The sequence below is a fragment of the Fischerella thermalis PCC 7521 genome, assembly GCF_000317225.1.
Taxonomy (GTDB): Bacteria; Cyanobacteriota; Cyanobacteriia; order Cyanobacteriales; family Nostocaceae; genus Fischerella; species Fischerella thermalis.
Genome location: NZ_AJLL01000090.1, coordinates 115,343 through 173,013 on the forward strand (window position 1 = coordinate 115,343; position 57,671 = coordinate 173,013).

The window sequence follows — 57,671 nt, forward strand, 5'->3', positions numbered from 1 at the left end:
GCTTGAATAGACTGTGTGTGATATTAACTTACACATTCAACTATATTCAAATCATGAAGACACAAAAATAGGACAGATTATAATTAAGTCCTTAAAGTAAAAAGTAAATCCCCTCAAAGCTTAATTAGGAGCATATATGGAACCAATCATTGCTATAGTCTTAGTGCTTATGGGCTATGCCTTAGGCTCTGCTAAATTAATTAACGAAGGCAATGAAGCTCTTGTAGAGCGTTTAGGTAAATATCATCGCAAACTAGACCCTGGTCTAAACTTCATTATTCCCTTGCTAGATCAAATTGTGATGGAGGATACGACAAGAGAACAAATTTTAGACATCAAGCCTCAAAATATTATTACTAAAGATAATATCTATGTAGAAATTGACGCAGTATTATTTTGGCGGATTCAAGATATTAAGAAAAGCTATTATGAGATTGAAGATCTGCAAACAGCGCTGTCTCAATTGGCTACAACCACTATTAGAGAAATCCTGGCTCAACACACCTTGGAAGAAACTAATGTCTTGCGATCTGATATGGATAGAGCTATATTGGACAGCTTAAATGCTATTACACCCAAATGGGGAGTAGAAGTCCTGCGCGTAGATATTCAAAGTATTACCCTACCTGAAAGTGTGCGGAAGTCGATGGAAGAGCAGCGAGCAGCTGAAATTAAAAGCCGTGCTGCTATTTTAGAAGCAGAAGGGGAACGGCAAGCCGCAGTTAAAAAAGCAGAAGGAACCAAGAGGTCGATGGAAATCATTGCTGAAGCTTTACGTGATAACCCTGGAAACAAGGATATTTTGCGGTATCTTGTAGCACAAGATTATATTAATGCCAGTTACAGACTAGGTGAAAGCGAAAATGCCAAAGTCGTGTTTGTAGACCCTGGAAAATCTGCTGATATGATGGAATTGATTGCTCAGACGGTATCTCAAGAAGGTAATAACAACAAATCAGAGAATGGTTCTGTATAAAAAAGTCATTGGTTACTTGTCATTTGTCATAATCACAACTAACAAAAAACAAACAACCAACTAACAACAATCAACAAATAGTCACGACTGTCGAAAAATTGCATCTGCAACTAAGCAAACATCATGCATTTGTTTGACATCGTGAACTCGGAGGATGTCAGTTCCTGCAAAGATAGCAGCACAACATGCCGCTGCTGTTCCCCAAACACGAGCTTTCGGGTCTGGTTGGTTTAAAATGTGACCAATAAAACTTTTACGCGATGGACCTACCAAAATCGGACAGTTAAACTTTCGTAATTCCGGCAAACGGCGAAAAATTTCTAAATTTTGCTCGTAGTTCTTGGCAAAACCGATGCCAGGATCGATGATAATTTTTTGTTGATCAATACCTGTAGCTATTGCTGTTGCAATTCGTTCTGAGAAAAAATTGCCAATCTCCCCCATTAAATCTTGATAGTCAGTCATTTTTTGCATGGTTTGAGGGGTTCCACGCATATGCATTAAAATAATTGGCACACCCAACTTGGCTACAGATGGTAGCATTTCTGGGTCAAACATGCCTCCAGAAATATCATTAACTATATCTGCACCTGCTTCTCGTGCAGCGATCGCGACTTCTGAGCGTGTAGTATCTACAGAAATTGGTAGGGAAATTTCTGGGCGTAAGACCTGTAATACCGGCAAAACACGGTTGAGTTCCTCAGTGACAGAAATTTGCTCTGCTCCAGGGCGAGTTGATTGACCGCCGATATCGATAATATCTGCCCCAGCTGCTTGGAGTGCTTGCGCCTGGGCTAAAGCAGAAGCGATCGCATTAAATTCGCCACCATCACTAAAACTATCAGGCGTAACATTTAAAACGCCCATCAAATAAGTCCGCCGTCCCCACTCGAAACAGCGATCGCGGATAGTCAAGTTGCTTGTCATCTCACTAGGCTAGGTGGGCATTGCCCACCTCACTACTTGTAATTCACTTGTAATTCACAATCCGGGCAAAACTTGCTGGTTCTAGACTTGCTCCTCCCACCAACACACCATCGATTTCTGGCTGAGCCATAATTTCATCAATATTATTCGGTTTGACTGAACCGCCATACTGAATCGGCACATCAGGGTTTTTTAATTGCTTGCGAATAACACCGATGACTCGATTGGCTTCACTGGCTTCACAGGTATCGCCAGTACCAATCGCCCAAATTGGTTCGTAAGCAATCACCAAATTACCCTGATCGATATTTACTAAGTCTGTTTCTAGCTGACTGATAATCAGTGATTCTGTTTCCCCCGCATCTCGTTGTTGTTTAGTTTCGCCTACACACAAAATCGGAATCAAACCATGTTTTTGAGCAGCTTTCAGGCGTAAATTGACGGTTTCATCCGTTTCCCCAAAATACTGGCGTCGTTCACTGTGACCGACAATTACATAGCGTACCCCGATTTCTTGCAACATCGGTCCGGAAATTTCACCCGTATAGGGACCACTGTCTTCCCAGTGGACATTTTGCGCCCCCAGTTGTACACGGCTACCATGCAAACTTTTAGATAAAACATTTAAATCAGTGAAGGGTACACATAATACCACTTCTCTATCTTGGGGGGTATCTTCTAAGGTAGGCAGAAATCCCTTGAGAAACTCCTGGGATTCTACCTGGGTTTTGAACATTTTCCAGTTTCCGGCAATTACTATTTTCCGCACAGGTGATTCGTCAAGCTCAAAACTATACACAATGCAATCTTCAGTTTAGGACTTTTTGTTAATCATTTGTTAAATTTTTGGTCATTTGTTATTTGTCTTGGGTGTCTCCTTATATTCCCAAGCAAAAACAGAAGGCGACTTTCTCAACAAACCACCTTCTGAATCGGAATATTATGAAGTGCGATCGCCTACTAAAACTAAGTAAACTCGATAGTATCCACGAAACTAATAATCTGCTGCTTAAGATTTTCGGCTTCTTGTTTGACACTCTTAGGAGTCTCACCATCACAAAAGCTGCGTTGGCTACTGACTATATACAAGAAGTCTCCATCAATAAATGCTAATAGTCCTCGATAGGCATCACATTTAACGGCAGTACCATTGTTCCCTGTTTTGGGAACTGTTGAACCTTCGGGCATATTCACTAATGCAAAGTAAGCGCCCTCTAATATATCTGGTAGGTATTGCGTGTGATCCACGGAAGCATCCGGTAAATTGGATGCGATCGCACTAGGTACATACTTATTCAAAAGAATAGACCTTAAATATTCCTCCTGTCCCACAGCTTCCATGTCATCCATTTGTTGAGTAGGCAGGGGACTATAATCGATTCGGAATAAGGAACCAAGATCATCAGAAAAAGTCACTACTCCTTCTTGAGTATCAATTCTAGCACCCTGTTCTAGGCTAGATGGAACAGGGACTGCAAAATTACCAGCAGGTGACTCATATATTTGCTGGCTAGACATTGATTCTAGTAATGGTTCATTGTCTTCATCGAGTAATTCTTCGTCTTCTGCTTCTTCAAAAGCGGTAATAACTTCGTCTACAATTTTCTTTGCTTCTTCATCTTCTAGTTCTAAGGCTTGTTGTAGTTTCTTGAGTAGAGTTGCTTTCCCTCTGGGGATACGCAGTTCTTCTTCATCCACCAGCATACTCACCCCCGCAGCAAAAGCATCTGGTATTAGTTCATCATCCAAGGATTCATAAGCAGTATTAAAAAGTGTTCCGACTCCTTCATCTTCAGCAAGCGCTAGTAGTTTATCGATCATTTCTAGTAATTCATCATCGGAATATTCGTCAAAAACCTCAAACCCCCAGAGAATATCCGTTAATAGATCTGCATCCACATCTTCTATGGAAGAATCAGCAATCGCAGTCACAATAGCGACTGCTGCGACTGCTTCATTGGGAGTGAGTGATTCTTCCAATACCTCTTCTGATTCAAAAAATTTATCGTACTTACCCATGATTTTTCCTCCGTTGTCTGGTGTTATTGGGTAGTTTACCAATGCCTGAAGTCATTAGTCTTTAATTGTTAGACTCAAATAGAAAATGACTTATAAGTAGTAATAATTGAATTTGTAGGTTAATAACCCATTCTTAATCTTCTTACAAACCATCAATCACTAAACTTTATATGGACATACTATGTTCAGCAAAGGTCTTGCCGTAAGTTATACCATTAATGAAAGGGTAAGGTGGAGTTCTCTCAAGGAAAATCGAGGTGTTCGCACAGTGGGGATTAGGTGCAAAGGGCAGGTTGAAAGAAATGGAATCCCTTGCCCTTTAACCTTTACCCTACCTCTTGAAAAATTGCTTCTGCAAGAGGTCTAAGGAATAACTGTACTACTCATTTTTAGTTTCTAGAAAACGTTGGGCAATATCTTTGTAGAAATTTGGATCTGTCCAGTAACCTAAATGTGCTTTTTCTCCCCAGTAAGTTTCATATTCCAGCAAAACGTTATCTAAACTGTTGTAATAATCTAAATGACCACTGATCGGATCTTGTAAATGATAATAATTGACCCAACGGACTTGTTCTAGTTGACATTCGACTGGATTTTTAGTCAAGTATGGAGTTATCTGAATATATAAAGGCTTCACACGAAAAGAATTTAAGTGTTCTAAAATTCTCTGTCTAATATATTGATGTTGCTGTGCCATTTCTCTAAAGAAAAAAGCAATTTTATCTAATGGAGATGCAAAAGTGATTAAGCCTGTAATTTTATCAACTAGTAAGCTTTTGCCTTTATCTTTGGATAGACTTGCTTCTATGCATAAAAGATTTAAGGTATCGTAAGCAATACAGCTACCGAGAGAATGCCCAGCTATGATTACTTGATCATAATTTGCTTCTTTATCTTTGAGAATAGCTTTCAGCAATGCTAATGATTCTGCTAGTATTTGTCCACGAATTTTATGATAAGGAGATTTTACATTAGTAGTTGTGTAGATAGCAACATCTCCCACAAAATTAACTAGCAAGGGAGTAACTATTTTTCTACTCAATTTCCAAGCTGGTTGAAGAAATTGACCATGCAGAAATGGACTTAATAACAGCAGTAATATACAAACAATCAATCGTAGCCAAGGATATACTATATTAAATAGACGTAAAAATATAGTTAGCCAACGTAAGCGATATTTAAAAAATTTCTTCCATTTATTTTCTTTCAAAATTTCGTCTAATTTATCTTGATTTTCCTCTCGACTATAAAAGGCGATCGTCCCTTGTAGTGTCTGTTCTGTCCATTGTAATACTTCCGGTACACTAATTTTATTTTCCGTATCAGCTGCCCAGTAATATTCATGAATATCTATAAAATCATCTGGTTGAAGTTCAGCAGAACTAACACGTACAAAGCTTTCTATCCAAGGATTGCCATTTGGTAATCTTCGCTTAGCAATTAAGTGTTCTAACTTGATAGGTAAACTTTGCCCTTCATAGTGTTTGATTAAATTTTGAGCAAAATAATCTACTGTTTCATAAGGTATTTGTTCACCTACGCCGTGGATAATCATAAATGCCGTACGCCCTTGAGGAAATTTAACTTTGTTATCTTGGTTATTTATCATAAATCAATAGAATGAGTAAGTTATTGTATTTATTGAGTTGTTGATTGATTGTGAAAGTAAATATCTGACCTTACATATAAGATATTTTTAGTTAATTTTAAATTTCTACTCTAGGGTATATGAAGTAATCTTTGTGATTTAGTCTTACTCCCTATTTTACGTAATGTCAAACATCTATTAAGCTACAATCAGTAATAAACTTAATGATTATCATAAATCAAAAAAAGTAGCTATTTTTAGTAATAAGTGGTTACAATGTGTAACTAATGTATTTGTAAATGCTAATTATGCATTTTTTCTTGCAAGAATTTCAATTATGTGATTATAGATTTCTGTTAAATACTCAAACACATAAGCTACCAACCAGATAAGAGACTATTTATCAAGATGATTTATATGTATATACAGCATGGATAAATGTCATTTCGGATTTAAGCTTGAGGTAAATTGAGTGGAAGAGGGAAACTTAGAATCAGTTATTAGCAATTATCTATTACCGGGTGACGTGACCTTTCATCCATAATTTATCAAATGCAAAATTAAACTATAAGCTTAAATAATATTTGTTCTATAACTTTGGATATAGTGATCCCCAATAAAATATGGAGTAAATTACGAAATATAAAGAGACTGATTATGATATATCGATAAACTCAATTACTTATGATGATTGAGTAGAAATCAAAGAATTTACTAGGAGTAAATACTAGTGTCTACGGTTATAAAAGAAACTTCTCACATAACTACCAAAGAACGCTCGCTCATTCTCTGGTTCAATGAAATTGGTATTAATGACATACAGCTAGTTGGTGGAAAAAATGCATCTTTGGGTGAGATGATTCAGCAGTTAACACCTAAAGGTGTGAATGTGCCAATGGGGTTTGCAACCACTGCTTATGCTTATCGCTATTTCATCGAGTCTGCTGGGTTAGAAGTGCAGTTGCGCGAATTGTTTGCTGACTTGGATGTTGATAATGTCAATAATTTACGAGAACGAGGTAAAAAAGCGCGATCGCTACTAATCCACACACCATTTCCACCAGAATTGCGAGATGCGATCGCCCAAGCATATCAAACTCTGTGTCAACAGTATTATATGGATACAGATGTAGCGGTTCGTTCTAGTGCTACCGCCGAAGATTTACCTGATGCTAGTTTTGCTGGACAACAAGAAACCTACCTCAATGTCACCACAACTGCGGGAGTTTTAGCAGCTTGTCACAAATGCTTTGCTTCTTTATTTACTGATCGCGCAATTTCTTATCGTCACATTAAAGGCTTCGATCACTTTAACATTGCTCTCGCCGTCGGTGTACAGAAAATGGTGCGTTCTGATTTAGCATCTGCTGGGGTAATGTTCACCATTGAAACCGAGACAGGTTTCAAAGATGCAGCACTAATTACAGCTGCCTATGGTTTAGGAGAAAATGTTGTCCAAGGGGCAGTTAATCCTGATGAATATTATGTTTTTAAACCGACATTAAAAGCGGGATTCCGCTCAATTATTGATAAAAAATTGGGCAGCAAAGAATTAAAAATGATTTATGATGACGGCTCTAAATTTACAAAAAATGTCCTAGTTACAACTAGCGAAAAAAATAAATTTGCCCTTACAGATGATGAGATTTTACAACTAGGACGTTGGGCCTGTTTAATTGAAGACCATTATTCCCAAGTTCACGGTGTCTACACTCCGATGGACATTGAGTGGGCAAAAGATGGCATTACCAACGATTTATTTGTTGTGCAAGCACGTCCAGAAACAGTGCAATCTCAGAAAAGCCAGAATGTGTTGCGGACTTACAGACTCCGATTGGGAGATGGGGAGGTTGGGAGTTGGGGAGGTGAACAGAAACTTTCACCCCATCCCCTAGTAACGGGACGGGCTGTTGGTTCGGCTATTAGTCAAGGTAAAGCACGAGTAATTTCCGAAGTCAGTAAAATTGACCAATTCCAACCAGGGGAAGTTTTGGTAACAGATAGAACAGACCCTGATTGGGAACCAATAATGAAGCACGCACGTGCAATTATCACGAATTCTGGGGGACGCACGTGTCACGCCGCAATTATTGCTAGGGAACTTGGTGTACCTGCTATTGTCGGATGTGGCAATGCTACAGAAGTGATCAAAACTGGTCAAGAGGTGACAGTTTCTTGTGCTGAGGGAGAAGAAGGAAAAGTTTACCCAGGATTACTACCTTTCGATGTGCAAGAAGTTGCTTTGGAAGACTTACCTCATACCCGCACCCAAATTTTAATGAATGTAGGTAATCCCCAGGAAGCTTTTAGTTTATCTGCTATTCCCAACGATGGGGTTGGTTTGGCGCGGACTGAATTTATTATTGCCAATCATATTCAAACTCATCCGATGGCATTGATTAAATATGACCAAGTAAAAGACCAATTTGTCAAAGAAAAAATAGGAGAAATTACTGCTCTTTATGATGACAAACCGCAGTATTTTGTCGATAAATTAGCCCAAGGGATTGGCAGAATTGCAGCAGCATTTTATCCCAAACCAGTAATTGTGAGAATGTCAGATTTTAAAAGTAATGAGTATGCCAATTTACTCGGTGGTAGACAATTTGAACCCAAAGAAGAAAACCCCATGCTAGGTTGGCGAGGAGCAGCCCGCTATTATGATCAAGGGTATCGCGAAGCTTTTGCTTTAGAGTGTCAGGCGATTAAAAGAGTCCGGGAAGAAATGGGTTTAGTGAACATTATCCCCATGATTCCTTTTTGTCGCACTCCCGATGAAGGACGGTTAGTGTTGGCAGAAATGGCAAAAAATGGTCTAAAACAGGGTGAAAATGGCTTGCAAGTTTATGTGATGTGCGAATTGCCTAATAATGTCATAATGGCCGAGGAGTTTGCTGAGGTATTTGATGGTTTTTCGATTGGTTCTAATGACCTAACTCAGTTAGCACTAGGAATAGACAGAGATTCAGCGTTAGTAGCACGGTTGTTTGATGAACGCAGTCAGGGGGTAAAGCGGATGGTGAAAATGGCGATCGCTGCTGCGAAAAAGCATAATCGCAAAATAGGTATTTGCGGACAAGCACCCAGTGATTACCCAGAATTTGCTCAGTTTTTGGTGGAACAAGGAATTGATTCAATCAGTCTAAACCCTGATTCTGTGTTGAAGACCATGCTAGAAGTGGCGAAAGTAGAGGGATTAGGGAGGGGTGATGGGGAGATAGGGAGGTGAGGAGTGTAGGGAGTGTGACAACGACCAACAAACAACCACCAACCACCAACAACTAACAAATGACTAATGACCAATGACTAAAAAGTGGTTTTGGATAGGCATTGTAGGTATATTTCTTCTATCACTTTCCCTGCGATTTTGGGGATTAGGGAGATTTGGTCATCTTGTTTTTGATGAAGTTTACTATGCTAAATTCGGCAGTAACTATCTCACCCACACTCCATTTTTTGATGGTCATCCGCCTTTAGGTAAGCTGATAATTGCTTTGGGAATGTGGATTAGCGATCGCATTCCCTGGTGGAAAGATCAAGTCAATGGGTTAACAGGTTCATTGCGCCCGGCTTGGAGTTATCGTTGGATTAATGCTCTGTTTGGCTCATTTATTCCCTTAATTATCACAGGAATTGCTTATCAATTAAGCCAGCGTCGTAGTTTTGCTTTACTGGCAGGTTTGTTTACAGCTTGTGACGGTATATTTATTGTCGAGTCTCGCTATGCTCTGATCAATATATATATAGTTGTCTTTGGGTTACTAGGACAATTGTTGTTCTTATTAGCATTGGCAAACCATAGACAACAGCGCAGGTTTTACCTAGTATTAGCTGGCGTTGCTTTTGGTGCTTCTGCTGCGACAAAATGGAACGGTTTGTGGTTTCTTCTGGGTACTTATCTGATCTGGATTTTTGCCTGGGGATGGAAAATAATAGGAATAATTAGTAATGCAAATAATTCCAGAGAAAGCCATAATTTGTGGGAAAGTGAACCAGAAAAATCTCCATTACAAAACTTGACGCAGCTAAATGTTATTAGCTTTGGATTTTATTTAGGAATTATCCCAGTATTAATCTATAGTTTGATTTGGATTCCTCATTTATTAATAGATAAAAGATATAATTTTCTCCAAGTTCATCAACAAATTTTGTTGTTTCATGAACGTTTAGGTGGTAACAGTCCCACAGTCCACCCTTACTGTGCTGCTTGGTATAAATGGCCCTTGTTGACTCGACCAATGGCGTATTTATATGAAACAGCAACTAGTCTCAAAGAACCTCTACCTGTAGTCGGTCCACCTTTGCCAAAAGGTTTTGGTCAAGTCATCTATGATGTCCATGCAATGGGAAATCCCTTTTTGTGGTGGTTTGGTGTCATTGCTCTTGTATTGTTATTAATAATGTTGGGATGGCAAGCTGTAAATTTTCTGGTTAAGAAAAAGCGTTTTACCACCACACCAACGCTTTCTGTTGATACCTGGATTGCTTTATATTTAGTTTTAAATTATGCTGCCAATTTGCTGCCTTGGGTAGGGGTAACTCGCTGTCTTTTTATTTATCACTACATGACAGCTGTTGTGTTCGCATTTATGGCGATCGCTTGGTTTGTAGATCAATGTCTTGGCAGTTATTATAAGCTACTCCGGGCTGTGGGCGTTACGATTACTTTTATGATTTTGACGGCTTTCGTTTTCTGGCTACCGCTTTATTTAGCTTTACCTCTTTCGCCTCATGGCTATAAATTGCGGATGTGGTTTAGTTCTTGGATTTAGATTTGTAGATTCGACCGCAATTTACTTACGGGCGATATTGTGGCTATACCCAATAGTTTGTGATTATAACGAACACCGATGCACACAGATAAACACAGATGTTTTATCTATATGCATTTGTGTTTAGATTTTCTGTTATTACGCCTCTAGAGTAAGTATTTGAAAAGCATTTAATAAATAATAAATAATTGAAATAAAAGTTATCAAAAGTCAATTAAAATACATATTTTATAGGTGTAACAATAAACTACTTTTAATCTTTTTTAGCTAAATACTTTTGTTCTGTTTGTTAGACTGAGAACGCAATGTGATTGGGAAGTACTGTAAAAGCAGATAAGGAAGTCAAAAGTCTATCTTTCAAGGAAAATTTTCTGTCTTGACCAATTTAGGAAGATTGTTGTCCTGTTGTCTGGCTCTAACTATAACTGCGATTAAAAGATAAGTTACAAAAGTTAATCTAGTTAGAATGCTAAACCTAATCGTTAAAGATTTGATGATCCGCAAGGAAAGAGGAGGATCGTGATGGTAATGGAATTTGAATTGCAAAGTCTAAACTTAACAAGCTTAAAAGAACCATCAATTCATAATATTAGTCAAATTCAACCCCACGGAGTGCTTCTGGTTTTAGAAGAACCAGAGTTAAATATATTGCAAGTCAGCAGTAATACCTACGATGTTTTTGGGATAACTCCCGAAAATATGCTGCAAAAAAAATTAGAAGATTTACTTGATCCGTTTCAAATAGAAAAAATTAAGGCTGGACTTTTACAAGAAAGTCTAGACATGATCAATCCCACAAAAATTTGGGCAAGGGTTAAGGGTGATGAGTATATAGTATTTGACGGCATATTCCACCGCAATGCAGATGGATTGTTGATTTTGGAATTAGAACTTGCTTTCTCTCAAGAAAATATTCCATTTTTAAGTTTCTATCATTTAGCAAGAGCTTCTATTAATAAATTAGAAGAAACGGGAAATCTCCACGATTTCTGTCAAATTCTTGTGCAAGAAGTCCGGAAAGTCACAGGATTTGACCGAGTGATGCTATATAAATTTGATGATGATGGGCATGGTTCTGTCATTGCTGAAGAAAAATTAGAAACTATGGAATCTTATCTGGGTTTACATTATCCAGAGTCGGATATCCCTAGACCAGCAAGAAAATTATTTGCATCTAATTGGATTAGGATCATTCCAGATACTCATGCCGATCCTGTAGAAATTTTCCCTGCTATTAATCCCTTAAGCCAGCGTCGCCCAGATTTAACAAATTCTATTCTCAGAAGCCCTTATTCATGCCATATTGAATACTTACATAATATGGGTGTTGGTGCTTCTTTGACTATTTCTTTAATTAAAGAAGGAAAACTCTGGGGGTTAATTGCTTGTCATCACCAAACACCTAAATACGTCTCTTATGAGATGCGGAAAGCTTGCGAATTCTTGGGTAGAGTGATATTTTCAGAACTTGCAGATCGAGAAGAAACTGAAGATTATGACTACAGGATGCGGCTGACATATATCCAATCAGCATTGGTTGAATATATGTCCCAAGAAGAAAATTTTATTGATGGATTAGTTAAACATCAACCAAATTTACTAGATTTAACTAATGCTCAAGGTGCAGCAATCTGTTTTGGTGGTAATTACACTTTAATTGGTGAAACTCCCAAAGAAGAAGACTTAAATTTTTTAGTCCAATGGCTAAAAAATAATGTAGAAGAAGAAGTATTTTATACCGATTCTCTGCCACGTCTTTATCCAGATGCCCAAAACTTTAAAAATGTGGCTAGTGGTTTACTAGCAATTCCAATTTCTAAACAGAATTACGTGTTGTGGTTCCGCCCTGAAGTCATTCAAACTGTGAATTGGGGTGGTGATCCAAATCGGGCGTTTGAGGTGAATACTTCCGATGGAAATACGCGCTTGTGTCCGCGTAAATCTTTTGAATTGTGGAAAGAAACGGTTCGCTTAACTTCTTTACGTTGGCAAGCTGTGGAAGTGAAAGCAGCATTAGAATTGCGGAAAGCAATCGTCAATATTGTACTGCGCCAAGCTGATGAATTAGCACAGTTAGCGCATGATTTAGAACTTTCTAACGCGGAATTGAAAAAGTTTGCCTATGTCGCTTCCCATGATTTGCAAGAACCGTTGAACCAAGTAGCAAACTACGTGCAATTGCTGGAGATGCGCTATGAGCAATTACTCGACGAAGATGCAAAAGAGTTTATTAGTTTTGCTGTCGAGGGAGTGAGCTTGATGCAGACGTTAATTGATGATGTGCTAGCATACTCGAAAGTAGATATGCAGGCAATAGAATTTGAACTGACAAATGTAGAAACAGCTTTAGAACGTGCTTTAACTAATTTGCGGAAACGCATCAGCGAAACGGGTGCTGTGATCACCCATGATCAGTTACCAACCGTCATGGCTGATGGTACTCAGTTGATGCAATTGTTCCAAAATTTGATAGGGAATGCTATCAAGTTCCGCAGTGATCAAGCGCCAGAAATTCATATCGGTGCTTCTCGTTTAGAGGACGAATGGCTATTTTCAGTCCGGGATAACGGTATCGGTATTGATCCACAGTTCCGCGATCGCATTTTTGTCATCTTTCAACGCCTGCATACGCGGGATGAGTACCCAGGTACTGGTATGGGACTAGCTATCTGTAAAAAAATTATCGAGTGTCATCGGGGACGTATCTGGGTAGAATCAAAACTTGGTGAGGGTGCAACATTCTACTTTACTATTCCCGTGGGAGGACGCGATCGTGAGCGCAGGAACGGACGAAAAGCACAAAACCATATTTTTGGTCGAAGATAATAAAGCCGATATCCGTCTGATTCAAGAAGCCTTAAAAAATAGCATGATACCGCACCAGGTAATTACTGTTAGAGATGGTATGGATGCTATGGCTTATTTGCGCCAAGAGGGCGAGTACGCTGATGCACCCCGCCCTGATTTGATCCTCTTAGATTTGAATCTCCCCAAAAAAGATGGTAGAGAAGTTCTGGCTGAAATTAAAACTGATCCCAAGCTGAAACGCATCCCTGTAGTCGTGCTGACAACTTCCCACAACGAGGAAGATATCTTCCATAGCTATGACTTGCATGTGAATTGCTACATCACCAAATCCCGCAACCTCAGTCAACTATTCCAAATCGTCAAAGGTATAGAAGACTTTTGGTTGTCTACTGTCACTTTACCATCAGAGTAAAAGAGATCGGGGATTGGAAGAAAGATAAAAGAGAAATTCTTCCTTGTCCCCCTTGTCTCCCATCTCCTTATCCCCTATCCCTTATACCCAATTCCCAAACCACACTATGATTGCAAGCTCAATCAAAATTTTATTGATTGAGGACAATTTGGCGGAAGCTAGATTGTTACAAGAGTTTCTCAAGCAAGCCCAGTCTCATGAATTTACTCTTCTCAACGTCAAGAGATTGGGAGATGCTTTGTCCTTACTCAGTAATTGTAATGAGATAAGCTGTGATTTTGATGTGATTCTGTTGGATTTGACTTTACCAGATAGTGAAGGATTAACCTCACTTCCACCGTTGATGAGCCAAGCTCCTACTGTACCAATTGTAGTATTAACAAATACCAACGATGATGAACTTGCCATAGCAGCAGTACGCCAGGGAGCGCAAGATTATCTAGTCAAGCGACAGGTGAATGTAGAAGTACTGATTCGTGCTTTAAGATATGCGATCGAGCGCAAGCATACTTTAGAATCATTACGCGCAGTCAATCACGCCTTAGAAATTCGGGTAGAAGAAAGAACAGCAGAGTTAGTCAAAGCCCAAGAACTCAATCAGTTTAAATCCGAATTTGTTTCTATGCTCTCCCACGACATCCGCAGTCCTTTAAATACCATTTTATTGGCGGCGAGTTTGCTACAAAACAGTGGTGATAAACTATCCACAGAAAAAAAGCTCAATCATTACAAACTTATTTGTTCTGCCATTAAAAATATGACCCAACTATTGGATGAGGCTTCCCTATTGGGTAAAGCTGATTCCGGTAGACTTGAGCGGGAATTTACTTTACTGAATTTACAAGATTTTTGTCATCAATTAGTTGAAGATGCGCAATTAATTGCTGTTGATAAACGTATTACAGTTGTGTTTACAACTACTGGACAACCAACTGAAATATTGAGCGATGAGAATTTATTACGGCATATTTTAGGAAATTTACTTAGTAATGCTATTAAATATTCGCGTCCAGATAGTATTGTTTATTTTGAATTAAGGTTTAAAAATCAAACTGTAATTTTCAATATTAAAGATGAAGGTATTGGTATTCCTTTAGAAGATCAAAAACAACTTTTTCAACCCTTCTATCGTGCTAATAATGTTGGCTCAATTCCTGGTACTGGTTTGGGTTTGGCAATTGTGAAAAAGTGTCTGGAGGCGCATGGAGGCGATATTACAGTTAATAGTGAAGTGGGAGTGGGTACAACGTTTACGGTGACACTACCGTTGATTAAAGGTTAATCAGATTCCTTCTGGCTAAAATCAACGCTTTCATAAATGTTAGCGATCGCCATTTCCAAACCAATAGAAACAAAATTTATGATAGCATCCTCTGTCTCATATTCTCGAAATAGCCATTCTCCCTTGCCGGTTTTGATATATTGTTCAATCTGAAATTCATACTGATTAATCAACACATATTCTCGGAACTCAGGAATTGAACGATAAAAGCGAAACTTATCTGTATGATCATATTTTTGCGTTAATTTGGACAAGACTTCAACAATTAACAGAGGATTTGTTATAGTATCTATCCTATTGTTATATAAAGCTGGATTTCCTTGAATTACTAATATATCTGGATATGTATATTGCCGATAGCGAGGAATCCACAGCCTTAAATCACTCAGAAAAGGTTCTTGGTTTTTGCCACGTAAATGAAATTTTAAGTAAGTATATACATTTCCAACAATACGGTTATGGTTGATTGAACCTCCTGCCATTGGTACTATTTCTCCATCCCAATATTCACTCTTAAATTCTGCTACTTCTTCTAATGCTAGATACTCTTCTGGGGTATAATAACGTTGCTGAATCTGCATTTGCTATGCCTCCCAAACATGAATTAATTTTTATCTTTTAAGATGAGATTAGAACTAAAATTTTGAAATCCTAACTCTTTCAAACACAGCACGATAAACAGGTTCCCCTTTTTTCTGGGTAGCTATTTCCCTTTCTGTAGAAACTGGGAGGGGATTTTCTGCTAACCATTCTCCCGAACCTTGTCTTTGAAAACTAGGATGAACAGCAAAGCGATCGCACATTTCTATCGCGATAAATTCTACATCTGATTGCAAAAATACAATCCCCCCTGGAATTAGATACTCTGATAGTTCTGCAACTAGTTCTGGCTGTACAATTCGCCGTTTCGCATGACGATTTTTAAACCAAGGATCGGGAAATTGAATACTGACACGCTGTAATGTTCCTGGGGGGAAAGTTGATAAAAGCGATCGCAAGGAATTATTGACGTTACAAAATAAGTAGTGCAAATTTTGCAGTTCTAACTCATCGCGCAGTCTATTTGCTTCATCTACCAAGGGTTGGCGAATTTCTAAACCCAGAAAATTCCAATTTGCTTCTATCTGCGCCATTTGCAATAAAAACCGTCCTCTCGCACAACCAATATCTAAGTGTAATGGTTGCTTTGGCTTTGTATAAATTTTTTCCCAGTCTAGAGGATTAGCTGGTGTTTGATACTTTTGGGCTAGTGGGTTGACGTGCTGACGAACTCGAACGCGTACCAAAAAATGATTCTCCTTATTGGTTGGTGGTTATTAATAATTATAGTTTTTTCTTTTTTCGTGATTTTTATCAATCTTGTTTTATTTTAAGCATTATAAATTTTTATCTTGGCATAAACTCACTCTTTTGTATGATGCATGAACTTAAGATATTAATAATAATACAGTCTTTTATGATTTTTTTGCTTTTTGATTTAATCCTCACTATATTTTTCCAACCAACAACCAACAATCAACAAGTTTTAAATGTATACAAATATTAAGTGGGATCCTTGCTACACATGTCTATAAATCAGAGGTTATACTTTTTTTAAAGGATTTTTAGACGTTGTTTTTAAAATAGTCTTTACTTACTTCAATGATTCCCAATTTTCGCTTTGCCGTAGTCAGCGACTTACATATTGCCCTTCCCCATACAATCTGGAATCACCCCAGCCGTTTCCATTTGGTGGAAGTTAGCGTTTCAGCATTTGAAAGTGTATTAGAGCATTTAACACAACTAGATTTAGATTTTCTTTTACTACCTGGAGATTTAACTCAGCACGGAGAACCAGAAAACCATGCTTGGTTAGCACAACGTTTAGCAAAGTTACCTTTTCCTACCTACGTCGTTCCTGGTAATCATGATGTTCCTGTATTAAGGGCTAATGAGCAATCAATTGCATTTGCAGATTTCCCTTATTACTATCGTAAATTCGGTTACAAAGATCCAGAAAAACCCTACTATACCTGTCAGATTTTACCAGGAGTCAGATTAATTGGTCTAAATTCTAACTTGTTTAACGACCAGGGAGAGCAAATAGGACGTTTGGATATTAAACAACTGGGATGGTTGGAGGAAGTGCTAGCCTCAACAGGTGATGAATTAGTGATAGTGATGATACACCACAATGTTGTGGAACACTTGCCTAATCAATCACGCCACCCAATGGCCAACCGCTATATGTTAGAAAATGCTGGGGAATTATTACCCTTATTGCGTCGCTACGGAGTGAGGTTAGTATTCACAGGACATTTGCATGTTCAGGATGTAGCATACTCTCAGGGAATATACGATATTACTACTGGTTCTTTAGTCAGCTATCCCCATCCCTATAGGGTACTGGAGTTTCGCCACGATCATTACGGTAGGCAATGGTTGCAGATGTTGTCCTATCGAGTGGAGTCAGTTCCCAATTTCCCCAATTTGCAACACAGTTCACGCAAATGGATGGGCGATCGCAGTTTTCCCTTTATAGTTAGATTTTTGACCCTGCCTCCTTTGAGCTTACCGTTAGAGCAGGCTCAAGAACTAGCCCCTACTCTGCGAGACTTTTGGGCTAACGTTGCCAATGGAGATGCATTATTTGACTGTTCCCATTTTCCACCAGAAGTAGGTCATTACTTTGAAAAATACGGCGCGATCGCCACTTGTGGTACACCCACGCTCATCGATAATCACAGTACGCTATTGGTTAGTGGTTAGTTGTTAGTGGTTAATAGTCTTTACTCCCCACACTCCCCACACTCCCCACACTCCCCACACTCCTCATACTCCTCATACTCCCTACCTCCCCATCTCCCCATCTCCCCCAATCCCCGATCCCTATTACCCTACCGCCCGACAAATCCCAAATACAGAAGTGTAACCATGCAAAAATGTACTACCACCAACAGGACCGATTTCGCCACCACAGAAAAAACCCCCCAAGGGAATATTATTGAGATAGCGCTGAAATAGCTGGGAATCAAAATTTGGCTTGCCATATAGTCCCGCACCTCGCCCCAGACAGGCAAACATTAATGCACCAACAGCAGCTGGTTGGGATTTTTGTTCTTTTTGATATCGTTCCAGCAGAAACTCTAAGTCTTCCGCCGAGGCTTCAGCATCTCGTAGATGGAATTGCAGGCGTTGTCCGGGACGAACGTAATCACCAATCGCGATCGCTCCTCCGACGGGGTCTACTCCCAAAATATCGCGAATTAAAAAATCTCCTTGTTGCAAACAAGGCTTAAATTCATCCATAGCCAGACCGACAAATAGAGAATTTTGGGCCAATGTTCGGTCTTCTTCACTCAGACTAGCTATTAAATCTCGTAGTACAAACAGTGGTGCTTGCTCGTCTAGTTCCAAAATGATATTGCGATCGCCTCTGGTAACTTGGTATGGCTGACCAATCGGTCGGCATCCTTGAGCTACTATTGTTTCTAAAACAATATTGCCACTTAAGGCCACCCCAACCGTTCCTTCTTCATACAAGCGACCATTACAAAAAAGCGCAATTCGACCACCCATTACGCCACTACTTGCTTGACCGCCAACTTTCATAGAACCTGGATAAGCATAATCCAATCCCTGTAATAAATCATTAATACCAGACGAGAAGGAAGCAGACAGCAATATGAAATGAGGTGTAGGTGAAGATGTTACACCAATCAAATCGATCCAAGCGCTTGGTGGCCCGTCCAAGTCAGGTAATTGTTCGGCAACAACATGAAAAGCTTTGACATCCACTCCTGGTAGATGAGCCAAACTCAAACTTAAGGCAGGTTTTGCTTCCAATTCTTGAGTTTGTCCAGCCAAACTAGTGCCAATAACGCCGCCACCACTACAGCCGACCAGCACAGGTACTGCAAGTTGCTCCGCCAACAGAGGTAACACTCGAGAATACTCACTTGTAAAAGCAGACGAAATGAATACCAGCCCCAAATCCGCAGGTGCTGATAAGGAAGAAGTTGTGCGTTGTACCACATCTGCAACAGCTGCTTCTAAAGAGGGACGGGTTGACAGGGCATTTGCCCACTGCATTTGGTCTGCCATGAATTTTACGCTTTTCTATAATCCGGCTAGTAGTTTTTTATTTTTTATCTTGGAAAACATGAAATTGCATCCCAAAATCAGGTGAATTTAGCCCTTGATAAAATTCTAGAAACCTAGGCTTGCTATTACCATTACATCTATCTAAAGATCATTGTATAATCTTCAAACTGTATGCTTAGTAAAATCTTAAAAGAAAAAGCTTATAACAGAATACATCCTGTTATTTGCTGTACTTTGTAATGAAGTAACAATCAAGGGTACTAAAGTGGCAGCTAAATGGCTAGAATAGTGTGGAATAGTGCAAAAAAGCCCTTTCCGTACTTTTTCTATACTGGTATTAATAATACACAGCAAAATTAGAACTATGACAGACATTCAAAACAGAATCCAACAAGAAGTTGAAGAAGCCCGCGCTGTCTGTGATACATCAGGTAGCAATTCTGCTGAATGTGCTGCTGCTTGGGATGCAGTAGAAGAGTTACAGGCAGAAGCTTCTCACCAAAAGCAAGCCAAGCAGAAAACTGCTTTTGAGCAATATTGTGATGATAACCCCGAAGCGGCTGAATGTCGCGTTTATGACGACTAAAATTTAAGTTCGTGAGTTTTACTGAACATTGAACAACAAGTAACAAAGATCTATTAGCTAATATTTGCACTTTCACTTTTTGCCTAGACAAGCTCAGCCTTCCTTGTGTCCTAGTTTCAAAAAAAATACTTAAACACAAGGTGTAACTTCCATTTACTTCTACTTAAGAAGTAAATGCAAAATCACTAAAAGTTTATGCAAAAAAGTTTGCAAGTCTCAAACATTTAGCCAAGTAGGGGCAGTTTCCAACTCTCCCTTGAAGGCGTCTATGTTTGTCGCAATTATTTAGTTTTAGATCTTTTAGTTACTTGTTTCTTATGTTAATAGCAATATTTAAATCTAGTTATCAATATTTGATAATTGTTAACCATTTAGATCCAAAACACGAAAATACGGAAACATGATGTAGCATTTTTACCTTCAGATAATTAAGCATAGCATTGAAATCGGTGAACAGTGAACAGGCGTATAGGGGGTAAAATAATCACTACCAACGCTTTCGACCAATTGATAGGGAATTTAAACTCAATTTAAAGATACCCTCTTTACTGATAACTAGTAACTGATCACTGATAACTGTTATATCAGCTATCATTTATAAGATTCTGAGTTAATGATTACTTGTATATTCTCTGAGTAAAATTATTTGTCACTCGTGGAAATATTATGGAAAAAGAAGTTTGGTTTCGCCCTTTCGTCTGGATGGACTACAGATTAGCAGTACTATTTACAGTGGTTATTCCTCTGATTCTGCTGATTTGGGCATTTGTGCAAAAAGCCGAAGGGATGCAACGCTTGCTGGCTATTTACTGGCGAGTATCAAGTCTTCTAGCTATCACAATTTATTTAATGATTGCCCAATATCCAGTCAGTTTTATCTCAGGATTTATGGGTCGTATTCTAATACCGATTTCGCTGTGGTTTTGGGTGGACCTTAACGATGAAATTGAGTATCAATCTAGCGGTCCCTTAAAGTTGACTTTTACTTCTTGGCGCTGGGCAACAACCGTCTATTGTATTTTAGGTTCCCTTGCCTTTATACCTTTTTTGGGTTGTGCTTTTTCGGAAAATGTTAGTAACAATCCCAATTGTTATGTCTGGTTTGAAGCACCTTTAGGATTTAAAGAATGGTTTCATCCCAACACTAGCGCTGGCTTTCTTGGCATTCTTGGCATTCTTGGTCTAGTGATTTATGTACTTTACCTAATTTATTTTGTCTTAATTAAGTTGGGTAAACAAGGACGTTCAGCTACGCAACAATAATTAGTTTTTGTGAAGCGATTGCTAAAGCATTCCTTAATCATTCGATAACAACTAGATCACCGACTTTTACCCTATCCTTTGAGGAAACGGAAAGCCACCCTCCGCGTGTCTACAAGAAGTCGGGGATCTGAGCAAAAAGCAGATGGCTGTTATACTGAAGGTAAAAATTTTTTATGCGTTCTGATGTAGGCAGTTAATGAAAGTCTACTTATTAACTTAGCAGTCTTCAAATTCTAAATGTATGGATGAGATTGCTTTATCAGGCAACTATTAAAGATATATTTTCAGAACTTATGTAAGATATGACATAAAACATTATTCTTGCTTGGCGGTAATTCATGAATTACCGCTACTCATCGTTATTCTTTGCCTAAGTTCTGATTTCTCTCTAATGGTAGATGTTTATTAAAGTTAAATCTAAAATTTATAGCTATAAAAATATTTTTACTTACAAATAACAAAATTGATAAACTTGAATCATTTTTTTTAGTCCCTTACTCTAACTACAGAATTATTTTTTATAAGCCAAATCATGTTTTTGTTGCAACAAACTCCTCTATAAGAAAGAGGATTAGAGATTCTTTAATTTGTAAATTAGACACAGAATCAAGGGTATTCATTCAACTCTATAGATTCTTTCAATCTACCTTTTTTGAAAAAAATAAAACGAAAAGAAGAGGAGAATTATTATGTCAGATACAAGCAAACGTGGATTTGCATCAATGGATGAAGATAAGCAGCGTGAAATTGCTAGTAAAGGTGGAAAAGCTGCTCACGAAAAAGGAACAGCCCACGAATTTACGTCAGAAGAAGCTAGAAAAGCTGGTCGTAAAGGTGGAGAAACCACAAGTAAAGACCGAGAGTTTATGGCAGAGATTGGTCGACAAGGTGGTAAGCACTCCCACAGAAGCGATCGCAATGAGAACAATGATCAAGATGACAACGACGAAGAAGGAAAAGGTACTCAAGGTGGTAGCCGTGAGCAACATGCAAAAGCTGGACGACAAAGCCACAAGAACAAATAAAGTTAAATTTTATAGACTTTTGAATTCACTTGAGTAGGTTTAAATCTATAGAGATGCGAAATTTCGCATCTCTATATTTTCTGTAATGTTAATTTAATTTGTTAAGTTCCTTCTCAAACAGGCGATCGCAACTTTTTACTGTCCCTGGAGATTATCGCTATGTAGAAAGGTATTTAGCAGCGATCACCAAAGTAGCACCACAAGAAATACAGGAGTTGCAAAAATTTACCTCAGTCCTAGTAAAAATATGCTTTTCACGCCCTTTTCTCTCATCTTTTTGCCCTTGTGTGCAAATTCAGTGACTCCTTGGAGTTAGCGATCGCCTAATCCTGAGTAATTTGGTTAATCTCCACATTTATGTAGTTATATCAATCACTTTTTTCTACTGAAGTGTCTTCTCACTTTTGGAGTTACTTTTTTGCACTCCTATTTTTCTATTAGGGTTTATCCCTAGAGGTGCAAGATATGAGCGCCCGACTAGCTGCATTTTTTCGCCGCTAGGAACAAATGAAACTAGCACATTTTGCTGGAAATTCTAAAACCCTTGCTGTACGAGGGTTCTATAATGTGCATCTTAGAAGTTCAAAAGATTATACAGGGTCAAAATTCCCTGGCGCTTTCAGCAGCTTGTCTCAATGCCAAAAAAGCTTCTTTTAGAGGTTGGCTAACAGCACTGTCTGGTTCTCTTAGCACTAGCTGTTGGTAGGCTGACAAAAACTGCGATCGCAATCGATGAAACAAATGCAGAAAGTGACGCACAAAACTTATGCAATCCAAAACTACAATCTCTATGCCACCTGTACGCTCATACATACTTGAGGCATATGAGCGAACACCTTCCTCAATCACATCCGTTGTGATAAAAATATAGTTGTCAACCCGCTTGCCTGTGCTGTTAATTTTTTGCAAGGCACGGTCAATATCCGCTAAGGTGACACGTCGAGTCTTAATTTCATAGCTGGTAATTACCTTTTCATCATCAACTAAAGTAATTTCCACATCTCCTAAAGCACCTGTCTGCTCATCAGCAGCGTTGTGGGATTTTAGAGGTAAAAAACGCTCTCCGATATATTGTTCTGCTACTTGATAGGCAGCAGCAACAATCAATACAGGAAGGCGGCTTGAACCTCGACAAGCTAAATGCTGTTGCAAGAGTGTGACAATTTCCTCTGCTGACAAAGGTATTGCATCTTCCGACTTCTTCAAATCAGCTAGTAGTGTTTCCATGCGCTGCCGCTTCTGGTTTCGAGCAATAATTAGACAGCGAAGAGTTTCCGCTAGCAGTTCAAGAGCAGTTATTCTGCCTTGATGAACATCATCAAGCAATTGCAGGGCAGCTTCGTAGAGTTTGGGAGGTCGTCCCACCAGATTGACTGCTGGGGTCAAGGTAATGTTACGGTTTCGCAGAGCAGGAGTCAGGAACGCAGTGGTAGGATTGCAAGGTAACTCGTGCTGGTTAATGAAAGCTGTGATGTAACTTTCATCGTAGTAACGCCCAGAGTAAGCGTCTGGTGTGCCTATCTCGGTGTAAGGTTTGCGGATATCAACATTCACGCGGTGAATCGCTGCCAAAGCACAAGCTAGTAACAAACGAACTACAGCACGGTTGCCTACATAACTTGATACATAGTCAATTTTTTTGGCGATGCTGGGGTTGGTGACAATCGGTTGGGCTATTGATGCTTCGGCTTGTTGAAAGGCTACATCAAGGATAGCTGCTGGGGTTGTGGACATTGATTGATTTCTTCAATATTAACTGTCGAGGTTGTCAGTTCATAATTAAGCCAAAGCACTTCTTGTCTTAACTCCTTGATGGAATGACAGTTCTTCAGGGGGGCTTTAATGCAGTTCCAGTCACCATAGAGTTCTTGCATCAAAGAACAATCATAGCTAGAAAGGGCAACTTTACCTTGGACTGCACGTAAAACACCCGCTAGTTGTCGATGCTCGTCATCGGTCATTTCATAAGCGTAAGCCTTGCTATCCCCACGGGAATCGTGCGGGTAGGGCGGGTCACAGTAAAATAAAGTTTCTGGACTATCGTACCGTTGAATAATATCAATTGCTTGGTCATTCTCAATTTGCACGCGCAGCAGCCGTTGCACAATTTCGGGCAGATCCTCAACACTGCCCAGCCACCGGGAAACGGCACCAGCCATCCCCGCCCGGCTTGTGAGTTTGCAGTGCGCCCATCTTCCCACACTGGCAGTTTGTGCCAAGCCTGTTCTCACTTGTCGCGCCCGGACAAAAAATCGTCTAGCCCTTTCTAAGTCTGATAAACTTTCTTCTTCTTTGGTAATAGCAGTCCGAAATTCTTCACGCGAAAATGGAGTTAACCCTATCGCCTCGATGAGTTGGTCTTTTTGGTCACGTAGCACACGGAAGAAGTTGACTACCTCGCCATCAATATCGTTGTAAGTTTCTACAGGGGAAGGCTCTCGGTTCAACAACACGGCGGCTGAACCACCAAACGGTTCGCAGTAGTGGGTTGTTTTTGGCAACAAGGGTAAGAGCCAGTCTAAATGACTGTACTTGCCGCCATACCAACCAAATGCAATTTTCTTTGCCATGAAAGTCAACCTCAAACGGAGTGCTTTACCTGAAACCGAGGATAAGGGTAAAACGCGATTTATTATTTCTCAATTAATTGTAGTGATGTCTCCGTCACTGTGTGCGCTCGCTGCCGTGAATGCCACTTAAGCAAATTCTTACAAAGCAAGCTTTTTGCTCCTTCCTATCCGTCGAACTCACGTTAAACAAACTATCGGCTTTTTTTGAATCAACCTAACCAGACGGTAAACTACGGACTTCTTTACTGCCAGCCGTGAGGGGGTAAGTATTAATGGTGATGGACTATTAAAAATATGCGGATGGCGAGACTCGAACTCGCAAGGCAAAGCCACACGCCCCTCAAACGTGCGCGTATACCAATTCCGCCACATCCGCAAGGTTGCACTAATTATTAAATATAGCACAACAAAATCACTATAGTAGAGTGATAATTAAATTTTTCACAAATTCAAGAGTCTGTATGCACAGAATTTCGACCCTTGACGTATTAAACTGGCGGAACTACAGCCTCCGCAGGAAAGGCATAAACAAAGACCATAGCCAGAACTCCCTGTGGACTTGACACTCTTACGGTTTTAAACTGTGGAATTACGGTGCGTTTGGGGCAAAGTAGAAAACTTCAGGCTCTAGCAGCAGATGTTGGTAGTCTGGTCAATTAAATCAGTGAACAACTTGCTTTGCTCGCTGATAATTGGTAGCTGTTAAAAGTTCTATGCTATGTCATCTCCTGTCATAATTTGAAATCAAGCGAAAGCGTTGTTTTAAACTAGCCGGGAGAAAATGTCAACCAAAGGCTGAAGTATGAAGTATTTAGACACTCGTTAAGGCGGCTACTCTGCGAAGAAGGGCTACGCTCTGGGAGTGCAGGGTAGGATGAAACAAGCCCATGAAGGTATTCAGTAGAAAATATGAAGTTTTAAACCTCATTCTTTTTTTCATCCTCTATCCTTTACACTTCAGACTTGCTGAGTCAATTTACTTAACTGATATCGACGCTATAAAGATGAAGTTTGACAAAATATTAATTGCTAATCGGGGAGAAATCGCGCTTCGCATTCTCCGGGCTTGTGAAGAAATGGGAATCGCAACTGTGGCCGTACACTCCACCGTTGATCGAAATGCACTGCATGTACAACTAGCTGATGAAGCCGTTTGCATTGGTGAAGCTGCCAGCAGTAAAAGTTATCTCAATATTCCTAATATTATTGCCGCAGCCTTGACACGCAATGCTAGTGCTATTCATCCAGGCTATGGTTTTTTAGCAGAGAATGCCCGGTTTGCGGAAATCTGTGCAGATCATCATATTGCTTTTATCGGCCCTTCTCCAGAGGCCATTCGGTTGATGGGCGATAAATCCACAGCCAAAGAAACCATGCAAAAAGCAGGAGTCCCAACAGTACCAGGTAGCGACGGTTTGATAGACTCGGACAAAGAAGGGTTAGCGATCGCCAGAAAAATTGGCTACCCCGTGATGATCAAAGCTACTGCTGGTGGTGGTGGGAGGGGTATGCGTCTAGTCCGTTCAGAAAGCGAATTCATCAAATGTTTTCAAGCAGCGCAAGGCGAAGCAGGAGCAGCATTTGGTAATTCTGGAGTTTACCTAGAAAAATTTATCGAGCGTCCGCGCCACATTGAATTTCAAATTTTGGCTGATAATTACGGAAACGTCATTCATTTGGGTGAACGGGATTGCTCAATTCAGCGTCGTAATCAAAAATTACTAGAAGAAGCCCCCAGCCCAGCTCTTGATCCAGAACTACGTGAAAAAATGGGTCAAGCAGCTGTTAAAGCAGCCCAATTTATCAACTATACCGGCGCAGGAACAATCGAATTCCTCTTAGATAGATCAGGTAATTTTTACTTTATGGAAATGAATACCCGCATTCAAGTTGAACATCCTGTGACAGAAATGATTACAGGGGTAGACTTGGTTGTTGAACAAATTCGTATTGCTCAAGGAGAAAGACTAAAACTAACCCAAGACCAAGTAGTTTTACAGGGTCATGCGATCGAATGTCGCATCAACGCCGAAGACCCCGATCACGATTTTCGTCCCGCACCTGGTAGAATTAGTGGTTATCTCCCACCCGGAGGTCCTGGTGTCCGCATAGACTCTCATGTCTACACCGATTATCAAATTCCCCCTTATTACGACTCTCTAATTGGTAAGCTTATTGTTTGGGGACAAGACCGTCCTACAGCCATTAACCGGATGAAACGAGCGCTGCAAGAGTGTGCAATTACTGGACTGCCTACTACTATCAGTTTTCATCAGAAAATTATGGAAAACCCACAGTTTTTACAGGGTAATGTTTACACCAGTTTTATACAAGAAATGCAAGGCTGAGAGATGAAGTAGGTGCAGAGGTGGAAAGGTGGGGAGTATGAGGAGTATGAGGGATGTGTAGACCAGGTAGTGCGGTGGGTGGGTTTCCCGGCATAAAGAAAGAGTCGTGCGCTCCTAGGCTTTGCGTGAGGGTGGAGTAGTAAACCAATAACTACTAACTACTAACCATTAATGTACACAGACGCGATGTTCCTCGCATCTCTACCCACTAACCACCAACTACCAACAGTTATTTAGACATCATAATCAGCAGTCCTTGCTGACCAAGAAGCAATTCTCTAAGCAAACTAAAGATACCAACCCAAATAATCGGCGTAATATCCACCCCACCAATGGGTGGAACTAACTTCCGCATTGGTGTCAAAAATGGCTCTGTTGGCCAAGCTACTAAATTAAAAGGCAAACGATTTAGATCTATTTGCGGATACCAAGTTAAAACTATACGAAAAATAAACAAAAGGGTCATCAATCCCAGTCCGAGACCAAGAATCCAAGCAGTAAGGTTAACACCAGTCATGGTATGAGTTTCTCACTCTCTGCAATAAACAAAAAACCGAGCGTAATTTACAAATTTTGAAGCTTTGTAAAGCTTGATCACTATTATTTTAGCTAAATAGGCAACAGGGAATAGGGAATATTTAATTTCTCCCAAGTCGCCCCCCTTGTCTTTCTTGTCCCCTTGTTTTTTCCAGATCCCCAATCCTCGTAATCTGCGAGAAGCCGAGTCAAGCGCGTCTACCCGTAGTGTCTGCCTCAGGAGAATCGCTGATTCCTATTTTCAAAACAGAAGTCTATGTCCTGTTGCTCCAAGGGTGTAATAGACTATTAAAATTAGGGTAAAGTCTGTAAAAAAAGGTTGAAAAGTATGACGCCTTCTTTAGCAAATTTTCTTTGGAGCCTGGTTTGGGGTACTGTGATTGTCGTTATCCCTGTTACAGTGGGATTGCTTTTTATTAGCCAAAAAGATAAAATCCAACGTTCTTAATAATACTTGTGGGAGTTAATTTGACTCTCAAAACCAGTGCTTTTTTAGCTTTTGGTAATCATGTAGAGACGCGATGGCAGTCGTACGGTTGTAAACAACACGGCGCTGCCTATAATTTTGCGTCTCTACAATATATTCAGTGCCTTGTTAAAGTAGAGATTTAAATACCAACTCGCTAACATAGATTTTGATATTAGGACAAAAACAATGTTTACTTTTTGGCTGAACTCAGCCAGCGTTCTGGCTCAAGTCAATTTTGGGGCCAACTCAGCCAGTCTTCTAGGAATTTTCCTGGCGATCGCTGGAGCTGCTCTGTATTTTCTCCGCACAGTGCGTCCAGAACTCTCGCGAGATCAAGATATATTTTTTGCTGCTGTGGGCTTACTTTGCGGCTTTATTCTTATTTTCCAAGGATGGCGACTAGACCCGATTTTACAATTTGGTCAGCTACTTTTGGTTGGCTCAACTGTATTTTTCGCGGTTGAAAGCATTCGTCTGCGGGGTATTGCTACTCAACAAGCTAAACGCAACACTCCTATAGTGGATGATGAGCGAGAAGTTAGTAGTCGCTATCAGTATCGGAGAAAATCTCCCTACAAAGCTGAGGTGGATGCAGAACTAGATTCCCTGCCTTACGATGATGAGTATGAAGATGAACTTCCCCGTCCTCGCATTCCAGGTAGCCGAGAAAGCCGTTCATCCCGCAATGATTACTATGAAGATGAACCCCGGCGTATAGAACGTCGCAGTAATGGTGAGAGATCAGAACCCAGCGACAGAATAACTCGTCGGCGTAGTAGTTCGCGTCCAACTAGTCGTGGTAGCGATCGCTTAGAAGATGATTGGGGTACTACAACCTCTAAAGCGGTTGATGATTGGGATAGCCCAACTACTAAAGAAAGAAGACCTTCTCGGCGTAGAACTAACGGTTCTTTGCGTCCAGAAAACCCTGCTGACGATCTTACAGATACCACACCCAAATCACCGAGAAGACGCCGTCCGCCCAATAATTCCGAATCCCGAACTGAACGCCAAGATGATGATGTTATCCCTACTGATTATGTAGAATACAAACCGATCAATCACTCTGAAGGCGAACCTGATAATTCAGTAGATTTTGATGATGTTTAAATAAACTAATGTGGAGGTTGTAAAAGAGAGAACAAAAAAACAGTTAAGGTGAAAAAATTTACACCTGGATTTTGGCTCCAACGAAATTGTCTTTGGAGTCTGATTTTTAGTTTTGCAAGTTTACTTGTAGCTTGTAGTCCTGAAAATATTCCTATTGGGCCGACTTCTCTTAACAGTCGCTACACTGAAGAGCAACCGACCTTAAGTGGAAATGGTCGTATTTTAGCCTTTGTATCAACCCGTAATGGTACTCACCAGATACTGCTATACGACTTACAACAACAAACTTTTTTACGTACACCACGCTTAAATCGCCCTGGGACGATAGTTGAAAGTCCCAGCCTCAGCTATACCGGACGCTACCTAGCCTATATTACCAGCGACCAAGGCAGACCTGTGGTGGCACTTTACGATCGCGCTACACAACAGTCACAGATCGTTACCCCCACATATCGCGGTTGGGTAAGAAATCCTAGTATTAGCCCTGATGGACGCTATGTAGTTTTTGAAACCGCCAGCCGTGGTCAATGGGATGTAGAAGTCCTAGATCGAGGACCAGAGATTGAGTTGGATATTCCTAATGGTGCGGCTGTTGCTCCTGTGCCTTAGTCTGGAGGGGATGATGGGGGGCTAGGGGTCCCCACTTTGTGGGGTTGGGGGGCAATGGGGAGTGTGAGGAGTAAAACAACTAACTACTAACTACTAACAAATGACGAATGACCAAATATATTTTTCTTCCTATACTTACCTTAACAACTTTACTAACTGGCTGTGTTGGCTATCCCCGCCTTTTGAGTTACCCTTTTGATCCTGGCGGTAGGAGTCTTAATAGTCCTGCTTCGGAATTAACTCCGCAAATTTCTGGCAGATATATTGTTTTTACTTCTGACCGACGCGGTAGCCAAGATGTATATATGTTTGATGTAGTGACTCGCAATTTGATTGATATACCTGGTTTAAATGCCTTTGATGCGATCGCCTCTCATCCGAGTGTTTCTGATGATGGTCGTAGTATTGTTTTTGCTGCTTCTCGCCAAGGTCGCACAGGCATATTTTTGTATAACAGAGAAACAAGACAATCACGTAACTTGACCGCTAATTTGCAAGCAGAAGTCCGCAACCCCACAATTAGTGCTGATGGTACGAGAATTGCCTTTGAGTACAGTAACAATGGACAGTGGGATATTTTAGTCTATAACCGTTCTGGGCAGCCTTTGAATATACCGCAAGATCCACGTTAGGGAGGGATTGGGGAGGTGGGGGTGTGAGGGGTGTGTAGACGCGTAGCGGTGAGCCAGTGCGGTGGACTCTTTCCCCGGCATAAAGCACGTGGCGTCACCTGGCGAACCCGGAGGGCTTCCCGTAAGGGTGGGGTGTGAGGGGTGTGAGGAGTATGGGGAGTCAAGATGTTCTCCCTTGTCCTCCTTGTCTCCCTTGTCCTCCTTGTCCCCTTTCCCTATTCCCTATTTCCTTCTTGTTCTATCGCCTCAATCAGCGATCGCACCTGTTGAGTTCCTTCGGAAGGTTCAAATGAAAGGGGAAATTTGCCCTTAGCAAGCATCCGTAAACCTAAGGGTGCAATACCTAGCAATCCTCTCAAATCCCGAAAATAATTACCGACTACTTGTAAAGCGAATTGTCTCTCATCAATCCAACCGCCTGCTTTGACTAACTCTACTAACACTTTGCGATGGCGGATGGAACGACTATCGCTTTTTTGTTTGTGGGCGAGAATTTCTTGTTTAATTTTAGTGATTTGATCTAATGGAGCCACATCCATTGGACATACACTGTTGCAGTAAAAGCAACGGGTACAACCCCACACTCCTTGAGTACCTTCGTTGTATTTTTCTAAGCGGTTTTCTGTTTCACTATCGCGGTTATCTGCTACCATTCGATAAGCTTTTGCCAGTGCATGGGGACCAACAAATTTGGAATTGACTTCAAAGCCATTGCATTCAGAGAAGCAAGCTCCACACATAATACAATTACCAGTTTGATCAAGGCGCGATCGCTCTTGTGGTGTTTGTAAAAATTCTCTTTCTGGTACGTTGCGGCTAGCGGTACTTACATAAGGTGCGATCGCCTCTAGGTTATTCCAAAAATCGTTCATATCTACCACTAAATCTTTAATTACAGGCATATTGCCAAGTGGAGCGATCGTAATTTCTGGAATAGCATTTGCATTGCTTGTTTGTGCTGCTAACTGTTGTAATCTAGAAATTTCACTGCCAACATTTTCTTTACAAGCAAGAGCAGAACGCCCATTAATTCGCATAGCACAACTACCACAAATTGTATTGCGACAATTTTTGCGAAACGCTAAAGTTCCATCTTGTTCCCACTTAATTCGATTGAGGCAATCAAGAATTGTATTACCTGGTTCTACCTGTAAAAGGTAAGTTTGTACCTTAGCAGAAGAATTATGTTGCTGTCGAATAACCTTAAATAGTACTTCCATTATTACTAACCTAAATATTACAATTCTCACATTTACATAGGAAACAGACTTTTGCAGAAGTTAGAGAAGGGTAAAGCTTCAGTACGCAAAAGCTGAAAGTGAAAGGAGGAAAGGATTAATGGATGAAATCCCTTGACTGTTTAATCTTGACCCTTGTCTTTTATAATTTTCTTTTACCTTTTAACTTTTACGCTTCCCTAAACGACATTGCCTACTCAACGAGCTATGCTCTAGCTATTCTTATTTCAAAGCTAGCTGTTAATATGCTGATCATTAAAAATTCCGAAGATAAGCATAAAAATTCTAGTTACAGAAGCTCTGCATGGGTTTAGCGACAGTTTTGTCAACCGCTACACCTTATTACCTTATTACCAAGGTTGGGTGATGTGAAAACCCTACTTTTAAAGGTGAATGGATGAAACAGCACATCACCCGGTAATTGGTGATTTCTTATTACCCATTACCCATTACCTGTTAGCCATTACCAGGACAACCCCGCTACCGAAAATATGGGCGAATCCCCCAAAATTTATTCGCGGGTGTCCCCTCAACTATAGAATATAGCTTTATCTTGATGTTCACAGAAGTCAATAAAACGCTTGCAAAACTGACTTTTGCAAGAGTTCGGTAAACAGAAGGGTTAAAAGTTAAAGAGTTTTTATTTTCGTTTGCTCCAACCCCAATAACCTTTTCCCCGACTAATGCCACCAAGTTTAATAAACAATTGTACAAATTCCTCCTTTAGTCGCAAAGTGCTATTTTTTTGGTTATATAGAATTGTTATAGCTGCTGATGAACATGTTGAGGTAATTAATAGGCAGCATCATACTCGGAAATATTTTGTCTGGTCTCAATCAACAAACTTGATCATGTAACTCTGTACTCAAATCTCCTTGTCTATATTAGATGAATTTTTATAAAATCCATACCTCAATACTCACAACGGTAAGAAAGCGGGAGGAAAATCCTCACCGCTTTTTGCCTTCCCAAGGTAAAGGATATAAGATTTAAAGTCTAGCAATAAGTTTAATTCAAACTTAAACAATTATTTTGTTATTATGATTGCATGTTATTATTTAATATAAAATTACGAACAAACAAAACTGGTCGAAATAGCCGATCAAGTGCGGCTGATACTGCTTTGTTTATTCGTGATGACTAGAGATGAAATTTATTCATCTCTATGGGCAAGATCAAAGAGTGTATGCTCAACAACCTTATGAAAATACTATGCTGTTCTAAGCTTGAGTTAAGCATAAGGAAATTCTTGCAAATTCTTGAGTCTACGGCTTATTAAGTAGTGGAACTCGTTTCCTTTGTAAAGATGGCTTAAAATTACACCGTCGCAATAGCATCAGAAAAGAAAAATATTTCATTTTCGATGGCAAATGATGGTTAAATGTGCCGTAAAATTACCGTAATAAATACCTGAGACAACTGCGACTCTAACAAATTATGGGTAGCCATAAAAGATGATTTTGGTTTGTTAGGATCAGGATTTTACCCTTTTTCTGGGTTTGTCAGCAACTTTAGTGTAAATCACAAAAAGCTAACAGTTGGCAGAGAACTACACCTTTGAATAGTTTGGAGAGAGTAAGGAAATTTTGAGCGTAATGACTGAAACTGCAACTGCACCATTAACCGGAAAAGCACTGCTTGCGAAAGTCAAAGAACTTTCCAATTTACCACGTCGAGAAAGAGCAAAACAGTGTGGCTACTATACTGTTACAAAAAATAATCAGGTGCGTGTGAATCTCACCGATTTTTATGATGCTTTACTATCCGCTAGGGGAATTCCCTTAAGCCCAGAAGCACCAAAAGATGGTCGTGGTCGTGAACCGACTTATCGGGTTAGCGTTCATCAAAACGGTCAAATAGTCATTGGTGCGACATACACTAAAGCAATGGGCTTAAAGCCTGGTGATGAATTTGAAATTAAGCTGGGATACAAGCACATTCACCTCATTCAAGTTGATAGTGACAAAAAAGAACTCCAGTCAGATGTAGACATTGATGAAGAGGAAGATGAGATTGAAGAAGAAGAGTAAATTTTTCTCATCGTAGGGATAAAGTTAAGAGTGAATACCTACTAACTTATCTCCTTGGCAAGGAAAAAATGGTTGCTACCGTTTAAAGATTTTGAGGTAAAAAATAACGATTAGACCTCTTGCAGAAGTTACCTAATTTGGTAGAAGCTTGGTGAAGTAGAGAGAAAAGCACAAAAAAAAGCAAATCATACTAGGGGGTAAATAAAAGGCGATCGCTACTCCTGGTTCAAAATTGCTCGAAAACGTAAAAGCTTTTCTCTCTACAAGCTATAAATTTAGGATTGCGAGAAGTCTGTCGTGTTTTTTTATTCAATTTTGCTAGCCGTATGGAAGTCATCACTCTATAATTGGCAATCATTTTGGGAAAATGCACCAAGTTTGATTGTAGTGATGGCTTTTTTTCTTGCTTGGGCTGGATGTTGGTTTCCAATCGCAGCTTTAGAGGCTGTTTTTCTAAATTGGAAACCTAACCAACCCTTAAAATCAGAGCAGAAAATACCTTTATTATTGTCACTTTATTTATTAGTACCTTTAATTTTTTGGATAATCACTTGGCTGACTAAAACACCTTTGTCAGATTACGGCTTTGTTACCAATATTTCTATCCTTAGTTCCGTCATCCTGGGTTTTATTTTAGGTTTATTCAGCCTAGCTGTGGTTTTTACATGTCAACTTTGGCTGGGATGGTGCAAGTTAGAATACATCAACATCAAGCAACTACCATCTATTTTGCTGCCTACTTTGTTAATAGCTTTATTTGTCGGTGGGATTGAAGAATTAGTTTTTCGTGGATTTTTGTTTACAGAATTAGAGCAAGATTATTCAGTTTGGATAGCAGCAACTATATCTAGCTTGATATTTGCTGTGTTACACTTAATTTGGGAACAACAACAAACCATACCGCAGCTTCCTGGGCTATGGTTAATGGGTGTTGTATTGGTGCTAGCACGGTTTGTTGATCGAGGTAATTTGGGTTTAGCTTGGGGATTGCATAGCAGCTGGATATGGGCGATCGCTTGTATAGATACAGCCCAACTAATCGATTACACCGATCAAATCTCAGATTGGGTGACAGGTAAGAACAAAAAACCCCTAGCCGGAGTCGCAGGGATAGTATGTTTACTGCTAACTGCGGTAATGCTTTGGTTTGGTCATCAATTTAATATTGTCTAACTACCAGTATCTTCAAAAGTCAACACCGAGGTTATATTCTCTTAATTTTTATGGGGTATTTATTGAAAACTTGTGGAATTTAAATAGCTCTGTAGAAAGATTTTTCAGGAGTGGAGATTATGGTACTGTTCTCGATATGAGAGTGGCTTATTTTCTACTTAAACGAATATATTAGTATAAATTTAAGCAATATTTTTATTTTTAAACCCATGAGTTTTAGCGTCTGGATTAAAAGATTGCTAATAATTTCTTTGATGCTTATCTCCTTAACTATTGTTCTTGTGCTTGGGAGAGCGAAGTTACAGCAAAATAGCAGCATCTCATCAAATTCAGATGTAGATCCTGCTGTTTGGAGTCCAGCGAAAGTCCAATTACAAGCAGTCCAAGAGCAAAAAGAGGAAGTTCAAGATTTTTCCAAATCATTAACCAATACTAGTCCAACTCCCAAAGTTGAATCAAAGAACAAACAAGCAGACAAACTGCAAAGTTCTGCTAAACCATCAGTGAATACGGCTGGTGCTGACAAAGTTTCATCAACAAATAACCAAGCAGACAAACTGCAAAATATTCCTCAATATTCGTTCAAAATTACTGAAGCTTTTAAACAATATACCCCTAGTTACAAAATTGCCTTAGCCCACCCAAGCAATTATGGAGAACGTTTTGCTACAGATATTAATGGTGTACCAGTTAACAATCAGGCAATCATAGTACTTCATGAAACTGCTGATTCTGCATCAAGTGCGATTAATACCTTCCAAACAGCCCATAGTGATCAAGATAAGCAAGTAAGCTACCATAGCTTAATTACTTTAGACGGAACAATTATTTATATAGTCCCACCGGATAAACGGGCTTTTGGTGCAGGTAACTCAGTTTTTGATGGGCCAAATGGGTCAGAAACTGTACAAACTAATCCTGGTTTAGAACCATCCGTGAATAATTTTGCTTACCACGTCTCTTTAGAAACGCCACCAGAAGGTCGCAACAAAGAACCATATCACATCGGTTACACTGATGCCCAATACTATTCTCTTGCTTGGTTAATAGCTCAGAGTAGTGTTCCAGATGAGCGTATTACTACCCATCGAGATGTTGATCGTTCGGGTACAAGAATTGATCCCCGCAGTTTTGATTTTGATAAGTTTTTTAATTTACTTCACTCCTTTCGACAGCCGATTTCGTGAGATTGACAATTGTGTTGAAAAAAGAATATTTGAAACACCAAGACACTAAGACACTAAGGAAAATACATTATTTAAAGTGTTTTTTTATTCGTGGCTTTGCTAAAAACACCACAATACCAGCATAGTGACAGATTTCGCATTGTATGCTGGCGATTTCTGACAATAGTACTGTCTTTAATGATTAAAACTATATATTTTCTGTGTTTCTAACTGTTCACAACAAATTGATGAAGGTAAAGTCTCTGCTGAGAAAGTCTGGCGATCTAATTGCACTTGCAGATTACTTAGGGGATCAACACCAGGAGAAATCAAAAATTCCAGCTTTTGTACATAAGGTAGACTGACAAGATAATCAAGAATTTGTCCGATCGCTTGTACGTAGGGATGATTTTTTTGTTTGTACCAGTCATGGGTTGCTAGTTGCGGTTGATCAAACCCGAGATGTACTGTTAAAGATGGTTTGTCAAAGAGGGCGATCGCTAAAGGACGAGCTTCTTCTTGTAACAATAAATCATGACTTTTCGCTAAATGGCGCAGTTTTTCCAAGCGTTCATAGCGTTCTGTAACTGCTTGCGGGTCATCTTCCCAGTGGATAGCCATTGTGACCAAATATGTCTGCAACAGCATGTGACCCAGCTTTTTCGCTTTTGTGGTCAAGTAATAGGAGTTATAATCATTGGCTTCGATTAATAAGGGTACGCGATCAACTACTTCTAAGTTATAACCTTTTAACCCGGCAATTTTCCGAGGATTATTGGTAATCAAACGGATTTTATGTACACCCAAATCCATCAGAATTTGTGCGCCCATACCGTAGTCACGCAAATCGGCGGGAAATCCTAAACGTTCGTTAGCTTCAACGGTATCTAGTCCCATATCCTGCAACGAGTAGGCTTTTAGTTTATTAATCAGTCCAATTCCCCGTCCTTCTTGTCGCAGGTATACTACAACACCTTGCCCCGCATTTTCAATCATTTTCAAAGCTGCTTGTAGTTGCATCCGACAGTCGCAACGTAGAGAACCCAATGCATCCCCAGTTAAACATTCGGAATGCATCCGTACCATCACAGGGTGATCATCGAATTGGGAGGGATCTCCCTTGACAATGGCAACGTGTTCGGTATTGTCTAAAGTGTGGCGATAAGCGTAGATTTGGAAAAGACCGAACTGGGTGGGTAAATCGGCAACTGTTTCCCGAATCACAATGCGATCGTGTTTGAGGCGGTAGCTGATTAAATCCGCAATACTAATAATTTTCAGCTTATGATGTTTAGCATATTGGATTAACTGAGGCAACCGCGCCATTGAACCATCAGGGTTTTGAATCTCACAAATCACCCCAGCCGGATACAAACCAGCAAGTCTAGATAAATCGACTGCTGCTTCTGTATGTCCTGCTCGTTTCAGTACACCACCTTCCCTAGCACGAATCGGAAAAATATGACCGGGACGACGCAAATCTGAAGCTTTAGTACTTGGATTAATGGCGACTTGAATTGTCCGGGCGCGGTCTTCTGCTGATATACCAGTTGTTACCCCCAAATGAGGCCCAGCATCAATACTGACGGTGAAAGCAGTCTGGTTAGGATCTGTAACATTACTTACCATCAAAGGCAAGTCTAATTCATCGAGGCGATCGCCCGTCATTGCCAAACAAATCAACCCCCGCGCTTCTACCGCCATGAAATTGATTGTGTCTGGAGTTGCAAATTGAGCGGCACAAATCAGATCGCCTTCATTTTCTCGGTTTTCGTCATCTACTACCACGATCACACGACCAGCTTTCAAATCTGCCAAAGCGGCGTCAATCGAATCAAATTCAAAGGCTTGGGTTGAAGTTGTCTTGATCTGAGACACAGATTTTAGCTACCAAAAGTAAATTTTTTTAACAAATCCTGTTTTTCAGATTGTACCGCCTTTAGAAGGGTAGAAGCTTAGATAAGCAGGGATTTGTTGATGTTGATATTGTTACTAGGTTCAAAAATGAGAGAGTGCAACAGGAGGCTTTAAGTATTACTCTGGCAAGATATAGATTTTTTGCAAATAGAATAACTTATGAATACACAAGTGGTATCCGTAATAATGATTTTAGCTTTATTCGCTTGTGGACTACTAGAGCAAAACTTTAACTGCCTAAGACAGGTATCATAGCAATGCTATTGCTAGCTGACTGCACAAAAGACAGTTGCAGATGAATAAAATTCATCTAGCTTTTTATTTTTTCACATAACATTGCGAAAAAGTCTACCGCTAAAATTAGGTTTTAGTACTTAAATTTCAGTAACAGTTCAAAAATCATCAGGGTTAGCATTCAACCTTCAACCATCATATGCTAAGAGCTAATAGCTTTGAGCTAAAGCGTGGATTGTTGAGAGCTGACAACAGGTTAACCAAAAGCGGATAAGGATCTTATAATCATGGGCAATTTTAGACGCGTACCCGTTGGGATTGTAGGCGCGTCAGGTTATGGCGGAGTTCAGTTGGTGCGTCTACTGATGGATCATCCAGAAGTAGAGCTTGTTTATTTAGGTGGCGATAGCACTGCTGGTAAGCCATTTGCGGATATATATCCACATTTGGCTCATACAGTCAATTTATCGATAGAAGCGGTAGATACGGAAATTATTGCTCACCGTTGTGAAGTAGTTTTTCTGTCTGTGCCGAATGGTCTGGCTTGCCAAATTGCTCCAAAATTGCTAGAGAAAGGATGTAAGGTACTCGATTTGAGTGCTGACTATCGCTTTAGTAACTTGGCGACTTATACTGCTTGGTACGGTAAACAACGGCAAGATACTGCTACTGCGGCAATGGCAGTGTATGGATTACCAGAACTATATCGCGATCGCATTGCCGAAGCCCAGTTAGTAGGGTGTCCTGGTTGCTATCCTACCGCTAGTCTCCTCGCACTATCTCCACTCCTCAAACAGGGATTAATCATCCCCGAAACAGCCATTATTGATGCTAAATCTGGTACGTCGGGTGGTGGACGAGAAGCCAAAATCAATATGTTATTAGCTGAAGCAGACAACTCTCTAGCGGCCTATGGTGTCGCCCGTCACCGCCATACACCGGAAATTGAGCAGATTTGCAGTGAACTCGCAGGTCACGAACTCACTATACAATTCACTCCCCATCTCATCCCAATGGTACGCGGCATCCTATCTACAGTGTATGCATCCTTACGCGATCCCGGCTTGGTCAGAGATGACTTAATTACCATTTATAGAGCCTTTTACCGTAACTCTGCTTGGGTAAAAATTTGCGATCCTGGCATTTATCCCCAAACCAAATGGGCTTGTGGTAGTAATCTTTGTTACATAGGTATAGAAGTTGACCCGCGTACAGGTAGAGCGATCGTAATGTCAGCAATTGACAACCTGATCAAAGGGCAGGCGGGTCAAGCAATTCAGTGTATGAATATTATGATGGGTTGGGATGAAACCTTGGGATTACCGAAGTTAGGTTTTTATCCATAGTCACAGTTAATGGTTAGTGGTTAGTGGTTAGTGGTAAAAACCAACAACTAACAACTAACAACTAACAACTAGTAACTAACTACTTCGGTCCCATACCCACCGTACCTGCATATACCGCGCGATCGCCTAATTCATCTTCAATTCGTAGCAAACGATTATATTTTGCCACCCGTTCGCTGCGACACAGAGAACCTGTTTTGATTTGACCCGCACGAGTGGCAACAGCGAGATCAGCAATAGTTGTGTCTTCTGTTTCACCAGAACGATGGCTAATTACCGAGCGGAAACCGTTACGAGTAGCCAAATCGATAGTTTCCAAGGTTTCAGTTAGCGAACCAATTTGATTGAGCTTAATCAGAATTGCGTTACCAGCTTTAAAATCAATGCCCCTTTGTAGGCGAGTAGCATTTGTGACAAACAAATCATCTCCTACCAACTGAACGCGATCGCCCAACTTCTGGGTAAGTAACTGCCAATTTTGCCAGTCTTCCTCGTGTAAACCGTCTTCAATCGAGACAATCGGATATTGACCAATTAGTTGGGCGAGATAGTCAATAAACTCAGCTGGTGAGTGGGGTTTTCCATCATAAACATACTGTCCATCCTTGTAAAACTCACTAGCAGCCACATCCAACGCCAAAGCTACTTGTTCCCCTGGTTTGTAGCCAGCTTTTTCAATCGCAGCAACCAGCAATTCTAAAGCCACTTGATTGGACTCCAAATTAGGCGCAAAGCCACCTTCATCCCCCACACCAGTAAGTAAACCCTTCTCATCTAAAACCTGGCTGAGGGTGGAAAACACCTCCGCACCCCATCGCAATGCTTCTCGGAAAGAAAACGCCCCGATGGGAACAATCATAAACTCTTGAAAATCCACATTATTTGCCGCATGAGCGCCACCATTAATTACATTCATCAATGGCACAGGCAATAAATTCGCCAAAGGACCACCCAAATAGCGATATAAGGGAATATCTAAAGATTCAGCCCCTGCTTTGGCTGCTGCTAGGGAAACTGCCAAAATCGCATTAGCACCCAGATGAGATTTGTTAGGAGAACCATCGAGAGTGATCATCGTGCGGTCAAGGAGTTCCTGATTCAGGGCGTCCATGTCTAGTAATTGTGGGGCAATTATATCCTTGACATTTTGCACTGCCTGAAGTACACCCTTACCCCCATAACGGCTTTTGTCTCCATCCCGTAGTTCGTGGGCTTCAAAAGTACCTGTTGACGCACCACTCGGAACCTGCGCCAGTCCCACAGCACCATTAGCCAAATGTACTTCTGCTTCTACTGTTGGTCTACCCCGCGAGTCAAGAATTTCGCGAGCCACAATTGCTTCAATGGCAGTATCAATCATTTATATCTTTGTCCTTTTTTTTGAATTAGTTCTTACCACTGAACAAAAACATTCACAGTGGCTGGCCCGACTATCTAGCATAGGCTGTTGGGGAATACATAAGGCAGAGATTAACGAAGATTTTAGGGGCTAGGAATTGGACATTGGGGTTCGCATACTCAGGAATAATCTATTGTTGCTCAGTTTCTGTGTATCAAACCACAGTTAAATACAGATACACATCGATAAATTAAGAATGGTTGATTGTTGATTGTTAGTGGTTAGTGGTTAGACCCCACCCTTACCTTAAGCCGAAGAAGGCGCGTCTACACACCCCTCATACTCCCCACCACCCCATCACTCCACCTTCCTCACAAGTTCCTCATCTTTTACCTCTAACCTGCAAGTAGTACTCTGTCAACCGCAGTTCTCAGCGTATTTTCCTAAATATCAATTTCTATTACATTTTTCCCACACTCTTACACCCTTTTTCAATTCGGTGCAGGGTACACAGATGTACACAGATGGATTATGTATTTGCTGTTAAATTAATCCCCGATCGCTATTTTAAGACACTAGATAAATTAAATACAAAGACAAAACTATGACTCAAAATCAAGCTAACTCATACATGACACTGATGCAGATTCCCGCCGGATATCTCAACATTATGGGTTATGTGGATGAATCTGAAGTGAATGGTCCTGGATGTCGTGCTGTAATTTGGGTACAAGGATGCTTGCGGGAATGTCCAGGTTGCTTTAATCCAGAATCTTGGTCTTTTGAAATTAATCAACTTGTTTCTGTAGATAGTCTGGCGGAAAAAATTCTCAGTAATCCTCACAATCAAGGTGTAACTTTTTCTGGTGGTGAACCCTTTTGGCAAGCAGCCGCACTAGCAAATCTGGCGCGCAAAGTTAAAGCGGCTGGATTGAACGTGATGTCATTTAGTGGTTTTACTTTGGAGCAATTACAATCTGAATATGCTCCAGCTGGTTCCCAAGAACTATTAGAGCAGTTAGATATTCTCATTGATGGACCCTACATTCAATCACTAGCGTTAAACTCACCCGACTCTCCTGTTTCATCTAGCAATCAACGGGTTCACGTCTTTAACCCAGCTTTGCAAGATAAAATTTCTTGGGCAAGCAATCAGATCGAAATTCATATTTTTAAAGACGGTAGCAGACTTGTAACTGGCTACCGAGGAAAGTTGGAACTGGAAGATTAGAAAAGTGGGGATATGGCTTCCCCAGACTAAACCTTAAAAGATGCCAAGCAAATAGGCGATCGCCAAATCAGACTGTCAGGATCGAAAAAGCAAACAGTAATATGTAATTTGCTTTAGTTTCTCCTTTGTTCAACTTCCCAGAATAGGAGGTAAATCTTGGCTAAATTAAAAGTTGGTATCAACGGATTTGGTAGGATTGGGCGTCTGGTATTTCGTGCTGGCATTACTAATCCCAACATAGAGTTTGTAGGCATTAACGACCTTGTACCACCAGATAATCTTGCTTACCTGTTGAAATATGACTCTACCCACGGGATGTATGAGGGTAACGTTGAGGCAAAGGATAATGGCATCGTTGTTGATGGGCATTTTGTTCCTTGCGTATCGATTCGGAATCCAGCAGAATTGCCTTGGGGTAAATTAGGTGCAGATTATGTAGTTGAATCTACAGGACTGTTTACCAACTATGAAGGGGCAGCAAACCACCTGCAAGCCGGAGCCAAGCGGGTGATCATTTCTGCTCCTACTAAAGATCCAGAGCGAGTCAAAACTCTATTAGTGGGTGTCAATCATCACTTGTTTGATCCAGCTAAAGATACTGTTGTATCCAACGCCAGTTGTACTACTAACTGTCTGGCTCCCATCGCTAAGGTGATCAATGATAATTTTGGTTTGACAGAAGGATTGATGACTACAGTCCACGCCATGACTGCTACTCAACCCACAGTTGATGGCCCTTCCAAAAAAGACTGGCGCGGTGGTCGTGGTGCGGCACAAAATATTATTCCCTCTTCTACCGGCGCAGCAAAAGCTGTGGCGTTAGTTTTGCCTGAGTTAAAAGGCAAGCTAACTGGTATGGCGTTCCGGGTTCCTACTCCTGATGTTTCTGTGGTTGATTTAACCTTCAAAACAGCTAAAGCCACTAGTTATCAGGAAATCTGTGCGGCAATGAAAGCAGCAGCAACAGGCGAACTAAAGGGTATATTAGGCTACACTGATGAGGAAGTAGTTTCCACAGATTTCCAGGGAGATAGTCGCTCTAGTATCTTTGATGCTGGCGCTGGAATTGAACTGAATCCCAACTTTTTCAAGGTTGTGGCATGGTACGACAACGAATGGGGCTACTCAAATCGAGTCGTTGACCTGATGTTGGCTATGGCACAAAAAGAAGGCATTTTGCAGGATCTGGCAGTAGCTGTTTAACAGTTATTCAGTTATCAAAGCAACTTATTAACTATTCACTGTTAACTGTTTACTATTTCTCACCACTGTCAAAAATTGCCAAGGATTAAAATCCTTGGCTAATAGCTCAAGTCATCTAAAGATGAGTCTACTAGTCAGTCCAGTTAATTTTGAGGGTTTACGGGTGGTCAAATCCCCGGCTTCTTCAAGAAGTCGGGGATCTTGTAGCCCAGCAAAATTAATGCGATAGACCACTACTGGTCTGTGTCATTAGTTCTGAGGGTAAAAAAGAACCGCAAAGACCCCAAGTACGCCAAGAGAAGAGGAGAAGAAAAGGGTAATTTATTAAATTATTTAACCCATTCTCGGAGAGTGATATGTAACGGAAAGTAAAGTTCCCAAAAAGCTCTTCTTTTCTGCCTCCTGCCTTGTCATAACGACAATTTTCAACACCGACCTACTTATATAAATAGTTATTAAATTATATAAAAACTCTTTGATAAAGCTAAAAACTTATTTAATCTTCAGTGCCAATACTAAAAAAAAGCTGAAGAATTTGTGATTTAAATATTCAGTTATTTAAGCACAATAAGGGTCAAAAATTGTCCAAATAATTATGGTTACTAGGGTTTAAAATATCCCTTGATCAAGAAAAATGCAAAATGATTTAAAAAAACTGCATACAATGACACAATCAATCTTGGCAGAACTTGCCTAGAATAGGGCTGGAGGGAATTAAATCAGGACTTTTGCGAAAATATTTCGGTGTAATTGGTAATAAGTAATGAAAGATATATGAATTTCCAATTACCGATTACTTGTTGCCATCAACTCAGCTAGCGAGACCACTACAACCCGATGATATAAGTCCTGAAAAACAAAATTAAAGAGGTAAACCATGTCAAAGAATTTACTGGAACAATTGCGAGAAATGACCGTTGTGGTCGCAGATACCGGAGACATTCAAGCAATTGAAAAATTCAAGCCACAAGATGCGACTACCAACCCTTCTTTGATTACAGCGGCAGCACAAATGCCGGAATATCAAGAAATAGTTGATCAAACTTTACTGCAAGCAAAAAAAGACCTTGGTTCTGGTGCATCTCAAGCTCAAGTAGTTTCTTTGGCATTTGACCGTTTAGCGGTGTCCTTTGGATTGAAGATATTGCAAATCATCCCTGGACGAGTATCCACAGAAGTGGATGCACGCCTATCTTATGACACAGAAGCTACTGTCACCAAAGCACGAGAATTGATTGCTCAATACGAAGCAGCAGGAGTTTCTCGCCAACGCATTCTGATTAAAATTGCTTCCACTTGGGAAGGTATTCGTGCTGCTGAAATTTTGGAAAAAGAAGGAATTCACTGCAATCTCACCTTATTGTTTGGTATTCACCAAGCGATCGCCTGTGCAGAAGCTGGTGTAACTCTCATTTCTCCCTTCGTCGGACGCATTCTCGACTGGTACAAAAAAGAAACCGGACGGGATAGTTACCCCTCAGCAGAAGATCCAGGGGTATTATCTGTCACGAAAATCTACAACTACTACAAAAAATTTGGTTATAAGACTGAAGTTATGGGAGCTAGCTTCCGTAATATCGGCGAAATTACTGAATTGGCAGGTTGCGATTTGCTGACTATTTCTCCCGCGCTACTGGGTGAGTTACAGGCAACAATTGGAGAACTGCCTCGTAAACTTGATGCTAGCAAAGCATTAGGGATGACAATTGAAAAAATTTCTATGGACAAAGCCACCTTTGATAAGATGCACACTGCCGATCGCATGGCATCAGAAAAATTAGATGAAGGTATCAAAGGTTTCACCAAAGCATTAGAATCCTTAGAGCAACTTCTCGCAGAAAGACTGGCTAAGCTAGAAGCTGAGACTCGAATTCCTGTCTAAACAAGCTGTCTCAAGATTTACGGTGTGTAGTGAGTGCTTTACGACTCAATTAGGTACTAAACTACTTGTTCACCAAATTGATTTTGATAGGTGAGCTAGATTCCCGACTTTTTAAAAAGTCGGCGATCTGACGCCTCACAAAAAGTCAAAACTTACACGGTCGAATACTACTTAGTATTGAAAATTCAGCATCATCCATACCCGATTTCTTCATTGGAATCGGGTTTGTTATTTCCAGCAACTTCTATGTGAATTCTCAACTTGTTTATGGGAACTATATACTAAATAAACCTTACGCCTATAGGTATTAATACTGTTGTTAAAAATATGCTGCTTTTGACCCAAAAAAGTTCTTGTACCAGGGGTAGCAGAAAAATTCCTCTACGCCTAATTCTTGTAGTGCCTTTTGTTGTGCAAATTTTTGCTGCGGTGGGACTTACAGGATATTTATCTTTACGTAATGGTCAGCAAGCAGTCAATCACCTTGCTAGGCAATTAAGTAAGGAAGTTAGCAGTCGCATTGAACAGCGTCTTGATAGTTACTTCAATACAGCGCGTCGTCTTGCTCAAATCAATGGAGAGGCGATGGAGTTGGGTTTGCTTAATCCTCAAGATTTGCCAGGGATGGGACATTACTTTTGGAAGCAAATGCAATTGTATCCTGTTGGCTATGTCATTTTTGGCAGTAAAGAAGGTGAATTCGCAGCAGCAGGATATTTTTTTGATGATAATCGCATCTCCATCAATGAGGTTTCACCATCTCGATATCACAACGGTCATTTATATACCTACGATACAGATAGCCAAGGAAACCGGATTAAGCTTGCAGATATTGATCAAGACTATGCCTTTCAAAAAGAGGGTTGGTATGCACAAGCAGTCTTGGTAGGTAAACCAACATGGAGTCAGATTTATCAATGGGAAACAGCACCTTATCCGTTATCTATTGCTGCGAGTCGTCCTGTTTTTGATCGCAACAAAAACTTCATCGGTGCAATTGGTGTGGAACAGCGCCTTTCCCAGATTAGTGATTTTTTGCGCCAGCTAAAAGTTAGTCCCCACGGTAAGACTTTTATTGTAGAGCGTAATGGTTTACTGGTTGCTACTTCCACACAAGAGCAGCCTTACACAATAATTAATGGTAAACCGCAACGACTGAAAAGCTCAGATATTAATGATCCGTTAATCAAAGCGATCGCCAACCATCTCACAAACCGCTTTGGTAGTTACAAACAAATCAACAGAAGTCAACAGTTAGATTTTTTACTCAATGGTGAACGTCAGTTTGTCCAAGTTACACCTTGGCGAGATGATTGGGGACTTGATTGGTTGGTGGTGGTTGCGGTTCCAGAATCTGATTTTATGGCACAAATCCATGCCAATACTCGCACCACAATTATGCTGTGTCTGTTGGCTTTGGCGTTGGCTACTGTTTTGGGAGTTTATACATCGCGTTGGATTACTCAACCTATCTTAAAGTTAAGTCAAGCCTCGGAAGCGATCGCTCTAGGCGAATTAGATCAAAAAGTCGTAGAAAGTGAAGTTGAGGAACTAGCAGTACTTGCGAGATCCTTTAACCGGATGGCGCAGCAATTGCGTAATGCTTTCACTACTCTAGAAAAGACCAATCAAGAATTAGAAATTCGAGTTGAAAAACGTACTGCTCAACTCAAAGAAGCGAAAATCGCTGCCGATGCTGCCAATCAAGCTAAAAGCGAATTTTTAGCAAACATGAGCCACGAATTAAGAACACCACTCAATGGCATTTTAGGCTATGCTCAAATACTCCAACGCTCTAAAAATTTGACAGAAAGGGAGTACCACGGCATTAATATTATTTATCAATGCGGCTCTCATCTACTGAATCTAATTAATGATATATTAGACCTCTCCAAAATTGAGGCACAGAAAATGGAATTGTATCCCACTAATTTTCATTTTCCCGCCTTTTTAGAAGGGGTCGCAGAGATTTGCCGTATCCGCGCAGAACAAAAAAATATTGCTTTTATTACTCAAGTGGAATCCCAAGTTCCTCAAGGTGTTTATGCTGATGAAAAACGTCTACGACAAGTTTTAATTAATCTACTAAATAATGCGATTAAATTTACAGATACTGGTAGCGTAATTTTGAAAGTTGAAGTCACTGGTCAAGCAAAACAACAAATTACCCATTATAAAATTCGCTTCCAAATAGAAGACACTGGCATAGGCATGACTCCAGAACAAATAGAAAAAATATTTTTGCCCTTTGAGCAAGTAGGAGAAAATAAGCGCAAGGTAGAAGGTACGGGCTTAGGATTAGCAATTACTCAGAAAATAATTTCTCTCATGGGCAGTAATATCAACGTCCAAAGCCAACCAGGAATCGGCAGTATTTTTTGGTTTGATATAGAATTACCAGAAGTTATCAATTGGTCACAAAAAATTAAAACCTTTCCTCAAGGAACCATTGTTGGATTTACTGGAAAGCAACGAAAAATATTAATCGTCGATGATAAATGGGAAAATCGCTCGGTGATTATTAATTTGCTAGAACCACTTGGTTTTCACCTCGTTGAAGCAAGCGATGGTCGAGAAGGTTTAGAAAAAGTAGAAGAGTTTCAACCTGATTTAATTATTACTGATTTAGTAATGCCCTTAATGGATGGTTTTGAGATGATTCGAAACTTGCGAGAGTTACCGCAATATAAAGAAGTTAAGATTATTGCTTCTTCTGCCAGTGTTTTTGAAACTGATCAATATAAAAGTTTGAATGCTGGAGCAGATGATTTTTTACCGAAACCTGTACAAATTGAAAAGTTATTAGAGATTTTAAAAATAAATTTATATTTGGAATGGATTTATGAAAATAATCAAAACCTAATTGATCAAAAAGAACAAAATAATTTGTTACTAACTGAGACAATCATAGCACCGCCAATAGAAAATATAAATCAACTTTACGATCTAGCTTTGAAAGGTCGAATTATAGCGATCCAGAAAGAAGTAGAAAAGCTTGCTCAATTAGATAAAAGATATTCTAGTTTCACTCAGGAAATTTTACATCTTACTCAGAAATTTCAAGTTAATGCAATCCAAGAATTCCTGAAAAAGTATTTATCTATCTAATTGTGATAAATTGTATAAATATAAACCATGTCTCCCACAGAAGAATACGTAATCCTCATTGTAGATGACAATTCGACCAATTTAGCAGTTATTGCCGAAGCATTAACTAATGCTGGCTTTGAAATTGCCGTGGCAACAAATGGTGAGAATGCAATCAAGCAGAGTAATTATGACCAGCCAGATCTAATTTTATTAGATGTGGATATGCCAGGTATAGATGGTTTTGAAACATGTAAAAAACTAAAAGATAATCCCCTAACTCATCAAATACCTATAATTTTTATGACTGCTCTCAATGATACTAGGGATAAAGTAAAAGGCTTGAACTTGGGAGCAGTAGATTACGTTACTAAACCTTTTCAAGAAGCAGAAGTCATTGCTCGTATTCGCCTACATTTAAAATTATCTTCTTTAACAAAGAAGTTAGAAGAAAAAAATCTACAACTGCATCAACTCAACAATGCTTTAGAAGAACGGGTTAAAGAGCGAACAAAACAATTAACTCAATCCCTAATCAATTTGCAACAAGCTCAAATTCAGTTAATCCAGAGTGAAAAAATGTCTGCTTTAGGAAATTTAGTAGCGGGGATTGCCCATGAAATTAATAATCCAATTAATTCTATTTTAGGTAATATTAATCATGCTGAAGAATATACGAAAGATTTACTACAGCACCTGCATTTATATCAGCATCATTATCCTCAGCCAAAACTAGAAATTGAACAACATGGGAATGAGATTGATATCGATTTTTTAACTACAGATTTACCAAAATTATTTCATTCAATCAAATTAGGGGCTGAACGAGTTATTAAGATTAGTAATTCTCTAAGAGTTTTTTCTCGGTCTGATCAAGAAAATCAAGTGCTAGCTAATATTCATGAAGCTATTGATAATACTTTAATAATTTTACAATATCGTCTGAAAGCTAATCTAAATCGTCCTGCTATTCAAATAATTAAGAATTATGGAGATATTCCACCGATAAAATGCTATTTAGGGCAACTCAATCAAGTGTTTATGAATATCTTAGCTAATGCTATTGATGCTTTAGAAGAATCTAATCAAGGGCGTGATTTTAGCGAAATAGAAAAATTTCCTAACATTATTACTATTTCAACTGAGTTATCTAATGATAGAAAAAGTGTGGTCATTAAATTTAAAGATAATGGCATAGGCATTCCTGAAGAAACTCAATCACGGATATTTGACCATTTATTTACCACTAAATCATCAGAAAAAGGCACTGGATTAGGTTTATCTATAAGTCGGCAGATTATTGAAGAAAAACATGGAGGAAGTTTGAGGTGTAAGTCAGTAGTGGGAGAAGGAACTGAACTCGCGATCGCTATTCCCATCAATATGTAATTACCCCTGACTATCATCGCCTTACTGTGTTAGTTTTTCTTTGCTTACGGGAACCATAGCAAATGTAGCTAGATACGCAAGCGATCGCGCCTGCTTATAAGTAAAAATTATATATTTCTCGCAATAGCTACATGCAATCACCATAAACGCATGACTTATCCAGCTTCTAGGCAGAAAATTTCTAAGTCTGATACCAACAGAGATGAAAAAACTTCTCTGCATCTATCTAGCTGGCTATTTAACCCTAAAAATAAAGTTAATCAGGTAATCAACCGTTTTAGCATCAGCACCAAGATATATTTTGGTTATGCGATCGCACTTGGTATTATGGTTTTGGGAACTACTGTAGGGATTGTTTCTGGTGATTCTTACTTGCATCGTGCAGATCAGCAAAGAAGAACCATTCGTCAAGAGCGTCAGCAGTTAAGTAAACTCCAAAATATTCTTTTTAACTTACAGTTATTCCCAAAAACTTCTGCTAATTACCAAACTCCACAAACTTTTCAGAAAGCGGAATTAGCAGCAACTAAACAAATTACTGCTGCAAATTCAGCCATCAAAGAACTAAAGCCGCTACTAATTAAGCATCACAACACCTGGAAAAATTTTCCCTCTAGTTTGGAATCAACCTTACGTCAGATTGAATCACTGGCTTTCAATGCTAATCAGCTTCAAAAAGCCAATCAATTGCTAGCAGAATTTGCAGCGAGTGAGAATAGTAATAAAATGCTGCAATTCCAAGATGAACTAGCTATTGTGATTGCAGTAGCTGAAACACAAGAAGAACAAGCAGAGATTGCTTTAATGCAAGTTCAAAGACTACGAATAGCAATTATTATTGCCAGCATAGGATTGAGTCTGAGCATAACTCTGCTGTTGATAGTTTACACCCGTCAGGCGATCGTTCATTCCGTTCAGACAATTACAGATGTTGCCGAAAAAGCGATCGCAGAATCTAACTTTGACTTGCAAGCACCTATAACTACAACTGATGAGTTGGGAAAATTAGCAATTAGTTTGAATCAACTGATTGATTATATCAAAACCCTTCTAGAAGAACAAAAAGAAACCAAACTTGCTGCTGATGCTGCTAATCATGCCAAGAGTAAATTTTTGGCTCATATGAGTCACGAACTCCGCACACCATTAAATGGTATTTTAGGTTATGCTGAAATACTCCAACGTTCTCAGAATATAACCAAAAGAGAACAACGTGGTATTGAAATTATTCATAAATGTGGCTCTCATTTATTAACATTAATCAATGATATTCTTGATATTTCCCAAATAGAAACAAATAAAATGCAGCTTCATCCATCAGATTTTCATCTGCCTTCTTTTCTGCAAGGAATAGTAGAAATCTGCCGGATACAAGCAGAACAAAAAGATCTTGAATTTATTTACCAACCTCCAGAAAATTTACCATCGGGCATTACTACTGATAAAAAACGATTACGGCAAGTCCTAATCAACTTAGTTAGCAATGCAATTAAATTTACAGACTCAGGCAGTGTAAAATTGAAGGTAGAAGTTAAAGAGAGTCAGAAAAAAACTTCCCATGTATACATATATTTTGCAATAGAAGATACTGGCATAGGTATCAGTCAACAACAGCTAAAAAGAATATTTTTACCCTTTGAGCAACTAGGAGATTACAAAAGCCAAAATGAAGGTAGAGGACTAGGATTAACTATTAGTCAAAAAATTGTAGAAATCATGGGTAGTACTATATCCGTCAAGAGCGAGTTAGGCAAAGGTAGTATCTTTGAATTTGAAATAGAATGTCCAATCGCTGATGATTGGACAGAAAGTAGTATTATTACTAGCACTGGAAAGATAGTTGGTTATTCTGGCAACAGAAAAACAATTTTAATTGTCGATGATCGTTGGGAAAACCGCTCATTAATTGTTAATCTTTTACAAACTCTTGGCTTCACCGTTATAGAAGCTAGTAATGGGCAAGAAGGGTTAGAAAAAGCTCATCAATATCAGCCAGACTTAATTATTTCCGATACCACAATGCCGATCATGGATGGCAGAGAAATGCTATCACAACTACGACAGTCAGAAACAATGCAAAATACTATAGTCATTCTTTCTTCTGCCAGTATATTTGATAATGAGCGACATAAAAGTTTAGCAGCAGGTGCAAATGACTTTTTAGTCAAACCAGTAAAAGTAAAAGAACTTTACCGTATGCTTTCAAAATATCTCCAATTAAATTGGATTTATGAACAGGTAGAAAATAAACAGCAACACTATTCTGAAAAATTATCGAGTTCACAAACAATGGTGGTACCACCAAAAGCAGAGTTATTTATGTTATTGGAATATGTAAAAAAAGGACAAATTAAAGGAATTAAACAAGAATTAGAGAAGCTAGCAACAATGGATGAGCAATATCAGGAATTTGTCAAACAACTAGATTCACTAGTTCAGTGTTTTAACATCAAAAAAATTCGTCTGTTTCTTCAAAAAAATATTCCCTAGTTTGAGTATATTTATTTTATAAAAATGGTAGAAGATAGTAACATTAAACAACAGTCATTTCTAAATACAGAAACTATTTTAGTAATAGATGATAGCCCTACAAATCTAGAAGTTCTGTATGCAACTTTAAGTTGTGCAGGCTACGAAGTATTAGTGGAAATGGATGGTATCAGTGGAATTGAACAGACCAAAAACAATCCACCTGATTTAATATTATTAGATATTATGATGCCAAAACTAGATGGATTTGAAACTTGTCGTAGATTGCAAGCAGATCCATCTACAAAAGACATTCCTATTATTTTTATTACTGCTCTTTCAGATATAGAAGAAAAAGTTAAAGGTTTAAGTTTGGGAGCTGTTGATTACATAACTAAGCCATTTCAGCAAAATGAAGTATTGGCAAGAGTTAAATTACATTTAAAAATGCGCCGATTAAATATAGAATTAGACCAGCAAAAGCAACAATTAGAAAAACGTGTAGAAGAACGAACATACGAACTTTCTCAAGCTTTAGAACAACTTAAAAAAACTCAGTTGCAATTAATTCAAGCAGAAAAAATTTCCTCTTTAGGGCAGGTAGTTGCTGGTATTTCTCATGAAGTTAATAACCCTATAGGTTTGATTTCCACGAATTTATATTACGCTAAATCTTATGTAAAAGAATTGATTAGTTTAGTGAAACTTTACCAAAATAAATTTCCCTATCCAGGCGGTGATATTGAAGATAAAATAGAGCGCATGGATCTAGACCATGTTCTCGAAGACTTACCAAAATTGATATCTTCAATGAAATTAGGAACTGATAACATACGTGGCATTATGCAGTCCCTAAGAAATTTTTCACGCGCTGATGGAGAGCGAAAAAAGCCAGTTGATATTCACCAAGGGCTTGAAACAACTCTACTCATTCTACAGCACCGCTTGAAAGCCAAGGCAAAACGTCCTGCAATTCAAGTAGTCAAAGAGTATGGTAATTTACCCAAAATAGAATGCTATTCAGGACAAATTAATCAAGTATTTATGAATATATTGGTCAATTCTATTGATTCTCTAGATAATTCATTTGTTATAAATCATTGGACATTAAAGGATAAAAAACAAATGATGAATCCTCAAATTCGGATTTCTACTAACATTGACAAAGAGGCAGTCAAAATTACTATTGCTAATAATGGTAAGGGCATGTCAGATGCATTGCAAAGCCAAATATTTCAAACTTTTTTTTCAACAGAACCTAAAATCCACGAAAATAAATTAGGACTAGCAATTAGTTACCAAATTATTACTGAAAATCATTGTGGTAAATTACAATGTGTTTCATCACCAGAACAAGGAACTGAATTTATAATTCAAATTCCTGTTTCATAAGTTACAATCCGATGAGGCGATCGCACAAGCTCAAAAATCGGCTATGAGCGCAGCCTCCAAAGCATCTTATCTGCCACTTGCAGTATAGCTACTGTATAGTTCAAAGCACTTCTGCAAATCGCAAGTTGATTGGGGGAACCCGTTTCCTCTATGAAGTAGAGGACTGGATTCGTTAAATTTGATTAAGCTATATAGCTAGTTAAGAGAAGGGAAAAGGATGAAGTGTGAAGGATGAAGGGCGTAGACGTCCTTTGGGCGGCTTCCCGAAGGGTAGGATGAAGTATTAGTATTTGTCCCTCTGCCCTCTGCCTTCTGCCTTCTGCCCTTTGCCCTCTGCCCTCTGCCTTTCCCTTTTACCATTTCCCGACTTTTGCAACAAGTCTGTTGTTTGGGCAAAAAAAGGAGATATCTTTGGTGGAACCGATAAAACCAGAAGTAAAACAACGAGTTCAGGAATTGCGACAGCTACTACAACAGGCTAGTTACGCCTACTACGTTCTTGATTCTCCGATCATGGAGGACGCAGTTTATGACCAGTTGTATCGAGAATTGCAAAGCCTGGAAACCCAGTATCCAGAATTGGTGACACCGGATAGCCCGACTCAGCGTGTGGGTGAAAAACCCACAACCCAGTTTACTTCGGTTCGCCACAACATTCCACTGTACAGTTTAGAAAATGCCTTTAATATCGATGAGTTACAGGCTTGGGATCAGCGCTGGCGGCGACAAGTACCCCCACAAACAGCAGCAGAGTACGTCTGTGAATTAAAGATAGATGGTAATGCTTTGGCTTTGACTTATGAAAATGGTGTTCTAATCAGGGGTGCAACTAGGGGTGATGGAGTGGTGGGTGAAGACATCACTCAAAATGTGCGAACAATTCGTTCAATTCCCTTGCGTTTAAATGTAGAGACGTTACATGTAACGTCTTTACATGTAACGTCTTTACATGTAACGTCTTTACTAGAAAGAGTAGAAGTGCGGGGTGAGGCGTTCTTACCCTTAGATGTATTTAAACAAATCAACGAAGAAAGGCAAAAAGCAGGCGAATCATTATTTGCCAATCCTCGTAACGCCGCCGCCGGTACACTCAGACAACTAGACTCTCGCATTGTGGCGCAAAGAAGATTAGATTTTTTTGCTTACACGCTACAGATTCCTGGTAGAGACGATGTGAGTATTGCTAGCAGTCAATGGGAAGCTTTAGCATTGTTGCAAAAAATGGGTTTTCGCGTTAATCCCAACAAACGGCTGTGTACTTCGTTAGCAGAAGTTGCAGAATATTATCAATACTGGGATACAGAACGGCTGAATTTACCCTATATGACTGATGGGGTGGTGGTAAAAATCAATTCCTTTAAGTTGCAAGAACAGCTAGGGTTTACACAAAAGTTTCCCCGTTGGGCGATCGCACTCAAGTACGCCGCCGAAGAAGCACCCACCCGTGTAGAAAATATTGCTGTGAATGTCGGCAGAACAGGCGCACTCACTCCTTTGGCAGAGATGCGCCCCGTACAATTAGCAGGCACGACAGTATCACGTGCTACTCTACACAACGCTGATCGCATTGCCCAATTAGACATCCGTATCGGTGACACCGTAATTGTCCGCAAAGCTGGAGAAATCATTCCCGAAGTCGTGCGCGTCCTCAAAGAACTCCGTCCCCCAGACACAGAACCCTTTGTCATGCCTAGCCATTGTCCAGTATGTGGTCAACCCGTAGTCCGGGAAATGGGAGAAGCCGTGACTCGCTGCGTCAATACTTCTTGTCCTGCTATTCTCAAAGGGGCCATTGAACACTGGGTAAGCCGTGATGCCCTAGATATCCGCGGTATCGGCGAAAAGCTGGTACATCAACTCGTCGACAAAGGATTAGTAGATTCCGTTGCCGATTTATATGACCTGACAAGCGACAAATTATATAAATTAGAAAGAATGGGCAAAAAGTCGGCAGAAAAAATAGTAGATGCGATCGCTCAATCAAAAAAACAACCCTGGTCAAGAGTATTATATGGTTTAGGAATCCGTCATGTAGGTAATGTCACAGCCCAATTGTTAACAGAAAAATTCCCAACTGTTGAACAATTAGCAGAAGCATCACGCGCCAAAATCGAGGGAGTTTACGGTATAGGTGCAGAAATCGCCGATAGCATTTATCAATGGTTTCGCATTAGTGCCAATCAAACATTAATTCAACGCTTGCAAGCAGCTGGTTTACAATTTGCTACCACAGCAGACACCGCAGCAATCAGTGATGGTAGCAATCAAAAACTTGCAGGTAAAACTTTTGTCATTACTGGTACTCTGCCCACATTGAAACGGGACGAAGCCAAAGCATTAATTGAAAAAGCAGGTGGAAAAGTTACTGACTCAGTTAGTAAAAAAACTGACTATTTAGTTGTGGGAGAAGACGCAGGCTCAAAATTGGCAAAAGCCGAAGCATTAGGAATTACTCAATTGAGTGAAGCACAATTATTGGAAATTTTGTAACCCGCCTTCCACAGCCAGAACTTTTTGAACAAATAGACATGGAGGTTATGTAAAAATCTCAACAAATTTTGTCCAATAATTAAGTTTTTCACCTTCGTGTCTTCGTGTCTTGGTGGTTCAAAAGTCATTTTTTTACCACCAAGACACAAAGACACCAAACAAAGCACATCATATCATGTTCGCTTGAATACTTATACTGTCGCATAGGCTGGTAATTGGTAATAGAATGGGAAAAATCAATACTAGTACCCGATGCCCAAAGCCCAACAAAGAAGCATAATAAATATCGTAACTTAACGCAAAGTAGAGACGCGAAATTTCGTGTCTTTAGGAGGAGCTTTTTTCTAAGAATGCATTTTTTTATCTGTGGCGATGATATGCAAATCAGTGTTTTTCAGCAATCGCAGTAATTTATGGGTAAGAGAACCTTTGAGGAGAATTTGCCAACGCGATCGCTGACTTGCACCAATGACGATTTGGGTAATACGATATTGTTCAGCTACTTGTGCGATCGCTGCTGCAACATCACTACTAGGAACACGAATAAAATTACCTGCAAATTCTTTACATAGCTTTTCACACATATCTATGTGCAAGCTTTCTTCTTTGGTGAGCAAATGGTCTGGATCAGCGACAAATACAGCGAAAAGAGGGGCATTCATGTAATTGGCTATCCTTGCACCTCGACGTAATAATTGCAACGAGTTAGCATAAGTGGAAACACATACTAATACCCGTTCTTGAATATTAAAGAATTGACCTTGCGAATCAACCCCGTTTGCCAAGCCTGCACCCATTTCTCTGGCTTCTTCTTCAACGTTGTCTGCAATCTCTCGCAGTGCGAGTTCTCGCAAAGCAATTAAGTTACGACGTTGGAAAAAGTTATCGAGTGCTTGTTGAATTTTTTGTGGGGCGTAGATTTTCCCCTCTACCAACCGCTCTTGTAGTGTTTCTGGGGTAACATCTACTACTACTACCTCATCAGCATCATCCAAAACTCGGTCAGGCACACGTTCGCGTACTACTATGCCAGTAATTCTTGCTACTAAGTCATTGAGGCTCTCCAGATGTTGAATATTCATTGTGGAGTAAACATCAATGCCATTTTGCAAAATAATTTCTACGTCTTGGTAGCGTTTTTCACGGGGTGAACCGGGGACATTGGTATGAGCGAGTTCATCGATTAGTACTAGTTGAGGCGATCGCGCCAAAATGGCGTCGGTGTCCATTTCGGTCAACGTTAAATTACCGCGCGGAATTTGTTTACGAGGTATTATTTCCAATCCCTCAGCCATCTCTGCTGTTTCTTTGCGTCCGTGGGTTTCCAACAACCCAATCACAACATCAATCCCTTCTTCTTTAAGCGCATGACCTTCTTCTAGCATCCGGTAAGTTTTGCCAACACCAGGAGCCATACCGATAAAGATTTTGTGTTTACCACGACGCGCTGGATACATGGGAGGTGGGGTGATGGCGTGATGGGGAGTGTGAGGAGTGGGGGGAGTGTGAGGAGTGGGGGAAGTAGAGAAATTATTATTAACCACTAACAACTAACAACTAACCACCAACAATTTTATTGATTTTGCCTACGGTTAATTTCTTGTAGATCGAGAGCATAATTTAATTTCAAAATGTTAACTCCCGGTTCGCCAAAAATACCTAAAAATCTACCTTCTGTATACTGTTTGATAAATGGTACTATTTCTTCTCGAGTAATATTACGCGCACGAGCCACCCTTTCTAGCTGTTCTTGGGCTGTTCTCACAGAAATATGTGGATCTAAACCAGAACCGGAGGTGTAGATGATGTCGGCGAAGGGTTGAATGCTTTCATCACTAAGTTCACTGGATTTCTCAACCACACGGTTAAGCAAGTCTGGACTACTGGGAGCAAGATTGCTTCCACCTGATATACCAGTTGGTCTACCTAATTTTCCCTGACTATACCTAACAGCGCTAGGACGACCTTGAAAATAACGTTCAGAACGGAACTGTTGACCAATTAAAGCTGAGCCAATAGGTTCGCCTTGGATATTTTGCATAATACTACCGTCTGCTTTTTCTTTAAAA

The 57,671-nt window shown here is 39.8% G+C and carries 43 protein-coding genes and 1 tRNA gene (1 of these 44 cut by a window edge); 27 read left to right on the plus strand and 17 right to left on the minus strand.

The annotated features are described in order from the left end of the window. The first annotated feature begins 136 nt into the window (after positions 1-136). Complete coding sequence (locus tag UYK_RS0119465) at positions 137-976, plus strand: SPFH domain-containing protein (RefSeq protein WP_009454222.1); 840 nt, start codon at positions 137-139, stop codon at positions 974-976. A gap of 81 nt (positions 977-1,057) precedes the next feature. Here the strand turns inward: UYK_RS0119465 and folP are convergent, their stop codons facing one another. The 4 genes from folP to UYK_RS0119485 form a co-directional block, all read right to left on the minus strand. Next, positions 1,058-1,903 carry a dihydropteroate synthase gene (gene folP, locus UYK_RS0119470; protein WP_009454224.1) on the minus strand — a complete coding sequence of 282 codons (846 nt, stop codon included), beginning with the start codon at positions 1,901-1,903 and terminating at the stop codon, positions 1,058-1,060. A gap of 43 nt (positions 1,904-1,946) precedes the next feature. Further along, a complete protein-coding gene (tpiA, locus tag UYK_RS0119475; RefSeq protein ID WP_026086521.1) occupies positions 1,947-2,672 on the minus strand; it encodes a triose-phosphate isomerase in 726 nt (241 codons plus the stop codon). Between the two features lie 197 nt (positions 2,673-2,869). Continuing rightward, on the minus strand, positions 2,870-3,922 hold the full coding sequence (locus UYK_RS0119480) for a tellurite resistance TerB family protein (protein ID WP_009454228.1): 1,053 nt from the start codon (positions 3,920-3,922) through the stop codon (positions 2,870-2,872). Between the two features lie 379 nt (positions 3,923-4,301). Continuing rightward, the gene (locus UYK_RS0119485) at positions 4,302-5,531 is read right to left on the minus strand and encodes a hypothetical protein (RefSeq protein WP_009454230.1); all 1,230 of its coding nucleotides are present in this window, start codon (positions 5,529-5,531) and stop codon (positions 4,302-4,304) included. 709 nt (positions 5,532-6,240) lie between these two features. On the opposite strand from UYK_RS0119485, the gene ppsA reads away from it, so the two are divergent. The 5 genes from ppsA to UYK_RS0119510 all read left to right on the plus strand — a co-directional run bounded on the left by ppsA (position 6,241) and on the right by UYK_RS0119510 (position 14,784). After that, positions 6,241-8,739, plus strand: a complete 2,499-nt coding sequence (gene ppsA / locus UYK_RS0119490) for a phosphoenolpyruvate synthase (RefSeq protein ID WP_009454231.1) — start codon at positions 6,241-6,243, stop codon at positions 8,737-8,739. 73 nt (positions 8,740-8,812) lie between these two features. Continuing rightward, positions 8,813-10,282: a dolichyl-phosphate-mannose--protein mannosyltransferase gene (locus UYK_RS0119495; protein ID WP_009454233.1), complete on the plus strand. Its 1,470-nt coding sequence runs from the start codon at positions 8,813-8,815 to the stop codon at positions 10,280-10,282. A 522-nt stretch (positions 10,283-10,804) separates the two neighbouring features. Then, entirely contained in the window at positions 10,805-13,108 is a 2,304-nt protein-coding gene (locus UYK_RS0119500) for a sensor histidine kinase (protein WP_009454235.1), read from the plus strand. After that, positions 13,056-13,502 (plus strand): response regulator, encoded by a 447-nt coding sequence (locus UYK_RS0119505; RefSeq protein WP_009454237.1) that lies wholly within the window; start codon positions 13,056-13,058, stop codon positions 13,500-13,502. Before UYK_RS0119500 ends, UYK_RS0119505 begins: the two co-directional genes overlap by 53 nt. 106 nt (positions 13,503-13,608) lie before the next feature. After that, on the plus strand, positions 13,609-14,784 hold the full coding sequence (locus UYK_RS0119510; RefSeq protein ID WP_009454239.1) for a hybrid sensor histidine kinase/response regulator: 1,176 nt from the start codon (positions 13,609-13,611) through the stop codon (positions 14,782-14,784). On the opposite strand, the gene UYK_RS0119515 is transcribed toward UYK_RS0119510, so the two are convergent. Beyond that, positions 14,781-15,365 carry a Uma2 family endonuclease gene (locus UYK_RS0119515; protein ID WP_016871991.1) on the minus strand — a complete coding sequence of 195 codons (585 nt, stop codon included), beginning with the start codon at positions 15,363-15,365 and terminating at the stop codon, positions 14,781-14,783. The two genes, UYK_RS0119510 and UYK_RS0119515, sit on opposite strands and share 4 nt — an antisense overlap. A gap of 54 nt (positions 15,366-15,419) precedes the next feature. Continuing rightward, the gene (trmB, locus tag UYK_RS0119520; protein WP_009454243.1) at positions 15,420-16,070 is read right to left on the minus strand and encodes a tRNA (guanosine(46)-N7)-methyltransferase TrmB; all 651 of its coding nucleotides are present in this window, start codon (positions 16,068-16,070) and stop codon (positions 15,420-15,422) included. 355 nt (positions 16,071-16,425) lie between these two features. Between trmB and UYK_RS0119525 the strand changes: the two genes are divergently transcribed. Next, the gene (locus UYK_RS0119525) at positions 16,426-17,532 is read left to right on the plus strand and encodes a metallophosphoesterase family protein (protein WP_016871992.1); all 1,107 of its coding nucleotides are present in this window, start codon (positions 16,426-16,428) and stop codon (positions 17,530-17,532) included. A gap of 123 nt (positions 17,533-17,655) precedes the next feature. Here UYK_RS0119525 and UYK_RS0119530 read toward each other — a convergent pair whose 3' ends face one another. Next, positions 17,656-18,867, minus strand: a complete 1,212-nt coding sequence (locus UYK_RS0119530) for an FIST signal transduction protein (RefSeq protein ID WP_009454247.1) — start codon at positions 18,865-18,867, stop codon at positions 17,656-17,658. Positions 18,868-19,231: 364 nt separating this feature from the next. On the opposite strand from UYK_RS0119530, the gene UYK_RS0119535 reads away from it, so the two are divergent. From UYK_RS0119535 to UYK_RS0119545, 3 genes are all read left to right on the plus strand, one after another. Beyond that, positions 19,232-19,453 (plus strand): Calvin cycle protein CP12, encoded by a 222-nt coding sequence (locus UYK_RS0119535; RefSeq protein ID WP_009454249.1) that lies wholly within the window; start codon positions 19,232-19,234, stop codon positions 19,451-19,453. A gap of 666 nt (positions 19,454-20,119) precedes the next feature. Next, positions 20,120-20,716: a DUF3177 family protein gene (locus UYK_RS0119540; protein ID WP_009454250.1), complete on the plus strand. Its 597-nt coding sequence runs from the start codon at positions 20,120-20,122 to the stop codon at positions 20,714-20,716. A gap of 689 nt (positions 20,717-21,405) precedes the next feature. After that, positions 21,406-21,741, plus strand: coding sequence for a KGG domain-containing protein (locus tag UYK_RS0119545; protein WP_009454252.1), 336 nt, complete (start codon positions 21,406-21,408; stop codon positions 21,739-21,741). A gap of 600 nt (positions 21,742-22,341) precedes the next feature. Here UYK_RS0119545 and UYK_RS0119550 read toward each other — a convergent pair. The 3 genes from UYK_RS0119550 to UYK_RS0119560 form a co-directional block, all read right to left on the minus strand. Further along, on the minus strand, positions 22,342-23,475 hold the full coding sequence (locus UYK_RS0119550) for a restriction endonuclease, SacI family (RefSeq protein ID WP_016871993.1): 1,134 nt from the start codon (positions 23,473-23,475) through the stop codon (positions 22,342-22,344). Continuing rightward, positions 23,442-24,311: a DNA adenine methylase gene (locus UYK_RS0119555; protein ID WP_009454256.1), complete on the minus strand. Its 870-nt coding sequence runs from the start codon at positions 24,309-24,311 to the stop codon at positions 23,442-23,444. Before UYK_RS0119555 ends, UYK_RS0119550 begins: the two co-directional genes overlap by 34 nt. Before the next feature lie 295 nt (positions 24,312-24,606). Further along, positions 24,607-24,687, minus strand: a tRNA-Leu gene (locus tag UYK_RS0119560). A gap of 628 nt (positions 24,688-25,315) precedes the next feature. Here UYK_RS0119560 and accC point away from each other — a divergent pair. Continuing rightward, on the plus strand, positions 25,316-26,659 hold the full coding sequence (accC, locus tag UYK_RS0119565; protein ID WP_016871994.1) for an acetyl-CoA carboxylase biotin carboxylase subunit: 1,344 nt from the start codon (positions 25,316-25,318) through the stop codon (positions 26,657-26,659). Positions 26,660-26,888: 229 nt separating this feature from the next. Here the strand turns inward: accC and UYK_RS0119570 are convergent, their stop codons facing one another. Then, positions 26,889-27,176, minus strand: coding sequence for a YggT family protein (locus tag UYK_RS0119570; RefSeq protein WP_009454260.1), 288 nt, complete (start codon positions 27,174-27,176; stop codon positions 26,889-26,891). Positions 27,177-27,524: 348 nt separating this feature from the next. Here UYK_RS0119570 and psbX point away from each other — a divergent pair, with 348 nt between their 5' ends. The 4 genes from psbX (at position 27,525) to UYK_RS0119595 (ending at position 30,016) form a co-directional block, all read left to right on the plus strand. Further along, positions 27,525-27,644, plus strand: a complete 120-nt coding sequence (psbX, locus tag UYK_RS0119580; RefSeq protein ID WP_009454262.1) for a photosystem II reaction center X protein — start codon at positions 27,525-27,527, stop codon at positions 27,642-27,644. Between the two features lie 207 nt (positions 27,645-27,851). Further along, positions 27,852-28,775, plus strand: coding sequence for a Ycf66 family protein (locus tag UYK_RS0119585; protein WP_009454264.1), 924 nt, complete (start codon positions 27,852-27,854; stop codon positions 28,773-28,775). Positions 28,776-28,823: 48 nt separating this feature from the next. Continuing rightward, complete coding sequence (locus tag UYK_RS0119590) at positions 28,824-29,384, plus strand: TolB-like translocation protein (RefSeq protein WP_016871996.1); 561 nt, start codon at positions 28,824-28,826, stop codon at positions 29,382-29,384. Positions 29,385-29,491: 107 nt separating this feature from the next. After that, positions 29,492-30,016, plus strand: a complete 525-nt coding sequence (locus tag UYK_RS0119595) for a TolB family protein (protein ID WP_009454268.1) — start codon at positions 29,492-29,494, stop codon at positions 30,014-30,016. Here UYK_RS0119595 and UYK_RS26330 read toward each other — a convergent pair. Both UYK_RS26330 and UYK_RS0119600 read right to left on the minus strand, forming a co-directional pair. Then, complete coding sequence (locus UYK_RS26330) at positions 30,013-30,180, minus strand: hypothetical protein (RefSeq protein WP_157221841.1); 168 nt, start codon at positions 30,178-30,180, stop codon at positions 30,013-30,015. The genes UYK_RS0119595 and UYK_RS26330 overlap by 4 nt on opposite strands. Positions 30,181-30,231: 51 nt before the next feature. Next, entirely contained in the window at positions 30,232-31,236 is a 1,005-nt protein-coding gene (locus UYK_RS0119600) for a succinate dehydrogenase/fumarate reductase iron-sulfur subunit (RefSeq protein ID WP_009454270.1), read from the minus strand. Positions 31,237-32,849: 1,613 nt separating this feature from the next. On the opposite strand from UYK_RS0119600, the gene UYK_RS0119605 reads away from it, so the two are divergent. From UYK_RS0119605 to UYK_RS0119615, 3 genes are all read left to right on the plus strand, one after another. Continuing rightward, positions 32,850-33,284, plus strand: coding sequence for an AbrB family transcriptional regulator (locus UYK_RS0119605; protein ID WP_009454272.1), 435 nt, complete (start codon positions 32,850-32,852; stop codon positions 33,282-33,284). 297 nt (positions 33,285-33,581) lie between these two features. Next, positions 33,582-34,457: a CPBP family intramembrane glutamic endopeptidase gene (locus UYK_RS0119610; RefSeq protein ID WP_009454273.1), complete on the plus strand. Its 876-nt coding sequence runs from the start codon at positions 33,582-33,584 to the stop codon at positions 34,455-34,457. Between the two features lie 209 nt (positions 34,458-34,666). Next, positions 34,667-35,644 (plus strand): N-acetylmuramoyl-L-alanine amidase, encoded by a 978-nt coding sequence (locus UYK_RS0119615; protein ID WP_009454275.1) that lies wholly within the window; start codon positions 34,667-34,669, stop codon positions 35,642-35,644. Between the two features lie 174 nt (positions 35,645-35,818). On the opposite strand, the gene ribBA is transcribed toward UYK_RS0119615, so the two are convergent. Then, entirely contained in the window at positions 35,819-37,501 is a 1,683-nt protein-coding gene (ribBA, locus tag UYK_RS0119620) for a bifunctional 3,4-dihydroxy-2-butanone-4-phosphate synthase/GTP cyclohydrolase II (protein ID WP_009454277.1), read from the minus strand. A gap of 560 nt (positions 37,502-38,061) precedes the next feature. Between ribBA and argC the strand changes: the two genes are divergently transcribed. Then, positions 38,062-39,120, plus strand: coding sequence for an N-acetyl-gamma-glutamyl-phosphate reductase (argC, locus tag UYK_RS0119625; RefSeq protein WP_009454279.1), 1,059 nt, complete (start codon positions 38,062-38,064; stop codon positions 39,118-39,120). A gap of 79 nt (positions 39,121-39,199) precedes the next feature. Here argC and eno read toward each other — a convergent pair whose 3' ends face one another. Continuing rightward, a complete protein-coding gene (gene eno / locus UYK_RS0119630) occupies positions 39,200-40,480 on the minus strand; it encodes a phosphopyruvate hydratase (RefSeq protein ID WP_009454281.1) in 1,281 nt (426 codons plus the stop codon). A 583-nt stretch (positions 40,481-41,063) separates the two neighbouring features. Between eno and UYK_RS0119635 the strand changes: the two genes are divergently transcribed. From UYK_RS0119635 to ligA, 8 genes are all read left to right on the plus strand, one after another. Continuing rightward, positions 41,064-41,690 carry a 4Fe-4S single cluster domain-containing protein gene (locus UYK_RS0119635; RefSeq protein ID WP_009454283.1) on the plus strand — a complete coding sequence of 209 codons (627 nt, stop codon included), beginning with the start codon at positions 41,064-41,066 and terminating at the stop codon, positions 41,688-41,690. Positions 41,691-41,846: 156 nt separating this feature from the next. Continuing rightward, on the plus strand, positions 41,847-42,893 hold the full coding sequence (gap, locus tag UYK_RS0119640; RefSeq protein WP_009454285.1) for a type I glyceraldehyde-3-phosphate dehydrogenase: 1,047 nt from the start codon (positions 41,847-41,849) through the stop codon (positions 42,891-42,893). Between the two features lie 877 nt (positions 42,894-43,770). Then, a complete protein-coding gene (locus tag UYK_RS0119645) occupies positions 43,771-44,775 on the plus strand; it encodes a transaldolase (protein WP_009454287.1) in 1,005 nt (334 codons plus the stop codon). Between the two features lie 327 nt (positions 44,776-45,102). Beyond that, positions 45,103-47,883 (plus strand): hybrid sensor histidine kinase/response regulator, encoded by a 2,781-nt coding sequence (locus tag UYK_RS0119650; protein ID WP_016871998.1) that lies wholly within the window; start codon positions 45,103-45,105, stop codon positions 47,881-47,883. Positions 47,884-47,910: 27 nt separating this feature from the next. Further along, the gene (locus tag UYK_RS0119655) at positions 47,911-49,251 is read left to right on the plus strand and encodes a hybrid sensor histidine kinase/response regulator (protein WP_016871999.1); all 1,341 of its coding nucleotides are present in this window, start codon (positions 47,911-47,913) and stop codon (positions 49,249-49,251) included. A gap of 150 nt (positions 49,252-49,401) precedes the next feature. Further along, positions 49,402-51,741, plus strand: a complete 2,340-nt coding sequence (locus UYK_RS0119660) for an ATP-binding protein (protein ID WP_016872000.1) — start codon at positions 49,402-49,404, stop codon at positions 51,739-51,741. 24 nt (positions 51,742-51,765) lie between these two features. Then, a complete protein-coding gene (locus tag UYK_RS0119665) occupies positions 51,766-53,112 on the plus strand; it encodes a hybrid sensor histidine kinase/response regulator (RefSeq protein ID WP_016872001.1) in 1,347 nt (448 codons plus the stop codon). A gap of 414 nt (positions 53,113-53,526) precedes the next feature. Next, on the plus strand, positions 53,527-55,602 hold the full coding sequence (gene ligA, locus UYK_RS0119670; protein WP_016872002.1) for an NAD-dependent DNA ligase LigA: 2,076 nt from the start codon (positions 53,527-53,529) through the stop codon (positions 55,600-55,602). Positions 55,603-55,946: 344 nt separating this feature from the next. On the opposite strand, the gene UYK_RS0119675 is transcribed toward ligA, so the two are convergent. Then, positions 55,947-57,059, minus strand: coding sequence for a histidine kinase (locus UYK_RS0119675; protein WP_039990659.1), 1,113 nt, complete (start codon positions 57,057-57,059; stop codon positions 55,947-55,949). A 116-nt stretch (positions 57,060-57,175) separates the two neighbouring features. Further along, positions 57,176-57,671 carry the 3' portion of a K(+)-transporting ATPase subunit C gene (kdpC, locus tag UYK_RS0119680; RefSeq protein ID WP_009454302.1) on the minus strand. 107 nt of this gene lie beyond the right edge of the window, so 496 of the gene's 603 nt are visible here — the last part of the coding sequence; its start codon lies off the right edge, out of view; its stop codon occupies positions 57,176-57,178.

Excerpts from the sequence above, each read along its gene's own strand:
- psbX (WP_009454262.1), top strand. The coding sequence starts at position 27,525 with ATGACGCCTTCTTTAGCAAATTTTCTTTGGAGCCTGGTTTGGGGTACT.
- UYK_RS0119555 (WP_009454256.1), bottom strand. The coding sequence starts at position 24,311 with ATGGCAAAGAAAATTGCATTTGGTTGGTATGGCGGCAAGTACAGTCAT.
- argC (WP_009454279.1), top strand. The coding sequence starts at position 38,062 with ATGGGCAATTTTAGACGCGTACCCGTTGGGATTGTAGGCGCGTCAGGT.
- UYK_RS0119570 (WP_009454260.1), bottom strand. The coding sequence starts at position 27,176 with ATGACTGGTGTTAACCTTACTGCTTGGATTCTTGGTCTCGGACTGGGA.
- UYK_RS0119660 (WP_016872000.1), top strand. The coding sequence starts at position 49,402 with ATGACTTATCCAGCTTCTAGGCAGAAAATTTCTAAGTCTGATACCAAC.
- UYK_RS0119665 (WP_016872001.1), top strand. The coding sequence starts at position 51,766 with ATGGTAGAAGATAGTAACATTAAACAACAGTCATTTCTAAATACAGAA.
- UYK_RS0119525 (WP_016871992.1), top strand. The coding sequence starts at position 16,426 with ATGATTCCCAATTTTCGCTTTGCCGTAGTCAGCGACTTACATATTGCC.
- UYK_RS0119510 (WP_009454239.1), top strand. The coding sequence starts at position 13,609 with ATGATTGCAAGCTCAATCAAAATTTTATTGATTGAGGACAATTTGGCG.
- UYK_RS0119650 (WP_016871998.1), top strand. The coding sequence starts at position 45,103 with ATGCTGCTTTTGACCCAAAAAAGTTCTTGTACCAGGGGTAGCAGAAAA.
- UYK_RS0119585 (WP_009454264.1), top strand. The coding sequence starts at position 27,852 with ATGTTTACTTTTTGGCTGAACTCAGCCAGCGTTCTGGCTCAAGTCAAT.
- UYK_RS0119595 (WP_009454268.1), top strand. The coding sequence starts at position 29,492 with ATGACCAAATATATTTTTCTTCCTATACTTACCTTAACAACTTTACTA.
- UYK_RS0119545 (WP_009454252.1), top strand. The coding sequence starts at position 21,406 with ATGTCAGATACAAGCAAACGTGGATTTGCATCAATGGATGAAGATAAG.
- UYK_RS0119480 (WP_009454228.1), bottom strand. The coding sequence starts at position 3,922 with ATGGGTAAGTACGATAAATTTTTTGAATCAGAAGAGGTATTGGAAGAA.
- UYK_RS0119635 (WP_009454283.1), top strand. The coding sequence starts at position 41,064 with ATGACTCAAAATCAAGCTAACTCATACATGACACTGATGCAGATTCCC.
- UYK_RS0119465 (WP_009454222.1), top strand. The coding sequence starts at position 137 with ATGGAACCAATCATTGCTATAGTCTTAGTGCTTATGGGCTATGCCTTA.
- UYK_RS0119485 (WP_009454230.1), bottom strand. The coding sequence starts at position 5,531 with ATGATAAATAACCAAGATAACAAAGTTAAATTTCCTCAAGGGCGTACG.
- UYK_RS0119500 (WP_009454235.1), top strand. The coding sequence starts at position 10,805 with ATGGTAATGGAATTTGAATTGCAAAGTCTAAACTTAACAAGCTTAAAA.
- UYK_RS0119655 (WP_016871999.1), top strand. The coding sequence starts at position 47,911 with ATGTCTCCCACAGAAGAATACGTAATCCTCATTGTAGATGACAATTCG.
- UYK_RS0119540 (WP_009454250.1), top strand. The coding sequence starts at position 20,120 with ATGGAAAAAGAAGTTTGGTTTCGCCCTTTCGTCTGGATGGACTACAGA.
- UYK_RS0119600 (WP_009454270.1), bottom strand. The coding sequence starts at position 31,236 with ATGGAAGTACTATTTAAGGTTATTCGACAGCAACATAATTCTTCTGCT.
- folP (WP_009454224.1), bottom strand. The coding sequence starts at position 1,903 with ATGACAAGCAACTTGACTATCCGCGATCGCTGTTTCGAGTGGGGACGG.
- UYK_RS0119515 (WP_016871991.1), bottom strand. The coding sequence starts at position 15,365 with ATGCAGATTCAGCAACGTTATTATACCCCAGAAGAGTATCTAGCATTA.
- UYK_RS0119615 (WP_009454275.1), top strand. The coding sequence starts at position 34,667 with ATGAGTTTTAGCGTCTGGATTAAAAGATTGCTAATAATTTCTTTGATG.
- UYK_RS0119605 (WP_009454272.1), top strand. The coding sequence starts at position 32,850 with ATGACTGAAACTGCAACTGCACCATTAACCGGAAAAGCACTGCTTGCG.
- UYK_RS0119495 (WP_009454233.1), top strand. The coding sequence starts at position 8,813 with ATGACTAAAAAGTGGTTTTGGATAGGCATTGTAGGTATATTTCTTCTA.
- UYK_RS0119550 (WP_016871993.1), bottom strand. The coding sequence starts at position 23,475 with ATGTCCACAACCCCAGCAGCTATCCTTGATGTAGCCTTTCAACAAGCC.
- UYK_RS0119645 (WP_009454287.1), top strand. The coding sequence starts at position 43,771 with ATGTCAAAGAATTTACTGGAACAATTGCGAGAAATGACCGTTGTGGTC.
- UYK_RS0119530 (WP_009454247.1), bottom strand. The coding sequence starts at position 18,867 with ATGGCAGACCAAATGCAGTGGGCAAATGCCCTGTCAACCCGTCCCTCT.
- eno (WP_009454281.1), bottom strand. The coding sequence starts at position 40,480 with ATGATTGATACTGCCATTGAAGCAATTGTGGCTCGCGAAATTCTTGAC.
- UYK_RS0119675 (WP_039990659.1), bottom strand. The coding sequence starts at position 57,059 with ATGTATCCAGCGCGTCGTGGTAAACACAAAATCTTTATCGGTATGGCT.
- accC (WP_016871994.1), top strand. The coding sequence starts at position 25,316 with ATGAAGTTTGACAAAATATTAATTGCTAATCGGGGAGAAATCGCGCTT.
- UYK_RS0119535 (WP_009454249.1), top strand. The coding sequence starts at position 19,232 with ATGACAGACATTCAAAACAGAATCCAACAAGAAGTTGAAGAAGCCCGC.